Source organism: Flagellimonas pacifica (assembly GCF_900215465.1).
GTDB lineage: Bacteria > Bacteroidota > Bacteroidia > Flavobacteriales > Flavobacteriaceae > Flagellimonas > Flagellimonas pacifica.
Map to the genome: position 1 here is coordinate 57,672 of NZ_OBEH01000005.1, position 57,671 is coordinate 115,342.

Sequence of the window (57,671 nt, forward strand, 5' to 3'; positions counted from 1 at the left end):
GATTCGCATGAGAAACGCCGTAAATAACCAAACCGACAATGACCAAACCAGGGTAGAATTGGAAGCATCGTTAAGGAAATTGGCAAGTTTAGACCGTGTGAACAAAACGGTAACAGCTACCATAACTTGGGGCTTGCCTATTACTGCATGTGCGGTCCCGTTTACCAGCAACCGCAATGTTACCTTAGATTTTCAGGTATTGACCAATGAACAAGTCAACCAGTTGACTTTGGCTGCCGATAATGTGAAGTTCATTGCGGAGACCAGTGATATTATGATCAGTGCCCAGGCTATTTTTGATGCTGTGCCAACTCAAGAAATACTTGATCGTCTTGATCAATTGAAACAAGATATTGCCAATCAAGTAAAATCGTATTCAGATTTTGCAGGGGTTGGATTCATTAAAATTCATAATAGTAATGAATTTATCTTCTTTATTGAACAAGGTGGGGAACGAACAAATGTGGCAAGTTTTAATCTTTTTGACCCGAAATCCATTGTCAAAATATTGGTTCCAGATTTATAGGCTAAAGTTTTTGAATATGCGGAGTCATCCTAAACTAAGTTCGCTTTGTTGTCTGATTGCTCACCAAAATCCAATAAAGACAATTATGGAAATGTTAAACTTTGTTAAAAGGTGAGTCGTGCGGTGAGTCCAAAAATGCACCCTCTGGCAACCCTTTAATACAAGGCATTTTCAAGAAAAGTTCGAGTCCCGTCCAGACCGCAAATTAAAATCCTAATTGGTTTATATAAAACTAGTTAGGATTTTTTGTTTTTCAAAGATGTATTCTATTACACTGTTCCATTTGTTGGAAAGAGATTATGGGCAACATAATGAATCAATGAAGCAGCCAGTTTAGCCGTTTGTCCATCAATGTCGTATTTAGGGTTCATTTCAGCTAGATCCAAACTGATTAACTTTCCTGAACCGATAATGGCCTTAAGGCATTCCAAAACAATCTGTGGTGTGAATCCCATGGGAGAGGGCGCACTGACCCCTGGCGCATAGGCAGAAGAAAACCCATCCATATCTATGGTCACATACACTTTATCTACAGTTTTAATGAAAGCATGGATCCAAGTGTTGATTTCGTCCAAAAACTCGATTTGAAAAGTATCTGATAAGATAAAATTGACATCCAAATCTTTTGCAGTTTGAAAGAGTGATCTGTCATTGGCATCTTTTCGGATGCCCAAGCAGAGGTAATTAAAATTACTATCCTCTTTTTGGGATTCCATTGCTATTTGATAAAAAGGTGTGCCTGAATTGTTGTTGTCAGTATTCTTTCGAAGGTCGAAATGCGCATCAAAATTGATTATTCCAATCGTTTGTCCTTCTTTTTTTGAATCCAGATAATTTTTAATGCCATGATAATGTCCATACGCAACATCATGCCCTCCACCCAAAACAATGGGGAACTGTTTGTTATCTAGAAGTGTGGTCACTGCTTTTGAAAGTGCATTTTGAGCTGCTTCCATGTCTTCATTCTTGCAGGTTATGGACCCCGCATCGTATAGTTGAACCGTACTGGGTAAATGATTGGGCAACTTTCCAAAACTGGTTTTAATGGTTTCCGGGCCTTTTACAGCTCCAATTCTTCCTTGGTTTCGTTTTATACCTTCGTCACAAGCATACCCTAACAAGGCAATCGATTTTTTTGGGGGTTCTGGAATTTCTTCCAAGGGAGTGTATTTCACTTTTTCATGAAGATAAAGGCTTTTGTTAGTGACCCTCCCCTGCCAAATATCCTTTTTGGGTTTGCTGTAATGTTTCATCATGAATCAAAAAGATGGTCCAAAATATCAATTTCCACTAGATTCGGTAAAGTTACTTTAAGATTTGGGGTTCGCTCCATTTCTCTTTTGATAGCAAACAGGGCTTCTTTATTCCGTGCCCAACTTCTTCGGGAAATACCGTTGTTCACATCATAAAACAACATATTTTTTAATCGATTTGAAGCTTCCTCCGTACCATCGAGCACCATTCCAAACCCACCATTCATCACTTCGCCCCAGCCAACACCGCCTCCGTTGTGGATAGAAACCCAGGTTGCTCCGCGGAAACTATCCCCAATTACATTGTGGATGGCCATATCTGCCGTGAATTTACTCCCATCATAAATATTGCTGGTCTCCCTAAAGGGAGAATCGGTACCGCTAACATCGTGATGATCTCTGCCCAATACTACCGGAGCAGATATTTTGCCTGTAGCAATGGCAGTATTAAAGGCGTCTGCAATCTTAGCTCGGCCTTCAGCATCGGCATATAAAATACGAGCTTGCGAGCCGACCACCAATTTGTTCTGTTCCGCTTCCTCAATCCATTTAATGTTGTCTTGCATTTGCTGTTGAATTTCTTCAGGAGCATCCACTTTTATTTGCTTCATGACTTCCAAAGCTATGGCATCGGTTTTTTGCAAATCCTTTGGATTTCCTGAAGTACAGACCCACCTGAATGGACCAAAACCATAATCAAAACACATGGGGCCGAGAATATCCTGCACGTAGGATGGGTATTTGAAATCGATGCCGTTTACTGCCATGACCTCGCCCCCAGCTCGCGAAACTTCGAGCAAGAAAGCATTTCCGTAATCGAAGAAATAAGTGCCTTTTTCTGTATGCTTATTGATAGCAGTAATCTGTCTTCGTAACGATTCCTGAACTTTGCTTTTGAATTCTGATGGATTTTCGGCCATCATGGTATTGGATTCCTCAAACGATAATCCAATAGGATAATAACCGCCAGCCCATGGATTGTGCAATGAGGTTTGGTCAGAGCCTAAATGCACAAAAACACCTTCCTCATAAAATCGCTCCCAGACTTCCACTACATTTCCAATATAAGCCAATGAAACCACCTCATTCTTTACAATGGCGGTTTTTGTTCTTTGAACAAGCTCAGATATGTCCGCCAACAACTCATCCACCCATCCCTGTTCATGTCTTTTTTTGGCTGCTTCAGAATTCACTTCGGCACAAACGGTAATACATTCGGCAATATTTCCCGCTTTGGGTTGGGCACCGCTCATTCCACCTAAACCTGCCGTCAAGAAAACTTTCCCCTTAGGGGAATCACCTTTGTCCAATACTTTTCTAAAAGCATTCATTACCGTAATGGCCGTTCCGTGTACAATGCCCTGCGGACCAATATACATATAAGAGCCAGCAGTCATCTGACCATATTGTGTAACACCGAGCGCATTGAATTTTTCCCAATCATCTGGTTGGGAGTAGTTGGGAATCATCATACCGTTGGTCACAACCACTCTTGGCGCTTCCTTCGAAGAAGGGAATAAGCCCATCGGATGTCCCGAGTATATGTGCAAAGTCTGTTCCTCAGTCATCTCGGCCAAATATTTCATGGTCAACAGGTATTGCGCCCAATTTTGAAATACGGCCCCGTTGCCTCCGTAAGTAATGAGTTCCTCCGGATGTTGTGCCACGGCTGGATCCAAATTGTTCTGAATCATTAACATGATGGCAGCAGCTTGTTTGGTTTTTGCCGGATACTCAGAAATTGGACGAGCATACATCCTATATTTTGGCTTAAATCGATGCATATAAATTCTGCCATAGGTTTTAAGCTCCTCAGCAAATTCTGTGGCCAGCTCCTGGTGCCAAGCTTTTGGAAAGTAACGCAGCGCATTTTGAACGGCTAACTTTTTTTCTTCTTTGGATAGAATATCCTTACGTTTTGGGGCTGGATTTCCACCTTCTGGATATGCTTTTTTAGAGGGCAGTTCCGAAGGAATTCCTTGTACTATATTTTCTTGAAATGCTGTCAATGTTGTAGTCATATCAATCTTTTTTAAAGACTTGCTTTCCATTTTTCCAAACCTTATTTGGCTTTAGCTGTCCTTGGTGATAGGTGATTTCTTGATAGTTATTGGTAGGGAAAGTCACAAAATCTGCTTGGATTCCGGCTTGCAAAGCTCCCCTGTCCGTTAATTTTAAAGCAGTACTTGCTCTGAAGGTGATTCCTGCCAAAACCTCGGCATTCGACAACTTTTCAAAAGTTCCCAAAATACTTGCTTGTGCGAGCAAATCGCCCATGGGAGCTGAGCCAGGATTGTGGTCACTCGCAATGGCCAATGCGCCTCCGGCATCCAAAATTTTCCGGGCAGGGGTGTAGGCACATCCCAATCCGATAGAAGCCCCGGGCAAAGCCATGGAAATGACATTGCTCTTTGCCAAAAGTTGGATTTCTTTTTCGGTGCTGGCTTCCAGATGGTCAGCGCTAACGGCACCAAACTGTACCGCAACTTCGCTGCCTCCAGTAGTAAATTGATCGGCATGAACGGTAATGTCAAAGCTCATTTCCTTTGCTTTCTGAAAGTACGGGGCAATTTCTTCCGGAGAAAAAGCACTTTCCTCAACAAAGGCATCCACCCGATTTGCCAAATTTTCCGATTTGATTATGGGAAAAAGAGTGGAGGTCATTTCTTCCAAATAGGTTTTGTCACCATTCCAATCTTTAGGTTTGATATGGGCAGCCAAACAAGTAGCGATTAAATCTGCCTCGGTTTTTTCATTGGCCTGTTTAATGGCCCTTAGCATTTTTAGTTCCTGTTCCACAGATAATCCATAGCCACTTTTTACCTCGATAGTGGTGATTCCATTCTGTAAATGTTTTTGACTTCGTTGTAAAATTCCCTCAACCAGCTCTTCCTGTGTAGCTTTTCGAGTTTGGGTCACAGTATCCCAGATTCCGCCACCAGCTTTTGCAATTTCCAAATAAGAAATCCTGGCATTTCGCATGGCATAATCCTTTGCCCGGGTACCGCCAAAACAGATATGGGTATGAGCATCCACAAACCCAGGTAGGCAAACCTGTTCTCCTTCAATCAATTGAATACTGTCAGTTTCAGATTTTAAATCTTCAAAAAGCCCAACTTTCTGGATTTTTCCTTCGGAAACCAAGATTCCACCATTTTCGATGACGGTCAATTGCTCATCGGACAAAGCACCTTTTAAAGGCAAGCCAGCCATGGGCAATACTTGGGTAAATGGACCTATTAATATGGGTTTGCTCATGGATTAATATGTTTCAAATTCTGTTAGATGCGGCGCATTCCATTGAAGGTTTTTGTCCTTCATGGTTTTTTCAACCAAACCAATGATTTCTCCTTGTTGGATCATATCAATTCCTTTTTCAATATCATCAGCAAAAACCCGGTCGCTTTCTGCAAAAGGCACTTTGGTTCGAATGAATTTATGGATTTCATCCAATACCACACCAGATTTTAAAGGTTTTCTATATTCAAATGCTTGGGAAGCCGTGAGCAGTTCAATGGCCAATATTTTTTCAACATTTTCAATAATTTGAAGTGCTTTTCGGCCACTTATAGATCCCATACTTACATGGTCCTCCTGTCCCAATGAGGTGGGAATACTGTCTGCACTTGCAGGGAAACAGAGGCTTTTGTTCTCACTGGCCAATGCTGCTGAGGTATATTGTAAAATCATATAACCCGAATTGATTCCGGTATCTTCCATCAACAATTTAGGGACTCCGGGACTATTGCCCTCAAGGGCTAAATAGATTCTTCGGTCGGAGATATTTCCCAATTCGGATGCGGCCAGAGCGGCATAATCCAAGGCCATGGCCAAAGGTTGTCCGTGGAAGTTGCCACCGCTAATGGTGAGGTCATCATTGATGATGACTGGATTGTCCGTTACTGAATTCAGTTCTACTTCCAATAATTCTTTTAGATGTAGCCATGCGTTTCTAGAGGCACCATGCACTTGTGGAATGCAGCGAAGCGAATATGGGTCCTGCACTCGTTCGCAATCAATATGGTCTTCTAAAATTTCTGAACCCTGAACCAAAGTTCGGATTCTTCCTGCTACGTGCTGGTTTCCTTTAAAAGGGCGAAGTGCATGCAATTCTTCAAAAAATGGTTTTATGGAGCCTTGGAGTCCTTCCAACATCATGGCACCAACAATATCTGCTTGTCGTAAACAATGCTGTAGTTTTTGAAGAACCAAAACTCCGTGTGCCGCTATAAATTGAGTGCCATTGATCAATGCCAAGCCTTCTTTGGGTCCAAGTTCTAAAGACTTAAGTCCAGTTTTTTTGAACAATTGCTCTGTGGAAATGATTTCTCCTTTAAAATTGACCTTTCCCAAACCAATAAGTGGTAAAAATAAATGGGAAAGAGGAGCCAAGTCACCTGAAGCCCCTACCGAACCTTGGGAAGGAACGACTGGGATAGCATCATGATCGATATGCCATAGCATCCGTTGAATTGTGGTTTCCGCTATGCCCGAATACCCTTTGGCCAGGGCATGAATCTTTAAAATGAGCATCAACTTGGCTAGTTTTTCCAAAATGGGCTTGCCTACCCCAACACTATGGCTCTGCAAAATGTTGGATTGCAGAATTTTTGTATCCTCTTTGGAGATTTTGGTATTGCACAATGGGCCAAACCCGGTATTGATTCCGTAAACGGTTTCACCTTTGTCCACAATGTGCTGAACCCGATTTTGGCTTGCCTTGATTTTCTCCAGACATAGATCAGATAAAACGCCTTTTACAGTGCCTTTAGAAATACCAATGGCTATACCTGCCGTTAAATGATCTTCACCAAACTGAAATGTTTTGGGTAGCTGCATGGTCTTTATTTTGAAATATAAAAGTACTTTGTCTTTTTAATAATTACCAATACTTATTTTTGTAATATTTAATAAGTATGAATTATCAGATAGAACTACGACATTTCATTTATTTTTTGGCTGTAGCCGAAGAACTTCATTATAGAAAAGCGGCCGAAAAGCTGTTTATCTCACAACCAGGATTGAGCACACAAATCAAGCAGATGGAGGAAATCTTACAGACTCAACTTTTTGTACGCGATAAAAAGAAAGTGAGTTTAACTCCCGCAGGAGAGTTCTTAAAAGGAGAAGTGGAGTTTATCTTAAATCATTTGGAACAGACCCAAAAGCAACTAAAACTAATTGGTGATGGACATTCGGGTGAAATCCGAATTGGATTTTTGGGTTCCGCCATGCAAAATGTAGTACCCAAACTATTGTTGGATATGAAAAAGAAGTATCCTTTAGTGCATACCAGTTTAGAAGAACTTTCCAACAAAGCCCAGATTAGTGCCATTTTTAGGGATAAACTGGATTTAGGTTTTGTGAGATTGGCGCGAGTTCCAAAGGGATTAAAAATCAAACCGGTATTTGAAGATACTTTCTCATTGGTCTTGCCAAAGGACTATCCGCTGGATGAAAAAGGTTTTAAAGGAATCCATCAGGTTTCCCAAGATGATTTTATTCTCTTTTCCCAAGATTATAGTCCCTTGTATTATGACACTGTAATGAGTATTTGCGAGGATGGTGGTTTTACCCCCAATGTGTCCCATAAGTCGGTACATGCCCAGACCATTTTCAAATTGGTGGAAAACAATTTGGGCATTGCCATTATTCCTACTGCACTGCAATATGGGTTTCAAATGGAGGTGAAGTTCATCGAACTAAAAAAAATAAAACAACGCGCTATTTTATCAGCAGTTTGGAAGGAGGACAACCGGAATCCAGCATTGCAAAATTGTATTGATTTACTTTTGAAGGAATAATTAAAAAACAGCAATACTTACATTTGCGCATATAAAAATTGAGAATGATATTTGATTTAATAAAGAACCGCAGAAGCATTTTTCCGGCTCAATACAATAACAAACCTATTGAAAAAGAAATCATCAAAAAAATCTTGGAAGCCGCCAATTGGGCGCCAACTCATAAAAAAACCGAGCCATGGCGTTTTAAGGTGCTGATGGGAGAATCTAAGGCTAAGCTGGGCATGTTTCTTTCCTATAAGTATATGGAAACGGAACCCAAACCCAAACAAATCAAAGTAAAGAAGCTGATAGAAAACCCCAAAAGGGCAGGAGCAATTATTGCCATTTGCATGCAGCGTGATCCTAATGAAAGTATACCGGAATGGGAAGAGGTTGCGGCCACAGCCATGGCGGTTCAGAATATGTGGTTGTGTTGTACTGAAATGAGAATAGGATGTTATTGGAGCTCTCCTGGTCTTGCAAAATACATGGATGAATTCATCGATTTGGAGCAGGGCGAAAAATGTCTTGGTTTTTTCTATATGGGATATTATGATGAAGAACCGCCTTTGGTGGAACGCAGACCTGTTGAGGAAAAGGTGAAGTGGTTAGAATGAGAAAAGTTCTGACCCGTACTTTACGGTAACTATGATGAAGAAAACCAGATAACCAGCAGTTAATACAAACTTCATAAAAGTACCTGTCAAAAAACCAATAAACGAACCAAGGGCAGCTTTCATGGCGGTTTTTTGATCAGCTTTATTCATCAATTCCCCTACCAAAGCACCCACAAATGGCCAGATGATTATCCCAAAAGGACCAAATATGGGGAAAAAGATTGCTACAAGAAGACCAACAATGGTTCCCCACATACCTGCTTTACTACCACCAAATTTTTTGGTGCCAGCAGCCGGAATAACATAATCCAAAACGGTTACGGCCAAGGCAAGAATTAAAGTTCCCCCCAAAATCCACCAGTTGTCCGGCACGGCCTTGGTCATATAAAGGAGCAACAAGCCTATCCAACTAATAGGAGGGCCTGGTAAAACCGGAAGAAAACTGCCCAAGATACCAACCAACATCAAAAGAAACCCAATAATCAATAATGCTATGTCCATAACTCTATTTCTTATGAGACAAATGTAATAGGGATTTGTTACAAAAGAGCAGTCTAAATCCATTTTTTAACTAAAACATTAGTTTAAACTAAATGTTTAGTTATATTTGTTTTGTCATTCAACTAAAAAATTAGTTTAATATGAAGCAATTGACAAAAGCAGAAGAAGAGGTAATGCAATTACTTTGGTATTTGGAAAAAGCCAATGTGGCTGCAATCCTTCAAGAGCTCCCCAAACCTAAACCTGCATATAACACGGTATCGACCATTGTTCGAATTTTAGAGGATAAAGGATTTGTAGATCATGAAAAGGTGGGCAAGGGGCATGTATATTTCCCGCTTGTAAAAAAAGAGGAGTATAGCAATCAATCCATATCAAAATTGGTGGACGGATATTTTCAGGGATCGTTTAAAAGTATGGTGTCCTTTTTTATGAAAAAAAACGATATCAGCTTAAATGAGCTGGAAGAGATTATGCAAAAAATCAAAAAAGAGGAAAAATAAACTGATGACTGAGCGTAGCCGAAGTCACATTGCCAAAAATAGGCTTCGACTTCGCTCAGCCTCCAAAATAAAATATGATACAATATATCTTAGAAACCATAGTCATTCAATTGGTCTTTTTATTGGTGTATGACCTGTTCTTGAAAAAGGAAACCTTTTTTCAGCGGAACCGGGCCTATCTTCTGGGTACGTTTATACTTTCCTTATTTCTTCCTTGGATAAAAATAGAGGCTTTTAAAACAGTTGTTCCAGAAAACTTGGTTCAATACCAACAGTTTTTTTGGCAATTGGATGAGGTTGTATTGTTTGCGAACAATTCAGAAAATGGATTTTGGGAAAATATCAATTGGGGTTATATATTTCTCGGGGCAGGAGCACTTATTATGACCATCTGGTTGGCGGCAAAATTAAATCGCATATACAAGCTTAAAAAAAGCGGTATAATTTTCCAAGAGAAAGACTTCATCAAGGTTATTGTTCCTAAAAGTGAACAGGCTTTTTCCTTTTTTAGAAATGTTTTTATGGGTGCGGATATACCAAATGAAAAACAAGAGAACATCCTTGCACATGAAATGGTACATGTAAAACAACGGCACTCCATGGATCTTATGTTTTTTGAGGTTATGCGCATTGTTTTTTGGTTCAATCCCTTAGTATATGTTTACCAAAACCGTATTTCAGAACTACATGAATTTATAGCGGATGCCCAAGCATCCAAAACAGACAAGAAAAAGCAATATGAGTTGTTGCTCTCGGAAGTATTTCAAAGCCAAAACTTCAGTTTGGTCAATCAATTTCATAAAAAATCATTAATTAAAAAACGAATAGTCATGTTAACAAGAGAGAAGTCAAAAGCCATTTATCAATTTAAATATGCCATGCTGTTGCCTTTGTTGTTGGGGATGTTGCTTTATACCTCATGTGAAAAAGAAGAGAAAATAGAAAAAGAAGCTATAGAACTTATTCCCTTGGATGGAACAGTAGTGGTTGCCCTGAAAGATGGGCTAATTAATTTTGAAGTTGAAAATTTGGATAATTTGACTACAGATGAGAAACAAAGACAAGAAAAACTATTGGAAGAAGTATCTAAATCTAAGATTACCACAACTATAATAATGAATGATAAAGTGGGGAATTCCGCTGAGTTTCAGATGAAAGAAGGTACAATTTTCAGTATGTCTGTAAACAAGCAATCTGGAAGCACCCTTAACTTGGAAGAGAATGCTTCAGTACCTTTTGGAGTAATAGAAGAAGCGCCGATTTTTCCAGGATGTGAAGATGCTGTTGACAAACGAAAGTGCTTTCAGGAAAAAATGCAGAGACATATCCGAAAGAATTTCAGGTATCCTGAAGAAGCACATAAATTGGGTGTTCAAGGTAAAGTTTACATTATTTTTAAAATTTCCAAAGATGGGACAATTACCAATATTAGAACAAGAGGCCCGCATAAGAGTTTGGAGGATGAAGCTCAGCGAATCATAAAACGATTACCTCAAATGCAACCGGGAAAGCAAAAAGGAGAAGTTGTTGAGGTGCCATTTAGTATCCCTATTACTTTTAAGTTGCAGTAACCTAAATTAGAATCAAAAATTAAAGACCTGAAAACACTTTGGGTCTTTTTTCATTATAGAGGTCTTTATAAAAAATCGTAATTTCAGCCAAATATTAGGGGCTGTATGCGGAAGCTTATATTGTTGTCATTTTTGTGTTTGTTGACGTCTTGTGAGCTTTTCACATCTAAAGAAGAACAGACTAAAAATAGGGTCAATGAAGAACTTTTGGCTATAGACTGGAATGATGTGGACAAATATCCGATGTTTGAAGGCTGTGATGAAATGGCCTCCAAACAAATTCAGCGAGAATGTTTTCAGAACAAAATGTTACAGATAGCTGCTGATACCTTGGACAGCCTATCTTTTGAAGTGGAGAATGATTTGGAAGATACTCTTTATATTGATTTTAAGGTGGACGAACATGGTTTTATCTCTATTCTGGAAATTGAAGAAAAGCAAACGGTCTTAAATGAGATAGCTGATTTTAATGAACAGATTTCAGAGAGGTTGGCAGATTTAACTGTTGCCCCGGCACTAAAAAGGGGAATGCCGGTGAGTCTTAGGTTTCGTCTCCCGCTGGTACTAAATACCCAATAATAGTTTGGCAGAGAAAATCATTTTAGGAATTGACCCCGGAACAACGGTCATGGGTTTTGGAATCATCAAGGTGGTTAATAAGCAAATGCACTTTGTGCAGATGAATGAATTAATGCTGAGAAAGTATGATGACCCCTACACCAAGCTCAAACTCATTTTTGAACGAACCGTAGAACTCATTGATACATATCACCCTGATGAAATTGCCATTGAAGCTCCATTTTATGGTAAAAATGTACAATCTATGCTCAAATTGGGCCGCGCGCAAGGGGTGGCCATGGCAGCTGGACTTTCAAGACAAGTTCCCATTACGGAATATATGCCCAAAAAGATAAAGATGGCAATTACTGGTAATGGAAATGCAAGTAAGGAACAGGTGGCCAAAATGCTCCAAAGTGTTTTGAAGCTCAAGTCACTTCCCAAGAATTTGGATAGCACGGATGGACTTGCTGCAGCGGTTTGCCATTTTTATAATGAAGGTTGGGTTGAAGTTGGGAAACATTATACCGGATGGGAGGCTTTTGTGAAACAGAACCCCAAAAAAGTGAAATAAATGGCAGGAATCTACATCCACGTGCCATTTTGCAAACAAGCTTGCCATTATTGCGATTTTCATTTTTCTACGCAATTGGGGAAGAAAGAAGTTATGGTGAGGGCACTTCAAAAAGAAATTGAATTGCGTAAAGATGAGTTTCAACCTGATGTAGTGGAAACTATTTATTTTGGAGGTGGCACCCCTTCGGTTTTGGAGATTTCTGAAATAGAGACTCTTATTAATGCGGTATATGACAATTACAAAGTAAGTCATAATCCAGAAATCACCCTTGAGGCAAACCCTGATGATTTATCCAAAGATCGAATAACCCAATTATCTCAAAGTCCAATTAATCGGCTAAGCATTGGAATCCAATCTTTTTATGAAGAGGATTTAAAGCTGATGAACAGAGCACACAATGCCAGCGAGGCCGAAAATTGTATTGGAGAGGCTAAAAAGCACTTTGATAACATTACCATTGATTTAATTTACGGCATTCCAGGAATGGACAACAACCGATGGAAATCCAACGTTGAGAAAGCATTATCCTTCGATTTGCCTCATATCTCGAGTTATGTGTTGACGGTTGAACCAAAAACTGCACTAAAAAAGTTTATAGAAAAAGGAAAGGTTAAGGATGTTGATGATGAACAGGCACAAGAACAGTTTAATATGCTGGTAGAGGTTTTGGAGAAGCACGGATTCGTGAATTATGAGATTTCTAATTTTGGAAAGCCTGGTTACTTTTCCAAAAACAATACATCATATTGGCAGGGAAAGAAATATATAGGTATAGGTCCTTCAGCCCATTCTTTTGATGGAAAAAACAGGAGCTGGAATATCAGAAACAATGTGAAATATATTCGGGCTGTAGAAAATGGTGAAGTGCCAAAAGAAATTGAAACTTTGACCAAGCAGGATAAATACAATGAATATGTAATGACAGGGCTTCGGACCATTTGGGGTGTTTCGCTGCAAAGGGTTGAAAGTGATTTTGGAGAACCCTATTCCAACTATTTGCTTGAACATTCAAAAAAATATTTAGACCAAAACTTGTTGTATTTGGAGGAAGGTAAATTACTGATTACCCAAAAAGGAAAGTTTTTAGTAGATGGAATTGCATCAGATCTTTTTATGGTTAACTTGGAATCATGATTGCCACGATAAAATACAATTCCAGAAACCACAAAATAGATTTATCCAAACCTTTGGATATTTCAATTCCACTTCAGGATGGAAAAAACAACTTGAACGCCTGGTATTTAGATTCACCTAGAATTGAACCTCACCAAGAAGGAGATTTTATTGGAAAGGTATCGGAAGGGGCACCAGTAAATTTTAATGACATATGGTTCAATCCGCACTCGCATGTGACCCATACAGAATGTTTGGGTCATATTACTGATAGCTTTTATTCCATTAATCAAAAACTAAAACAATTCTTTTTCTTGGCAGAAGTAATTACGGTTGCACCCGAAAAAAGAAAGAAGGACTTCGTGATATCGGATAAGCAGTTAAAATATGCTTTGGGCAACAAAAAAAGGGATGCATTGGTCATACGCACCATTCCAAACCTTAAGGACAAACTTTCAAGGCAATATTCCAATTCTAATCCGCCATACCTTTTGGAATCCGCCGCGAAATATCTTGTTGAAAAAGGAATTGACCATTTGTTGGTGGATCTTCCATCGGTTGACAAGGAAAAGGATGAAGGAGCACTGTTGTCCCATAACGCTTTTTGGAATATAAAGGGGAAACCAAGAATCAATGCAACCATCACCGAGTTTATCTATGTAGCCAATACCATAGAGGATGGCTGTTATTTTTTAAACCTCCAAGTGGCACCCTTTGAAAACGATGCGAGTCCTAGTAGACCGGTATTATACAAACCTATTCGCGAATAAATTCTTCTCAATCTTCATATATTTAGACATGGATAGTATTTTGGAAGCTTTTTTGGGACTTGTTCTTGGAGCTATACTTATGTATTGGTTGGTCTCTTTTTTTCGGAAGAAAAAGAGTAAAGAGGTGACCAAGCAACAATCTACGGTCTTGTTGGACAAAATCAAGAGCGTTTGCAAGCTGATTTCTGTTGAGGGAGATTTTGCAGAGATTTATCATTATGAGAATACTAAGGGAGGTTTAATGAACCTTCTGAACAGTAAAAAGAAAGCATTGGTAATTGTAAAAGCTAAAGCACACATAGGATATGATCTTCAAAAATTGGGATTGAAAGCAGATAATAAGAACAAAAAGATTGTTCTTACCAACTTTCCGGAGCCAGAAGTGCTTTCCATTGAACCCGAGCTACAATATTATGATGTAAAGAATGGATTGTTCAATAGTTTTTCTTCGGAAGACCTCACTAAGGTCAATCAAGAAGCCAAAGATCATATACGACAAAAAATACCTGAGAGTGGCCTGATGCAAACGGCAAGAAAGGAAGCCTTGCAGGCCGTGTTGTTGGTAGAAAAAATTGTAGAGACAATAGGGTGGACTTTGGACTACTCTGCTCTGGAAATTACAAATAGAGAAAAACAAGCTTTGAAGGAATAGTTAATTATGAAAACTGGAATTATTACTTTCTTATTGATTATGGCAATTACAACAACTGGACTTGCACAAACTAATGATACTATGAAAACCTTTGACCCTGCCTTTGCCCATACCGTTTATTTTTGGTTTAAAAATCCTGATAACAAATCAGATATGGAAAGATTTGAAGCTTCACTTACAACCTTTTTAAAGAATTCCAAGTTCGCCAAAACTAATTTTGTAGGCAAGCCACCCGAAGCTACTAGGGATGTGGTTGATGGTTCATTCACCTATTCATTAATTGTAACCTTTGAATCTGCCAAAGCGCAAGAGGGATATCAAAATGAAGAAGCCCATTTAATCTTTATAGAAGAATGTAAGGATTTATGGGAAAAAGTAATTGTGTACGATTCATTTGGAATAAAACAATGAATATAGAAGAGCTTAGGACATATTGTCTTGATAAAAAGGGAGTGACTGAAGAGTTGCCTTTTGATGAGCACACCTTGGTATTTAAGGTAATGGGAAAAATGTATGCATTAATTCCGTTGCAAAGGATTCCGCCGCAGTGCAATTTGAAATGTAATCCAGAAAGAGCAATTGAACTTAGGGAGCAGTATGATGGAGTCATTACTCCGGGATATCATATGAGCAAAAAACATTGGAACACACTTTTTTTGGATAACCTGCCTCCCACTTTTGTTAAGGAACTGGTGAACCATTCCTATGATTTAGTGGTATCTGGTCTAACAAAGAAACTAAAGACCGAATTGGATTCTATTTAGGGATAATAAGAAAAATCCTTTAGATTTCACCGAAACATTTTTGCTGTTCATCGACAGTTTCCCCAGATTTAACTATTTTGTAGTCCTTTTCTGAGGATAATTTGAAAATTTTGTATCCTAAATTAATAGTGCCATGAATGTGCTTTTCATAGAAGACGATATGATTGAAACAATGAAATTGCAGCGCGCAATTTCAAAGTTTGATTGCAAGCACAAGATTATTGAGGCTAAAAATGGAGAGGAAGCCTTAGAAATCTTAAGGGAAGGAGCATTGCCCGATATTATCTTACTGGATTTAAACATGCCCAGAATGAGTGGAATAGAATTCCTATCCATTATTAAGGCAGATGATCGACTTAAATACTTGCCAACCATTATTTTGACCACATCGGAAAATAGGGTGGATTTATTGAAATGCTTTGAAATTGGCATAGCCGGTTACATTATAAAGCCTCTAAAATATGAGGATTACGAATCTAAACTTAAAAAGGTTTTTGATTACTGGGAAGTCAGTGAATTGATCAAAGGCTAACAAAAATCGGTATTTCACAACATTCTTTTTTATATTAAGTAGTACAATTCCTACTTTTAATTCATAATACTCTTATTATGAAAGGAATTGTTTTTACAGAGTTTTTAGAAATGGTTGAAGCTACCTATGGATTGGAGGTTGTGGATATCATTATTGAAAACTGCGATCTTCCTTCTGGTGGAGCTTACACTTCTGTAGGTACGTATGATTTCAACGAAATGGTAAGCTTAATTTCTGCATTGAGCAATACCACCGGTATATCCCAACAAAATCTGCTATACTCATTTGGATATTATTTGTTTGAAGGTCTTGTGTCTGCACACCCAGATGTAGTTTCAAGTTATAAAAACCCGATTGGCCTTTTATACTGTATAGAAGATCATATACATGTACATGTTAAAAAACTCTATCCAGACGCTGAACTCCCCAAATTCAAAATTCTTTCCAGAACCGATAATTCATTGGAAATGATTTACAGTTCTTCACGTGGGTTGTACGCTCTTGCACATGGTTTGATCGTAAAGACATTTGAGCATTTTGAAAAAGTAGTAAAAGTGGATTATAAATTATTGAATGAAAGCGGCACAGAAGTCAGGTTCGAGATTGTCCAAAATGGATAATAACCAAGTTTCCATATTAAAACGTGCATTGGAACGGGAAAAAAAGGCCCGTAAAACTGCTGAAGGTCTTTTGGAAAGTAAGGCCAAGGAATTGTATGATGCCTCTCTTCATCTAAAGGAAGCCAATGGACGCTTAGAAGCTTTGTTGAACAATAAGGGAGATCGAATTGATAGTGCTTTTATCAATATAATAGATCCCTACGTGGTTATGGATATGATGACCAACGTAATCAACATGAATGCTTCTGCAAAGGAGTTTTTGGGTTATGATCATACCAAAGAAAAGGTAAACCTATCCAATTTGGTTCACCCAGATTACTTGGAGTATACAGCAGAATCTTTCAAGACCTTAATGCAGGTTGGAATACTTAATAACTATTCGGCCAAAATAATTACCAAAACCCATGGAGAGAGATTCGTTAACATAAATGCAAGCCTTGTTTACAATGAAAGTGGAAGTCCTATTGCGGCCCAAGGTGTAATTCGAGATATTACCCAGGAGGCTGAGATTCGAAAACTCTTGGAAAATCAGAAAAAGCAACAAGACATAATTGTTGAAAATTCCTCTTTGGGGATTCTGTTGATTGTAAAGGATAAAATAATAAAGGCTAATAAGTCTTTTGTAGAACTTTTGGGATATTCAGAGCTAGAACTTAAAAAACTGTCAATTAATGATATCTCTTCATTGGAGGATAGCAACCTATACGAGAATTTATTACAGAAAAGTTTGGAGAATGATTCCAAAAAATTCTCAATAGTCCGAAAATTTCACAAGAAGAATGGAGACACTTTGTATGGTAAAACCTCCATGAGCTCCTTAATGGATTCAAGTGGAGATATAGAATATAGCGTTGCCATGATTGAGGACATTACTCATGAAAAGATTTCTGAAGAAAAACTAAGGGCTTCTGAGGAGCGTATGGCCACCTTGATCAAGAACTTGCAGACTGGGATCCTATTGGAAGACCAGAACAGAAAGATTGTTTTGGCCAATCAAAAATTTTGTGACCTGTTTGGCATTCCAGTATCTCCAGATGTTTTAAAAGGTGTTGATAGTGGAAAGTCTATCCATAAGTATAAAAACATGTTCCTAGAGCCAGAGATGTCAATGAAAAGAATAGACCATGTTGTGAAAAAGAAAGAAGTTGTCACAGCTGATGAAATGGAACTTTTGGATGGGAGAACGTTTGAACGAGACTACATTCCTTTATTCAATAATGACGAATACCAAGGGCATTTATGGAGTTATAATGACGTAACCCTAAGAAAGAATTATCGGAAGAATCTTGAAATACAGAAGGAGAAGTACAGTAGCATAATAGCGAATATGAACCTTGGATTGGTTGAGGTTGATAGTGATGAGAACATTTTGATGGTCAATCAAAGTTTTAGCGATATGGTTGGTGTTCCAACAAAAGATTTAATTGGAAAACATGCCAAAGAGGCCATCCACATTATTGAAGAAGATAGGGAAAAATTGGAACTACATACCCAAAAAAGAAAAGAAGGGGTTTCAGATTCGTATGAGGTAGCGGTAAAAATTGGGAATGGTGAAAAACGATATTGGTTGATTAGTGGAGCTCCCAGATATGATGATGCTGGAAAAATTATAGGCTCCATTGGAATCCATCTGGATATTACCGAACAGAAGAACCTTGAACTTCAAAAAGAAGATCTATTAAAAGAATTGGAAGCAAGTAACAAAGGCTTACAAGAATATGCGCATATTGTTTCTCATGACCTTAAATCTCCTTTAAGAAGTGTAAGCGCATTGGCCACTTGGCTGTATGATGACTATAAAGATTCTCTAGATGAAAATGGTAGGTACAACTTAAAAATGATGCAGGAAAAAATTGAAGGGATGGATAAGTTGATAACAGGGATTCTTAAATATTCTACCGTGAACAGTGATACCTTGGATAATACCAGTGTGGATATAAATGAGGTTATTCGAGAAATTGAGGAGATTATTTATATCCCTGAAAATGTAAAGATAAAAACCAAAAAGAAATTGCCATCCATTAAAGCAGATAAGACCAAAATTCATCAGTTGTTTCAAAACTTTTTGAGCAATGCAGTTGTGAATATTGATAAAAAAGATGGATTGGTAGAGATAGATTGTAAAGAAAATAAAACCCATTGGGAGTTTAGCATAAAGGATAACGGTGTCGGTATCCCAAAAGAATATCACGAGAAAATTTTTCAAATATTCCAATCCATTGGTAGTAATGAACGTTCCACTGGAATTGGACTTTCCATAGTCAAAAAAATTATTGACAGATACCACGGAAAAGTTTGGTTGGAAAGTGAGATTGGAGAAGGAACAACCTTCTATTTTACATTGCAAAAAGAATCTAAAATTAAGAAAACATGAAAGTAAATCAAGCAAAACGCCTTAAAGGCGGAGAATGGGAACTTATAAAAGACCAACCGTTGAAGGAACCATTGGTATTGATATTTGGGGACAGATATCTCTTAGAATCAGAGAAAATATATGATGAGGTGAGAGAACTATATCCTGATGGGCATTTGGTTTTTGGATCTACCTCTGGAGAGATTATGGAAACCAATGTATATGAAGAGAGTATTGCTATTACGGCAATTGAATTTGAAAGGACAAAGTTTGAAATTGTAAGCGAAAATGTATCCGATTATGTGGATATAGAAAAGATGGGGTTGGCTATTTCAAATCAATTCAATGCCAAAAAATTAAACCATATGTTCATTGTTTCAGATGGTAGTTTTGTAAATGGTAGTGGGTTGATTGATGGACTTGAATCGGCTGAAGGATTTGAGGCTTCCATTACAGGTGGTCTGTGCGGGGATGGAGCCAGATTTGAAAAAACACTTACTTCATACAACGAAAGTCCAAAACAAGGAGAGGTTGTGGCGATTGGGTTTTATGGCGAAGATTTGGAAGTGTCTTATGCCAATTTTGGTGGTTGGACGCCTTTTGGTCCTGAAAGGACAATTACCAAATCTGAAGGAAATGTACTCTATGAAATTGACGGAAAACCAGCCCTTGATTTATATAAAAAATACTTAGGAGATAAAGCTGATGAGCTTCCGCAAGCAGCACTTCTATATCCATTAACTGTTCAGCAGAATGATGAATCGGAGCCACTGGTACGTACAATTCTTAATATAGATGAAGATGCCAATTCCATGATTTTGGCTGGGGACATGCCATTAAACTCTAAAGTGCAATTGATGATGTCCACAATGGATGATATTGCGGAAGGAGCTTCCAATGCGGCAGAGTTGGCCATGAGGGACAGAAAAAGTAAACCTGAACTGGCCATATTGGTAAGTTGTGTAGGAAGAAAACTGGTACTTGACCAGCGTACCGAGGATGAGATTGAAGAAGTAGCTGATATTATCGGAAATCAGGCCATGATAACGGGGTTCTATTCTTATGGAGAAATGGCGCCATTTGCAGGCAAGAATGAATGCCAATTACACAACCAAACCATGACCTTAACATTATTGAGTGAATAAATGCATTCTTTACTTAAAAGACAAATAAAGAAGTTTTTACCCAAGGAATTGGCAGAACATCCAGAGTTAGAGGTGTTTTTTGATTCCATTAGTAAATCGTATTCAGATTTTGATGAAAAACTGAAAATGATTCAACGGGCCACGTCTTTAAGTTCAGAAGAATTGTACGCTGCTAATTTGCAATTGAACAAGGAGGCGGAGAGCCAACGAAAGGTATTGAAATCCTTAAGTAGGGCAGTGGCCTCCATGCAGGATAAAACCAGTGATCGGTTAAATGGTAAGTTGGATGTAAACCCACAAAAATTGGTAGAGGATATTGAGCAACAAGCACATAAACTTGTTGAGATTACCGCTGAAAAGGATATGCTCCTAAAGAATTTAGAGCAGCAGAACGAATCACTGAACAATTATGCCCACATGGTGTCGCATGATCTAAAATCCCCTATACGTAATGTACACTCTCTGGTAAGTTGGGTGTTTGAGGACGGACAAGAAGGGTTTAAGGAACAGAGTAGGGAGAATGTGCAATTGATTTTTCAGAATTTATCAAAAATGGATAGCCTTATTGATGGCATATTAAGACATTCAACTATAGATTCTATTCAAGAAAGTGCAGTAATAATTGATATTAACCAATTGATTGATGAAATAGAACAAACTATATATGTTCCGGATAATATAACTATAAAGAGGAGTAAAAAATTACCCAAACTTTTTACTGGAAAATATAGAATAGAGCAGTTGTTCAAAAATTTAATTACAAATGCTATTACCGCTACAGAGCATAATCCTGATGGTTACATTATGATCGATGTAAAGCAGGAAAAAGATGGATGGTTGTTCAGTATAACCGATAACGGAAAAGGAATTCCAAAGCATTTACAAACTGGGATTTTTGGAATGTTTAAAAAATTGGAGAACAACTCTGGAGCTACGGGTATTGGCCTTGCTCTGGTAAAGAAGATCATTAACTATTATAAGGGGGACATCTGGCTATCTTCTGAAGAGAATATGGGAACCACGTTCTTTTTTACAATTAAAAACAAGTATAATGGCTGAAACACCAAACCTTGACTATATAAAAGAGATTTCTGGAGGTAATGAAGAATTTGAAAAGAAATTCTTGACCATTATCCAAACGGAATTTCCAAAGGAGAAGAACGATTATATTGAATATTTGGAATCCGAAAATTTGGAGGAATCTGCAAAAATTGTTCATAAGATAAAGCACAAGCTTGGGATTTTAGGACTTACAAACGGTTACAAACTTGCCGTTAAGTTTGAAGAAGATCTTAAGTATGGAGATACAAAGCTCAAAGAAGAGTTTCATGAAATATTGCAATCCGTTGAGGAGTTCATTTTAAAAATAGCCTAAAGTGAGATGTATTATTGTAGACGATGAATCAAGTGCTAGGGCCATTGTTGTGGAACTATGCAAAACCATTCCCAACATGGAGGTGGTTGCCGAGTTTCCAAATGCGCTGGAAGCCCTAAAGTTTTTAAAACACACCTCGGTCGACCTCATTTTTTTGGATATACATATGCCAAAACTTACGGGCGTTGACTTTATTGAAATGGTTACCGACCCTCCTAAAATTGTATTGACCACATCCGACAAGGACTTTGCAATTGAAGCCTATGGTTATGAATTTATTGTGGATTATTTGGTAAAACCAATAACCCAGGAACGATTTCAAAAGTGCGCAACAAAGTTGGAGAATGCCTTTAACAAATTACCATTGGAAAAGGTGGAAACCAATACAGGGTTAAATGAGGACGAAGATTTATATATCAATATAGATCGACGATTGATCAAATTGAAATTTAGGGACATTCAGATTATTGAGGCCCAAGGCGATTATATTGAGATAAAGACGCAAAAAGAACGATATAGAGTGCATTCCACACTTAAAAAAATAAAGGAAAAACTTCCAGAATCCAGATTTCTTCAAATACACCGGTCGTTCATCATAAATTTTACGCAAATAATAGATATACAAGACAACAGTGTGCTAATAGAGCGTAATGTGATACCAATAAGTAGATCGAATAGACCAGAATTGATGCAACGATTGAATCTTTTATAAAAAGAAAGAAAAATACTACAATTTAACAATTATTTTACGTTACTATATATGAGCACTTTTATGAAAATGTTAGGACGATGAAATAACCAATTAAATCTTTTAGCATATGTCATTGGAAATTAAAGAGAAACACGGAATATTTGAAATCTTGGGAAAGGTAACAACGCAACACGTAGGTGCATTGAATTCATACTTTGATTCTATTTTGGAAAGACGGGATAGTTTTGTGGTAAGTTTGGAAAAAGTTACTGTACTAGATTCTGGAGCGGCACTTTTTTTTGAGAAACTATATAAAAAGTCTGTAAAACAGAATAAAGTAATCTCATTAATTGGTAGACAAAATTCAAGTGTTACTGAAATTCTGAATGCTACAAAGACTAATTACATTCTCAGTTCGGACCGAATATAAAAGATTTGAAAAAGAGTAAAAAGCCCGCCTTTTAAAGGTGGGCTTTTTGTTTTAAATATTATCTGATAATCAATCGATGTGTTTCCGAGTTTTCCCCTGTAATGATTTTTATAAAATACAGCCCGGATCGGTAACTTTCAACATTAAAGGGAGTGCCCATGGTGTACTTACCTTCATAAATTAATTTTCCATTTAAATTGATAAGCTGAATAGTTGGATTTTCAATAGAACTATTTTTCAAATAGAATGCGGATTTTGTTGGATTAGGATAAAAAACTGTCGTTTCAAATCTATTGGGTAGCACATCAATCAATTCTGGCTCATCAGGAATTGCTGCTCGTAATGGTGTTCCTCCTGAAACCTGATATTCATATGCCCCAATATCAAAAGTAGAACCAGAAGGCCGGGAATCATTTTCCAAATCAAAAGTCACTCCCCAAGATGAAACATTGGATCCTGCATCCACAACATCAGAAGTTTGAGAGCTGGGACTGTAATCATCATTCAAAATATCGGCTAACCCAAGCGTATCCATTTGTCGTGTCATAATATTGGAATAAATATTGGATAGCAAACTATCGCGGGCCGACCTATCGTTAAAGTCAAAATAGCTTTCTTGATTTTGTTTCCAGGTATTACCACCTTCAAAATCATTGCCTGGATCCACGATCAAATTGTTTACAAAATAAGAAGGAACCTCATCCTGTGAAGCATAAAGTTTGGTCGGATCGTTTGTCTCTGTGATTTTGGTGTTGTAAAAAGTACCCGAATTACCAGGTTCAATAATGGTGTTGTTCAAAACATAATATCCTTCGTTGATATCATCAAATTCATGCCTGTTGTGCATAAAGATTCCATGAAAATCTGGCCTCACGATTACATTGTTATAAACTTTGGTCCCACTCTCTGCGCTAATAAACTGTATTCCCTGTCCATTTCCACTAGACCCGTTGATCATAGTATTGTTGTATACTTCGTAGATTCCACCACCTATACTCATGGCGAAATCCTGGTAGTATACATTGTCACGGCCATAATTACTTATGTAATTATCCCTTATTTTTCCATTTTCGCGTACCAGATTCAATTGAATGCCATCCCAATCCACATCCTCTATAACATTATGGTGTATATCCACGTCTTCAATCCAATGCCCGAAAATTTTGGTGCCGTTGCAACTTCTATTTGAGTTGATTTTATATCCCCCAGTGAACCCAACATAAATACCCTCACCACCAGTATCATGAATGTAGTTATGGTGAATGTTGAGGTTTTCCAATACAAAACCATTTACACGCCAAGTGCCTGGGTCGTTGCAATAAGGATCCGTTTTGGCCATAATTCCTGCAAAACCGGCAGATGAAATTTCAATATGATCTATTTCGATGTCCGTACTGAAGTTTTCTACATAAATTCCAACCGCATGACTTCCAGTACCAGCTATTTCAATGCCATAAGTATGGGAAGAATCCCCCGTTCCGGTCAATCTAATGAACTTACTTTTTTTAAAGGAGATTCCGGTATAGACACTCTCATCTAAAACTACCTTTCCGCCACAATTTTTAATGGTGAGCGGTTGTGTAGCTGTACCTTCAAAATCATAAAACCGAATGCCGGCATAATTCCCTGCTGGAATGCAAATGGTGTCTCCAGGAGAGTATGTTATTTGTGAAGCCCAAATAAGATTGAGAGATGTTGAAGAAAGCCCGGATAAGGTGACATCACAGTTACAACTCTGCGAGAATGTAACTGTTGCCCATAAAAATGGGACTAAGAGTAAAAATCTACTTTTCATATTATAGTGTTTGAGGTTATTTACATGACCTATTTATTAAATGCCTGCATAGCATCAATAAGTTTGTGGGGGAAAAAGGTGGGGATGGCTTAAAGATAGTTATTTATGTAAGATAAATCTTATAACTTCTGTAAAATCAGTATTTAGCAAACATTCTGAATGTTGTTTTACAATATCTATGTCACATCTATTATAGTCTTGTACTGGTATGTATAAAAAGGGCATTGCTTTTCATGAGTATACAAGTAAAACTTGTGTCTAAATTGAACCTCTTTGAGTTTCATATACATATATGATATATACACAACATAAATAAGAAAATACTTACAAAATATGTTAAAATTGCGTTTTGTATTTCAATAATACAGCTATAAATCACCAACTATGATTTTTAATTCACTTGAATTTGCCATTTTTTTACCTGTGATATTTATCCTCTATTGGTATGTCTTCAATAAAAACTTGAAACACCAAAACTTATTGATCTTGGCATCTAGTTACTTGTTTTACGGATGGTGGGATTGGAGGTTTCTTTCATTAATTATCTTCAGTACAGTTGCCGATTATTTAATTGGGTTGGCACTGATAAAGAAAGAAAATCAAAATACCCGAAAAGTACTTTTATGGACCAGTATTTTGGTCAACCTTGGTTTTTTGGGCTTCTTTAAATACTATAATTTCTTCTTGGATAACTTTGTGTCAGCATTCACCTTTTTTGGGAGTGAGCTGAACGCCAATTCTCTGAACATCATTTTACCGGTAGGAATCAGTTTTTATACTTTTCAGACACTAAGTTATTCCATTGATGTATATAAAAGAAAGCTGGAGCCAGAGCAAGATTTTGTTGCCTTTGCCGCTTTTGTAAGCTTTTTTCCCCAGCTTGTGGCAGGTCCTATTGAGAGGGCTACAAATCTTTTACCGCAATTTCCGGTCAAGCGGAAGTTCAATTACAACAAAGCTGTAGATGGTTTACGGCAGATTCTCTGGGGGCTTTTCAAGAAAGTGGTCATTGCTGATAATTGTGCAGAGTTTGCCAATATGATTTTTAACGGTTCGGAAAACTACTCAGGGAGCATGCTTGTCTTGGGTGCGCTGTTCTTTACCTTTCAGATTTATGGTGATTTTTCTGGTTATTCAGATATTGCCATAGGTACAGCTCGACTTTTTGGGTTTAATCTAAAACGCAATTTCGCATATCCTTATTTTTCAAGGGACATTGCAGAATTCTGGCGAAGGTGGCACATTTCATTATCCACTTGGTTTAGGGACTATCTGTATATTCCTTTGGGAGGAAGTAGGGGAGGAACCTCAATGAAGATCAGAAACACTTTTATCATATTCATTGTTAGCGGATTTTGGCATGGAGCTAATTGGACCTTCATAGTTTGGGGGGCATTGAATGCCATATACTTTTTACCCTTGTTGTTGACCAATAACAATAGAAATAATTTAGAAGTAGTGGCCAAGGGCAAGATGTTGCCTTCGGTAAAAGAATTGATATCCATGCTCACAACATTTTTGCTGACGGTCTTAGCGTGGATTTTCTTTAGAGCTGAAAACCTGACCCATGCACTTACCTATATCTCAGATATATTTTCAAGTTCCCTTTTTACGATGCCTGAGTTTGATAGATACTTCGGTTTCAAAGTGGTTTTAATATTTGTTTTGTTGACTTTCTTTTTGATTATCGAATGGATGGGTCGTGAAAATGAATACGCCATTGAAGGGCTGAAAGTGAAAATGAACAAAAGGGTTTATCGCTGGTCGTTTTATTTGATCATTTGGAGCTTCATCTTCATTTTTTCTGGCAACGAACAGGAATTTATCTATTTCCAATTTTAAAAACACCAACATGAAAAGTAATTTGATAAAACAAGTTTTGGCTTTTTCTGCAATTTGGTTTTTTCTAATGTACCTTATATGCCTTTTTTTACCATTCCATTATTTCAACGCGGAATACCCCATGTGGAAAAGCAAAATGGAGGTCATGGAATCCAATAATACCTTTAGCAACCTTATAATAGGTGATAGTAGAGTGGTTGCAGGGGTCAATCCTGATGCATTGGGTTCCAATTACTATAACTTGGCTTTGGGCGGAGGTACCCCAATGGAAGGGTACTATTCTTTAAAGCAAATGCTCAATTCTGGTAAAAAAGTGGATACTATTATAGTTTCCTATGCGCCGCTACATTTTGAACAATCTGAGATGTTTTGGGATCGACAGGTAAAGTATAATTTCTATGAGTTGGATGAAATTGAGGAAATCTTTAATGAGTTGAATACAGAAAATGAAACCTTTTGGGAATATGAAGGAGATAAAAATTTTGAAGAATCGGAGAAAGGTTCGTTGATGAGAAGGGCCTATAAAACCTATTTCAAATTTCCTACAGAACTAAGAACGGAATTGAGCAAATCATTTTTACTTAGGGGATACACCAATTATGCCGTTTATAACGAAATAAAAAATAGAAGAGGATGCTTTGACTTTGGAAGAGCAGATTTTTCCAACGATTTGAATGTTGAGGCAAATCGGGTTCAATTTGTGCCAAAAAAAGTCTTGGTTTCCTCGTTAGAGAAAATGTTTGAATTGGCTAGGGAGAATGACATTATTGTTATGTACACCTCGTTGCCAATGAACCAGACTTCATATAATGCCTTGCATAGCGAATATAGAAATGGGGTAGAACAAATGAACTCATATTTAAAATTGAAACATCCATATGTTGAGTTTGTCAACCCAGCTTTGGTGTTCTATGATGACACTTATTTTGGAGATGCCTCTCACTTAAACAAAAAAGGAAGGGAAAGATTCACTTTTGAATTGAAACAACTGGTCACTAAAAAGCTTTTCCAAGTGCAAAATTCGTTAACAGGACTGGAATTTCAGGAATAAGATATTTTTTGTTTTTAAGAAAGAATGTGCCATATCATTGAATATGGCTTTTTTATGGCTTTTTCTCCCAAAACAATACAATATCACAATTAAAAGCCCTCACCACATAAAGCTCGCCTTTTACAACATTCAATTTATATAAAGTAATACAAATCCTACTTTTAATCAATAATAATTACTACAAAAACAGATATCATGAAAATTCTAGTAGTAGATGACAAACAATCGCTGAGTGAATTGGTAGCCCAATTTTTGGGGCAATCCCATTCCGTAACAACAATGGAAAATGGTTTGGCAGCCATTTCATGGCTACAGGCCGGAAATTTACCAGATTTGGTAATCACCGATCTTGAAATGCCAGAGATGGATGGATTTGAACTTATCCGAAGAATCAAAGAATCAGGGGTTTTCTCTGATATTCCGATAATCGTTTTAAGCTGTAGGGATAGTAGTTCCGATAGAGTGGAATGCCTACGATTGGGTGCAGACGATTACATCGTAAAACCATTTAATCCTGAAGAATTGATGATCAGGGTAGATAAGCTGTTAATTAGACAATAGCATGGAAATACTTACAAAGAAAAAAACTAGGATAGTTTATCTAGGATCTAATAAAAGATTTGCAGATGAGTTTCATCGCTTTTCTGAGGAAGTTGAGGTCAATGCTTCGCAAAATGGAGTGGACGCTATTAGATGGCTGCATCAAAACTGTGATTTCAAGGCCAAAAAATGGATAAACGCACACCTAGCTGTTGATGCAATTCTTTGTGAGCGAAATATTCCATTGAAAAAGTTAAACGAGTTTGAGGAATATTTCGAAGAAGTGTTTGACCCAGCTCGAAAGATTCCTTTTGTGCTCCTTAGTGATAAAGTTAGCAAGGAAGATAAATTGGAAGCCCTTGAACGTGGGTTTGATGATATTTTTATCCACCCCATAAGCTTTGAGCAGGTTCTGGAGAGAATAAACTTTTTGAAAGACCTTAAATCCAACCTTCGAGAACAAAAAATCTCTTCAGGTAAAGAAGGAATCAAAGAGTACAAAATTGGATTTTGGAAAAGAAGCTTTGATATTGCCGTTGCTTCAACGGTTTTGTTACTGGCGTCACCCTTTTTGTTATTGGTTATTTTGGCAATTCGCATGGAATCAAAAGGAAAGGTCTACTATATCTCCAAAAGGGTTGGAACTGGGTATAAGATTTTCAATTTTTTAAAATTGAGATCTATGTATCCAGATGCGGACAAACGTCTAAAAGAATTTCAACATTTAAATCAATATGTGCACGACGAGGCTGAAAAAACCGAATCTGGCACTTCTCAACAGATTTTACAAAAAGGCACCACTTTAATTGGAGATGATACCGAGGTGGATGAAGTTATGCACAATGAAAAAAGAAAGCAAAGTGCAAAAAGTGCATTTGTGAAATTTGATAATGACCCTAGGATAACAAAGGTTGGAAAGATAATAAGGAAGCTGAGCATTGATGAATTGCCACAATTGATCAATGTGTTAAAAGGAGACATGTCGATAGTTGGCAACAGGCCGCTGCCATTGTACGAAGCTGAGATGCTTACCACAGATGAATGGACGGATAGATTCAATGGTCCGGCAGGGATTACAGGACTTTGGCAAGTAGAGGCTAGGGGACGGTCCTCTAAAATGTCGCCCGAGGAACGAAAGCAACTTGATATTAAGTATGTGAAATATGCAAACAGCAAATATGCATTCTTAATTGATATGTGGATTGTGCTTCGAACATTTAAAGCAGTTTTCCAAAAAGAAAATGTATAACAATGAGAATGAAGATTATTGCAATTACATCCTTGTTGTTATGCAATTTTGCCATTGGACAGGAAATAGATGAGTTTATAGCCATTAACCTTGAAAAGAATGATATTACCAAGGTTCTTCCTCCATTGGACAGCTTAATTGGTCTGGCACATGGGAACTCACCAGAGCTCAAATATAGAGATGCCGATCAAAAATATTGGAAAGCTAGACAACGCTTGGCACAGACCAGATGGCTTGATTACTTTTATTTAGAAGCAGTTTACAGTTATGGAGTATTCGATAACTTAACTGCATCCCAATTATCAGGAGCCCCACAGGCAAGTCAAACACTATTTTCAACAAAACAGGATAGATACACTTTTGGGCCTTCCTTGAAAATTCCAATATCTGCAATCCTCAACAGAAAAAACACTATTAGATCGGCAAAGGCAGAAGCTGAAAGATCGGTATATGAAAAAGAAATTGACAAAGCTCAACTTCGTGAATTGGTCATAACAAGGTATAATGCCCTGATCAAGGCACACAGATTACTCTTTGTCTATGGGTCCATTGTTGATACATACAAAATTCAATCTCTGAGAGCGGAAACTGAATATAAAAACGGAATCATTTCTGTTCCAGAATACACAAGGCTCACCCAAATGCTTAATGAAGCCATTGTTGCTCACGAAGCTCAAAAATCAGAATTAAGTCTCGCCATTCTTCTTTTAGAAGAAGTAGTTGGGATTAAATTGAATATATAGCATGAAATTTAATCTGCTGTTTTTTGTAAGAATCCTGCTCCGTCATATATGGTTGCTCATATCAGTTCCCATTTTGTTAGGGGGCCTGGTATTCTTTCTAACTAAAAACCAGCCTAAGGTATACGATTCAAAATCCAGGATTTTTACAGCATTTGCAACTGGATCTACCATTGAATTGGATAATACAAAGTTTGATTATAGCAAGACCAATATTGCTTATGACAATCTTTTGAATCTGATAAAATCGAGAACAACTCTGGAAACGGTCGCACTCAAGCTATTTGCGCAACACATGCTTTTGGATAGCGCAGATGTTCGGATTATATCTGGACAAAAGTACGATGAGTTAATGGAAATTGTTCCTGAAGATGTACATGCACTGGTGGTCAAGGGTGATTTGCAAAAAACCTATGAAAATTTCTTGGCATACAAAGAAGAAAGTCACGACAATTTTATCAATGAGCTATTGAACCTTGAACATCCCGATTACAGTGTAGGTAAAGTATTGGAAAAAATAGGAGTAAGACGTATTTCCATTAGTGACTTTGTTGATATTACTTATCAATCTGAGGATCCCGGAATTTGTCAGAATACCTTGTTGATTTTAACCGAAACTTTTATAAAGGCCAATGCCGATATAAAAGCCAACCAATCAGATGCGGTTGTAAGTTATTTTGAAACTCAGTTGAATAGAACTACTGATCAATTGAACGCGGCAGAAAAAGAATTGCTGGATTTTAACAAAGGCAACAAAATCATGAACTACTATGAGCAAACCAAACAATTGGCTTCACGTAGAGAAAATTTTGAGTTACGATATCAAGAAGTGCAACAACGTTACCATGCTGCCAAAGCAGTTTTGCCCGAGCTTGAAAAGAAATTGGGAACACATGAGAAAAAACGATTGCAAAGCAAGCGAATTTTAGAGTTAAGAGATGAGTTGGCAGCACTGAATTATACCATTTCCATGAAAAGTTTAGATCTCTCCAGAGATTCAACCATTCAGGCTTCAAATGCAAAAAAAATAGTAGAGTCTACTAAAAAACTAAACGCCATAAAGGCAGAACTCAAACAGGCTGTAGATACAGTTTTTGTGGTAGACCATGATAAAAATGGTGTGGCATCATCAAGTATTCTTGGCGATTGGTTAGAGAATACCATTACCTATGAAGGAGCTAAGGCCGAGCTCCAAATTTTGGATAAAAAACGCATAGAATTTGACGAATTGTATACTTGGTATGCTCCCTTGGGCGCCACAATGAAAAAATTGGAGCGAAAGATAAATATAGAAGAGCAGGAATACCTTAGCCTCTTACACAGCTTGGGGTTGGCCAAATTAAGACAACAAAATGTGGAATTACAATCCAACCTGAAAATCACAGAAGCTCCTTTCTTTCCCATAAAACCTAACCCTAGCAAGCGAATTATTTTGGTAATAGTAGCTGCGGTCTTTGGTTTCATTCTGGTGGCAATAACCGTTTTGGTGCTAGAATTTTTAGATGGAAATCTTAACACGGCAAAAAGAGCCGAGGAAAAAATAGACTTAAAGGTATCTTCTATTTTTCCTGTGATTTCAGAAAAAAACAAGAGTATAGATTATGAATACCTGACCAACAAAGCGGTAAATGCCATATCAAAAAATATGATCCTTAACCAGTTTAAGAAAAATCAGGAAGGTCCAATAGTCAATATGCTTTTTTCTACGCAAGAAAATGAGGGAAAATCATTTATCTGTGAACATTTGGTGGCCAAACTGTGTGAGCTTGGGTACAAGATTCTGCATATTACATATGATCCTTATGAGGTTGAAATGGCACATCAACGAGATACCGCTATTTCGTATGTGGTCAATGACCAATATGAGATTGAAGTTATTGATGAGCGATATAATCATGCAATGAATGAACTTGGCATTGAATTTCAGGTTCAACCGGTAGATGACAACTATGCTCAGATTGTCTATGAAGTTACTGATAAGCTATACAAAATTTCAACTATCGAGGAGTTTGACAGTACCCATCGAATTTTGGATTTTAACTTTTTCGATTTTGTAATTCTAGAGTTACCCAGCATTATCAAGAATCCGTTTCCTGTGAAATTGGCCTCAACCATTGATTTTTCCTTTTTGGTGGCACGTGCAAACCGACCATGGAGCAGCGCGGATGCCAATGCATTGAAAGTGTTCACAGAAGCCACAACTGGTCCTGAACCCACAATAATTTTGAATGGAGTGAAAGTACTTGAAATGGAAACTGTTGTGGGAGATTTGCCTAAAAAGCGCTCGAGATTTAGAAAATGGATGAAGAATTTAGTGCAACTACGGTTTTTTTCAAAAAAATCAATAGCATAATGTTAAAGAAATTAGGGAACATAGTACGAGAAAAAAATATGAGCTCATTGATGACCAATGTGCTGATAGCAGCTCTAGGCTTGTTCAGTTTTATGTTGTTGACCCGACAATTAAGCAAAGAGCTGTTTGGTGATTGGGTCTTGTATGTGACCTTGGCAACTTTTGTAGATCTTTTGCGATTTGGATTAACACAGACTTCATCAGTAAGGTTATTATCTGGAGCAAAGCAAGAGGACTATAAAAAATTGATGGGTTCCAGCTTTAAGATCAATCTTAAGCTACTTGGAATAATAACCCTGGTTTGCTGGAGTTTGTACGCTTTGGTAATAGCAGGAGATTTTCAAATTAACTACGGATATTTTCTCTTTTTGACTTGGTATCCCATCTTGGCTTTTACGAACTTAAGTTGGAATAATGCTATGGCCCTCTTTCAGGCTAAGCAAGATTTTAAGGGAATGATGTATGTACGCCTTTCCAATATTGGATTGTTTGTTGTGTTCCTGGTTTTCAATCATTGGTTGTTACATTGGGGGATATTGGAAATTCTCTGGGTACACTTGGTGGTGAATGTCGTATCTAGCGTTTGGTGTATTGTAAAAAAATGGGATGGTTGCCTTTATCTAAAACATGCGGAAAAAAAAACCACAAAAGAACTTATCAATTTTGGAAAATATTCAATGGGAACCCTTGTAGGGTCAAGCCTTTTGAAGAGTGCGGATACTTTCATTATTGGGATGAGCCCAATTTTGGGCTCGGCAGGTATTGCTATGTATGCAATTCCTTTAAAACTCACCGATTTGTTGGGTATCCCATTGCGAAGCTTTACCATGACGGCTTATCCTAGAATGTCTAAAAAGTGCATTGATGGTGATATGCAAGGAGTTCGTAAAACGTTCTACGCATATTCGGGGGCCATTACCTTATTATTTGTCCCAGTGGCGATAGTTTGTTTCATTTTGGCAGAAGAACTAGTACTTTTTTTAGGGGGGAATGAATACATTGAAGTATTGCCCCAACTAACATTGATCTTTAGGATTTTTACCCTATATACTTTATTGTTGCCTATTGACAGGTTTACTGGAGTGTTGCTGGATAGCATCAACAAACCTAGATTAAATCTGAACAAGGTTATTATTATGACCCTTGCCAATATTGTGGTGGATTTAATTGCGGTATTCGTATTTGAATCATTGGCTTTGGTTGCCGTAGGAACCGTGATTTTTACCTTGATAGGAATTTTTCTAGGATTTTATTATTTGCGTCGTGAGATTCAAATTCAGTCCAAACGCATTTTTCCTGAAGGGATACTTTTTTTCAAAAGCCTTAATACCTATTTGGCGCCATGAATCCATTTGAGCGAACATATGGTCAAGACTTGTTGAAGAAACCTCTGCCTATTCTTACGTTATTTTCTTTGGCAATAGCTTCTGCCTTGCTCATAGCATCAAAAGGGATTATAGCAGGGATTGGCATTATTGCATTTCCTTTGGGAATGTTATACGTAATCAACCTATTTCTTAGTCCAAGAATTGGCATTATAACCATTATAGCTTTTAGTTTTTTTGTTACTGGAATTTCAAGATACCTTCCAGGTACATGGGGTTTAATGATAGATGGGCTGTTGTTTATGATGTATATGGCTCTTTTTTTTAAAGAGTTTAGAATACGTTTGCCATGGAACAATGCTCGTTCACAACTAACAGTTTTGGTAAGTATTTGGTTTGGTTACGCAATGATGCAGGCTGTGAACCCTGAAGCCGTAAGTATTGAAGCTTGGTTTTATGCTATGCGAGGAATAGCTCTCTACCAATGGTTGATTATTCCGTTGTGTTTTATCCTTTTCAATCGCCCCAAGGATATGATGATCTTTTTTATGATTTGGGGTGTGATCAGTCTCTTGGGAACTTTTAAGGGAATCTTACAGATGACCCTTGGTGTAGATTCTTTTGAACAAGCTTGGTTGGATGGAGGGGGTGCGGTAACTCACATACTTTTTGGAAAACTTCGAATCTTCTCATTTTACTCAGATGCAGGTCAATTTGGGGCATCTCAAGGGCATACCGGGGTTGTATTTGGTGTGTTGACTTTGTTTATAAAGAATAACTTTAAGCTAAGAGCTTTTTTCGGATTTGTGGCAATCATGGGACTTTATGGTATGCTAATTTCAGGTACGCGAGGAGCTATTGCCGTACCGGCTATGGGTGGAGTCATGTTTATCATTGTGAGAAAGCATATTCCCAGTATTGTGTTGGGCGCTATGGCAGGAGTTGCAATATTTGTCTTTTTCAAATACACTACTATTGGGAACAACAATGACCAGATTCGAAGGATGCGAACTGCATTTGACCCTAATGATGCATCCCTGCAGGTACGCTTGGAAAATCAGCGAAAACTATCCGGGTATTTGGCGTCCAGACCCTTTGGAGGCGGAATTGGTTCTACAGGTAACTGGGGACAACGATTTACACCGCATACCTTTTTGGCCAATACAGCCACTGATAGTTGGTTTGTGGCGATATGGGCAGACATGGGGATTATTGGTTTATGGTTGCATTTATTCATTCTATTCTTTGTTTTAATCACAGGAGCATACAATTGTATGTTCAAAATTCGAGATGATTGGTTAAAAGGACAGATAACGGCATTGGTTTGTGGCATGGCCGGAATCATGTTGGCCTCATATGGTAATGGGGTATTTGGACAGTTTCCCACTGGGATTTTAATGTATGTGGGTATGGTTTTTATCTTTCTGTCCCCAAAATGGGACAAGAAAATCCAGCAAGAAAAAGAAGAATTGGAACAAGAAGAATTGGCTCTAGCAGCGTAAACAAAAAATTATGACTGAAAATTTTCCATTGGTGTCTATTATCACCATCAATTATAACGAATCTGAAGTCACTCTTGAGATGCTGGAATCTTTAAAAAGGTTGACTTACCCAAATGTTGAGGTGATTGTTGTGGACAACGCATCACCAAATGATAATCCAGATGTAATCAAGGAACAATATCCAGAGGTTTGTCTACTTAAAAGCAAGGAGAACCTTGGGTTTGCAGGTGGAAACAATTTAGGTGTGAAACAGTCTAAAGGAGAATATTTACTGTTCATTAACAATGACACTATTGTTCCAGAAGGATTTATTGAACCTTTGGCTAAAACACTACAAGAAGATGAAACAATAGGTATGGTAAGTCCCAAGATCAAATTTCATTGGAATCCTGAATTGATTCAATATGCAGGCTATACTCCAATGAACCATTGGACCATTCGTAATAGCAGTATAGGATACCATCAAAAAGATGATGGACGTTTTGATATAGCGGGAGAAACTGAATCTATACATGGAGCCGCCATGATGGTGCCCAAAAGGGTGGTGGACAAAGTTGGAATGATGACAGAAATCTACTTTTTGTACTACGAAGAGCATGATTGGGCAGAGATGATTAAGCGGGCCGGGTATAAGATTTACTATCAACCAAAATCTTATATACTTCACAAAGAATCTATTTCCACGGGCAAGTTTAGCCCACTAAAGACCTATTATATCTCCCGAAACCGTATTTTGTTCGCAAGGCGGAATTTTAAACCATTGCAGCTTGGAATAAGTTTGTTATTTCAATGCTTTGTTTCAATTCCCAAGAACAGTCTTCAGTTCTTGGTAAAAAAAGAAGTTAAGCACTTCAAAGCGTTTTGGAGAGCCATTTCTTGGAACCTTACCAATAGGGCGGAAATAGGCTAGGTTTAAGTAGACTATTTTTAGTATTAACTTGAAATTGTAATACTACATAGTTTTTGTATTATGCGTTTACATTTGGAAAATGTGACCAATTTTACTTGCTTGGAAATAACTGATAAAGTTGCACTCAAACCGGTAGATTGAGATTAGGCACTTTTATACATTGGTAATTACTGACAGGTCTTTTCTTGGACGCAAGATTTCTATAAAAAATGTCTTAACTATACGTTTACCACACGAATTCAATACTTTACAACAAATACTTTTCTCTCTTAAAATGTAGGATAATATTTACAAATATATTATTCCTACTATGATGTTTAAAATTTTAAAAGTTCTTGCGCTAAGTACTTTTCTTTTGATTTGGCTTGGATGTGTTAGCGAAACCGATCTAGCGCCTCCATCTGATGACGAAGGTACTGCAGATCCTCCATCGAATCCTGAAGGACCTTTAGCCGAACTGAAAGTGCCAGCTGGATTTGATTTTTCAACAAATAAAGATATTCAACTGGTTTTGGATGTGCCTGTTTTTTTAAAAGGGGCAGTCTTTTCTGTTTTTGGTAAAACTGGTGTACTGGATAGTATTCCACTTGGCAAGGCAACATTTGATGACAATGGTCATTTTGAAAAGACCTTTAGATTTGAAAGTAGAACAGATAGTATTTTATTATACTCCAATTATATAGGATTAACTAGGGATGTTAGACTTGCAATTAATAGCAACACGGTCCAATTTGATTATAGGCCATTATATGAAAGGGGTAACAGTTCCAATAAGGGTTCTGATAAACCTTCAAAAACCTCTTTTCAACAAGAATCCAAGGCAACATACTCTTATATAGATAGCTACAACTTTTTAGGTGTGCCCGATAATATGGCTTTTCCAGATGTAATTGCCCAAAACCTTTTAGATGATATTAATGCTTCACTCCCAGAATATGTTTCAGGCGGCATACCTGCTTCGCATCCAGAATATTTAGCCGGTAAGGAAACCAGTTTGATTGTAACCAAGGAGGCAGATGTATGGGTGACTTTTGTCTCAGAGGGGGCTGGTTATAGAAATGCGTTGGGGTACTATAGTTATCCTTTAGGTCAAGATCCATCAACGGTTAATGATATAACACAACATAACATTATTTTTCCAAATACATCAATGCAGTGGTCTGGGGGAGGGCTAATACCTGGCGACCGAGTTTATTTAGGAAGATTTTCTGAAAATACAGTAATCTCATGGTTTTTGGTTGCCAATGGTTGGAACGGCTCTAATGTAAGGAGTAATGCCAATATATATTATTCAGACCCTGAACTGAACCCAGAACAGAATGCCAGCCTCAAAGATCATATGGTTTTACTGCACGATAGTGCTAGGGAACTCACATTGCTTGGGTTTGAGGATTTAAGAAGAGATATATCATCCGATGATGATTTTAATGATGCAGTTTTCTATGCAAAAGCTAATCCAGTGGATGCTATTCAAATAGGGAATGTTGCGGTTATTGATACATCTAACGATGCTGATGGAGATGGTGTAAACGATGAACTTGATGATTTTCCTTTTGACCCTAACCAAGCGTTCAACAACTTCGCGCCAGCGATGAACTCGGTTGGAAAGATTGCTTTTGAAGATTTATGGCCAAGCCAAGGGGATTACGATTTTAACGATTTAGTGATGTCCTATGCGTTTAACCTGATTGCCAATGCAGAAGGCCTTATCACTAAAATTGAAGCTGACTTTACTGTGGATAATATTGGTGGAGCATTGGAAAATGGTTTTGCATTTGTGTTGCCCATAGCACCTTCCAAGATAGAAAGTATTGAAGGTCAGGTGCTAAACTCAAATTATATTTCAGTTAACGCTAACGGCACTGAAACTGGAACTGATCCTGATGAATCGGTAATTTTTGTAGTAGGAAATGCCAAGGAAATGCAGGGGCAAACTATTAGTATGACCATTGATTTTACAACAAGTGTTACTCCACAAGAAATTGGAAGCGTTCCGTTCAATGCATTTTTAGTTGTTAACGGCGATAGAACCAAAGAGGTGCACTTACCAGATATGGCCCCCACAAGCAAAGGAGGACATTTAGGCACTTTTCAAGATTTCAGCGATCCTAATGTAGGAAGATATTATAAAACCGAGACCAATTTACCTTGGGCCATAAATATCTATGCCGGATTCACGGCTCCGCCAGAATCCATACCAATTACCCTACAGTATCCAAAATTTGTGAATTGGGCCAACTCGGGCGGCACACAAAATTTAGATTGGTACATAAAATAAGTTGAATAAAAAGTGATAATAACATCAACCATAAATAGAAATATCAGATTATGAATATAACAGTTATCGGAACAGGATATGTAGGCTTGGTTACAGGAGTCTGCTTTGCAGAAACCGGAATCAATGTCGTATGTGTAGATATTGATGAGAAAAAAATAGAAAAACTTCGAAAAGGAGAAGTTCCCATTTATGAACCAGGATTAGATGTGCTTTTGGAACGTAGTATTGATAAGGGAAGAATCTCTTTTACAACCAATCTTAAAAAAGGTATCAAAGATAGCGATGCAGTTTTTATTGCTGTAGGAACGCCTCCTGATGAGGATGGTAGTGCGGACCTGAAATATGTATTGGGAGTGGCCAGGGAAATAGGTCAACATATGGAAGATTACAAAGTAATCATTACCAAGAGTACCGTACCGGTTGGAACATCATACAAAGTAAAAGCCGCAGTAGAAGAAGAACTGTCAAATCGTAACGTGCGTATTCCTTTTGACGTTGCCTCAAATCCAGAATTCCTTAAAGAAGGAAGTGCGGTAGATGATTTTCTAAAACCAGATCGTATCGTAGTTGGGGTTGAGAGCAAACGCGCTGAAAAGGTAATGCGTAAGCTCTACAAACCTTTCTTAATGAATGGGCATCCACTGTTGTTTATGGATATTTTTTCTTCTGAGATGACAAAATATGCAGCAAATTCTATGTTGGCTACCAAGATTAGTTTTATGAATGACATTGCCAATCTGTGTGAACTAGTAGGTGCCAATGTTGATTTAGTTCGAAAAGGAATCGGTTCTGATTCCAGAATTGGAAACAAATTCATCTATCCCGGAACTGGATATGGAGGCAGCTGCTTCCCAAAAGATGTTCAAGCTTTGGTTAGGACCGCAGATGAATATGGCCATTCTTTGGAGGTGTTGAAAGCCGTGGAAAATGTCAATTATAGACAAAAATCTGTTCTGGTTGAAAAAATAAAAGCACATTTTGGAGATAACCTGAAAGGCAAACAATTTGGACTTTGGGGATTGTCTTTCAAACCCAAAACTGACGACATGCGCGAAGCACCATCACTTGTGATCATTGATCAATTAAAAGCACTTGGTGCAAATATTAGGGCCTACGACCCAGTTGCCATGGAAGAAACCCAACGCATATTAGGTGATAAAATAGAATATGCAAAAGATGAATACGATGCCATTATTGAGGCTGATGCTTTGATTGTTGTCACGGAGTGGTCCGAGTTTAGAATGCCAAACTTTAGAATTCTCGACAAGTTAATGAACGAGAAGCTCATATTTGATGGCAGAAATATATATGACCCAGAAGAAATGAGGGAAATAGGATACACCTACTACAGTATTGGAAGAAATGTAGTTAAGAGTACAGAAAAAGAAACAGTAAAAATTTAATAGGGGTATAATGAAACGAATTTTAGTAACCGGAGGAGCAGGTTTTGTTGGCTCCCATTTATGTGAGAGACTCTTAAGTGAAGGCAATGAGGTAGTTAGTATGGATAACTACTTCACCGGAAGAAAGAGCAAGATTGTCCATTTAATGGACAACCCATACTTTGAAATAATCCGGCATGATGTGACCTTGCCCTATTTCTTGGAAGTGGATGAAATATACAATTTGGCCTGTCCGGCTTCGCCGGTACATTACCAGCACAACCCAATTAAAACCATTAAAACATCCGTTTTAGGGGCGATAAATATGTTGGGATTGGCCAAGCGAATCAAAGCAAAAATCCTTCAAGCCTCCACAAGTGAGGTGTACGGGGACCCTGAGCTGCATCCACAGCCGGAAGATTATTGGGGGCATGTTAACCCAATTGGAGTAAGATCATGTTATGATGAAGGAAAGCGTTGTGCCGAATCTTTGTTCGTCAACTACCACAACTCCAATGATGTTTTGGTAAAGATCATTAGAATCTTTAACACCTATGGTCCAAGAATGGAACCAGATGATGGAAGAGTAGTTTCGAACTTCATTATGCAAGCATTGCAAGGAAAAGACATTACCATTTTTGGTGATGGAACCCAGACACGAAGCTTTCAATACGTAAGTGATTTGGTTGACGGAATGATCAAGATGATGGATACCGAAGATGATTTTATAGGACCTATCAATATTGGTAATCCGGGAGAGTTTACCATGTTGGAACTGGCAGAAAATATTATTGACCTAACAGGATCCAAATCTAGGATTATTCATTTACCGTTGCCGGCAGATGATCCCATGCAGCGTAAACCGGATATATCATTGGCACAAGAAAAATTGAAAGGATGGGAACCGGCCGTTGATCTTAGGACAGGTCTTGGAAAAACCATTGAGTATTTTGATAACCTGCTCAAGGAAAAATCAATAAAAGAACTAATCGAGGGGTAATTGATAGCTAAAATGGATTCATAGATGGATGTAATAAGAATTTTGGTCAATAGTTTGGAAATCCTTTTAATAGGGTACTTCGGATTTGCGTCCATTTATGTGTTCGTTTTTTCCTTTGCTGGACTTTTTTCAGCAAAAAAAAGGAAGGAAATACTTCAAAAGCAACGGAAGTTCGCAGTACTTATTCCTGGTTATAAAGAGGATAGTGTAATTGTAGATGTGGCCCAACAAGCCTTAAAACAAACCTATCCAAAAGACCTGTTTGAAGTTGTTATAATTGCAGATTCTTTTCAGCTAGCTACATTAGATAAACTTAAAAACTTACCCTTAAGGGTAATAGAGGTTTTCTTTGAAAAAAGCACTAAGTCCAAAGCGCTTAATCAAGCGATGAAAGTTATAGGGGATGATTATGATGTGGCTTTGATTTTGGATGCGGACAACATCATGGAGGAAAACTTCATTGAAAAAATCAACAAAGCCTTTAATCAAGGATATAAAGTGGTGCAGGGACATCGTATTGCAAAAAACACCAATACTTCTTTTGCCATTCTTGATGCGATCAGCGAAGAAATCAACAACCACATTTTTAGAAAGGGGCATCGGGTTGTTGGGCTTTCATCAGCGTTGATCGGATCAGGGATGGCTTTTGATTATTATTTTTTTAAGACTACCATGGCCAACGTGAATGCTGTGGGAGGTTTTGATAAAGAATTGGAATTGAAACTCCTAAAGAACAGGACAAAAATTGAATACCTCAACAATGCATTGGTTTTGGATGAAAAAGTTCAAAAATCGGAAGTATTTGCTAACCAACGTAAGCGATGGCTTTCGGCGCAATTTGTCTACTTCGGAAGATATTTTATACCTGGTTTAAAGGAATTGTTTGCCAAAGGCAATGTTGATTTCTTTGACAAGGTTTACCAAATGGTTTCTCCACCCAGGGTACTTTTATTGGGATTGGTTTCGGTAATCACATTTACATACGTTATGCTGAATTTGATTTGGCCATCAAACTTTATGGTAATTCCTGAAATTTACTGGTATGCCAGCTTTAGTTTGGTCATTTTTGCCTTTGCTTTTGCCGTTCCGAAGAAATTTTACAGCAAGGCCACTTTCAATGCAATTCTAACCCTTCCCAAAGCATTTATGTTGATGTTGTTATCCCTTTTTAGATTGAAAGGAGCCAACAAAAAGTTTATTCATACCCAACACGGAACCATTAACAGTCAATAAGAGCAAATGAAAATCGGAATAGAAGGACAACGTCTTTTCAGAAAAAAGAAGCACGGTATGGATATGGTGGCGCTGGAGTTAATCAAAAACCTCCAGAAAATCGACCAGAAAAATGAATATGTGGTTTTCGTAAAACCAGATTTTGATGACACTTGTATTCCAAATGCACCCAATTTTAAGATTGTAGAGTTGAATTCCAAATGGGGATATCCTGGATGGGAACAAATCGCATTGCCAAAAGCGGCCTATAAAGAAGGTTGCGATGTGCTGCATTGTACAAGCAATACCGGACCCTTATTTTCAAAAGTTCCCATTGTTACCACTTTGCACGATATTATTTATTTGGAAAGCATAAGCCTATTTAAAAAGGAAGGCACTTGGTACCAAAAACTGGGCAATATGTACCGAAGGTACTTTGTGCCCCCGGTCATTAGAAAAAGTAAAAAGGTCATTACCGTATCCAATTTTGAAAAAGAGCGGATCAATAAACATTTTGGTTTTACGGACAACCGGTTAACGGCCATTTACAATGGAGTGGGAACCCATTTTAAAAAAGTGACCGATGTAGGACAATTAAAAACAATCAAAGAACAGTACAATCTGCCCGATAACTTCTTTTTCTTTTTAGGAAATACAGATCCTAAGAAAAATACCAAAGGTGTGTTGAAGGCCTTTACGGATTTCAACAAAATATATCCCAAAAAGTACAAGCTTGTAATGTTGGATTATGATGAGGGAGAGCTTTTGAGGCTTTTGGACACCACGGGAGGACGAGAGATAAGGGAGTTGATTCATTTAACGGGCTATGTACCCAACACCGATTTACCGGCCATAATTAGCCAGTGTACCATATTTCTGTACCCATCACTTCGCGAAAGTTTTGGTATTCCCATTCTGGAAGGAATGGCTTGTGGGGTTCCAGTGATTACCTCAAATACATCATCCATGCCCGAAGTGGCCGGTGATGGTACGGCGCTTATGGTAGATCCCTCGAAACCAATCCAAATAACTGAGGCCATGAGAAACCTTATTGAAGATAAAATGCTGGCTAAGGTACTTTCTGAAAAAGGGATTGAAAGAGCAAAGGACTTTTCATGGGAAGCTATGGCAAAAAATGTGCTCGAACTATATGAAGATGTCCATCGTGAACTAAAAAGCAATTGATATGATAAAAGGTCAAGACATTGTTGTTGTGGGCATACAAGCCTGGGATATAGAAATTGGCAGTAATTGCAAGAACATTGCAGCAGAGTTTGCCAAAGATAACAGGGTGCTCTATGTGAATCCTCCATTGGACAGGGCTACCCTAAAAAGAGAAAAAAATACTGAAAAGGTTCAGAAGCGTATCAGAATCAAAAATGGAGAGGAAAATGGATTGGTCAAGCTAGAAGAAAATCTATGGAATCTTTATCCTGAATCGATGATAGAATCCATCAACTGGATTCCACTCCATCCTATTTTCAAAATATTCAATAGAAGAAATTCAAGGATTTTCTCCAATGATGTTCAAGACGCGATTGATCATTTAGGTTTTAAGGACATATTGATTTTTAATGATAGTTCTATGTTCCTTGGGTTACATTTAAAGGAATTTTTAGAACCTAAAAGCTATACTTATTACATGAGGGATTACCTGATCAAGGTACCCTACTGGGGAAAACATGGAGGTCGAATTGAGCCTCTGGTTATTGAACAGGCAGATGTAGTGGTGAACAATTCCTCTCTATATGCCGAGTATGGATTAAAATACAATTCGAATAGTTTTATGGTGGGGCAAGGGTGTGATGTTTCACTCTTTAATGATGAAAATGGAAGTATTCAGGTTCCAAAAGAGTTTGATGCTATCCCAGGGCCCATTATTGGCTATGTAGGCTATTTGACCAGTATGCGATTGGATATTGAACTCTTGGAATACATGGCAAATATGAAGAAAGATTGGAGTATAGTTTTAGTGGGTCCAGAGGATGACGATTTTGGACGATCAAATCTGCACCAAATGGACAATGTCTTCTTTTTGGGAAGCAAAGATGCCTCTCAACTTCCGGCTTATGTAAAAGGGTTTGACGTGGCCATGAATCCACAGGTGGTGAACGATTGGACCATTGGAAATTATCCACGTAAAATTGATGAGTACCTGGCCATGGGGAAACCCACTTTGGCAACCCATACCAAGGCTATGGAAATGTTCAAAGAACATGTATATCTCGGGACAAATAAAGAAGAATACATTCTATTGGCTGAAAAAGCCCTGGCAGAAGATTCACCCGAGTTGCAACAAAAGCGAATTGCATTTGCAAAAAGCCATACCTGGGAAAACAATGTACTTGCCATTTACGATGCCATTAAAAAATCAGCATAAAACCAGGGGTTATGGGGTTAAAGGATAAAATCAAGAACAACGATGCCATTAAAAAGTTTGTGCATTGGTTATTGGTGCCCAAGAATCAGGCAAGGCCTCGTTTATGGGTTAAATGGTTTGTAAACCCTTTCTATCACAAAAAAGGAAAGGGAGCAACAATTTGCAGAAGAACCCGTATGGATGTTTTACCATGGAACACCTTTGAATTGGGGGATAATTCTACCATTGAAGATTTTTCCACGGTGAACAATGGAGTGGGAGCAGTAAAAATTGGCTCAAGGGCTAGAGTGGGTCTTGGTAATACGTTGATAGGACCAGTGACTTTAAAAGATGATGTGCGTTTGGCTCAAAATGTTGTGCTTTCTGGACTCAATCATAATTACGAAGATATTTCACAGCCGATTCATGCACAAGGAGTTTCCACAGCTGAGATTGTGGTAAAAGAAGAAACCTGGATTGGCGCCAATAGTACCATTTTGGCAGGAGTGACTATAGGAAAACATTGTATTATTGCCGGCGGTAGTGTGGTAACCAAAGATATTCCTGATTATTCTGTGGCGGTCGGTAATCCGGCCAGGGTAATGAAAACATTTAATCATAGTACCGGAGAATGGGAACGTGTTCCCAAGAAAATGGTTGCTGTTTGATGAAATACATTTTGGTTCGTTTTGTAACAAGACAAAATGAAAAAGGGAATTTAAACGCTTGAGATTGGAGAGTAATAATGGGTGGGAGCAAGCTCGCATTAAAAGAAAAATATAATGGAAGTTTTAAAAATAGTTTTCTGGGTTTCGTTGTTCATTATTTTTTATTCCTATTTGGGATATGGAATAGTATTGTTCCTGATTATTAAGGTCAGAAGAATATTAGGATTGGCAAAACCATTTCAAGGGAATGAGGATTATGAACCGGAAGTGACACTTTTTGTTACTGCCTTTAATGAAAAGGATTTTCTGGACCAAAAAGTAAAGAACTCCCAAAGTTTGGATTATCCCCAAGACAAGGTTACACAAATTTGGGTAACGGATGGTTCGGACGATGGAACTCCTGATTTACTTAAAAACTATGATGGGGTAAAGGTCTACCATAAAGATGAAAGAGCAGGCAAAATTGCTGCTATGAACCGCGGGGTTCAATTTGTAAAGACACCTATTGTCATTTTTTCGGATGCCAATACTGATTTAGGGAAGAATTCCATTAGAGAGATTGTGCGTTTGTTTCGAAATCCAAAGGTAGGATGTGTTTCCGGAGAAAAACGGATCTATTCCAAAGATGCAGATAGTGCCGCTGGCGCAGGAGAAGGGATGTATTGGAAATACGAATCGCAATTGAAAAAATGGGATGCTGAACTGTATTCTGTTGTAGGAGCTGCCGGAGAACTTTTTGCCATTAGAACTAAATTATGGCAAGAGGTTGAAAAAGATACACTGTTAGATGATTTTATCATATCGCTGCGTGTGGCAATGTCCGGTTATACCATTCAATATAACCCTGAAGCCTATGCCATTGAAACCGCTTCGGCAAATGTAAAGGAAGAGCTCAAGCGAAAAGTTAGGATTTCGGCAGGAGGAATCCAATCCGTGGTTCGATTAAGAGCCTTGTTTAATTTCTTTAAATATGGAACATTGTCGTTCCAGTATGTTTCGCACAGGGTATTGCGCTGGACATTGACCCCGTTATTGCTTCTTTTGATTATTCCAATGAATTATGTCCTTGCTCAAAATGAAGGCTTGTTCTCTTTCGGATTGTTCAGTATTTTATTTTGGGGGCAAGTGTTGTTTTATACTGCTGCTTTGCTGGGATGGTTTTTGGAGAACAGACAAATTCGACTAAAAATACTTTTTATCCCCTACTACTTTTTTATCATGAACTTATCGGTCTACCTCGGTTTTGCCCGATACATCAAAGGAAACCAATCCGTAAAATGGGAACGTGCCAAAAGGGGAGTGGGGACAGAAGCTGTTGCTTGATTGTATTCTGAAGTAATATCAAATTAGACTAATCAAAACAGAATTAAGAATTCCTTTCCCTGTCATTCTGAGCAATGTCACACTGAGCCTGTCGAAGTGTTGTCAAAACAATGGAAAGGGTAAAACCATCCTTTCCGTCTTGATGCGAAGCATTAATCCACCTTCCCTTGCCAAAGGAAGGAACCCAAAATGACTTTTCCCCTCATTCGTTAATTCAAAACTAGCAACCATCAATTGCCCCTAGATTTTTTGTGAAAATTTCCCAAACTTCACTCACCTGTGCTGAACTTGGTTCGGTATCGGGCGGTATAGCTCATTAAAACGAGCGATATCTTAAACATTATGGGCAATTAGCGAACTATATGTTAGAAAAGCAACCAACTTAATCGGAAATTAAATAGAAAAGCTAACACAAAAAAATTAAACTGAATTGTTAAAGAACGGGATAAGAATTAGACCAGGCCAATTCCAAAAATATGGTAAGACATAAAACTATTAACTTAAAAAAAATGAGAAAAATTAAAACTGGACTTCATTTAATCTTAGCACTATTAATTGTATCATGTTCAACAGAAAGTGAAAACTTGACTAATGAAAATCAACAAATTGATTATAATACCTTAATTTCAGGTTTAGGGGAAAATCTTACTTCATTTGAAAAAATGCTTGAATACGACGAATCTCTAACCGAATTGATAAATGAACTTATAGAAAATGATGGAGATTTAACTTATCTTAAAAAATCTTCTAAGTCCGAACCGACATTAGATGAAGAAGTTATTTATAAAAAAGAGGACTTATCGGATACATATTCTGAGAGTCAAAAAGAATTTTTAGTTAATTTCTATAACGAATTAGCAAACAATGAGGCTGGTTATATTCTTGACGTTGTAATGAAATATAAAGTTTTGTTAAACAATCAAAACTTTAGTTCAGTAGAGTCAAATCAAATTTATTCAATTTTAATGACTTCAGAGCAATCTATCTTAATTTTTGATAAAATTAATGAAGTTGGTTCTGATGAGGATAAGTTGATCAAATCCAGTTTTAGCTCAAAAGGCTCTGGTTGTGGCTTTTGGTGTTGCATGAGAAAAAATGCTGGCAAAGCTATTGGGAGAGGTATCGCTGGAGGAGCAATTACTGGAGCTATAAGCGGAGGCTATTATGGAGCTACTGGGGGAACAGTAATTCTTCCAGGAATAGGAACAGCAACTGGCGCTGTTGGAGGAGCCGTTTTTGGTGCGGCGGCAGGTGCTGTAGTAGGAGGGGTGACAAGTGCTGTATGGACTACCGTAGATTGTGGAGGAGCAAGTGCTTTAAAAGAATGGACTACGGTTGCAATGAAAGTAACTCATGATGGGGAACCTATAGAAGATGAAGAATAAATTTTAAGGGTTATGAAAATAAAAAAAAAATTACTGAAGAACTTTTATCAATTTAGAATTCTGACTATCGTTTTAGGAACATTAGTTATGTTTTATAGCTTTTATTTTACAAATAAACCAGCCACCATAGAAACGATAATAGATAATAAGAAAAACCCAATGATGTATCTATGCATTTTATTCGCCCTCGGAACTTCTTTACTAATTCATTATATTATTAGTAGGTTTAATAAAAAAAATAGAGAAAGAATGACTCCAAAGTAAGGATGTAAAATAAAAACTACCGATAACACGGTATATAAAAAATAACAGGTAAGAGCTAAACCAAAAGGTTGATTCTTACCTGCTCTTTTATTATTTTAAAAGAAAGTAAATACATTTTATTCTACTACTTTTCATATACACGACCGATAAGTGCAATGTCTTCCGTCCGCATGTAAAGTGTCAATCCAAACTAACCTATAAAAGAAAATGATTGTTATTGGTGGAATTCATCTCAACCTGTATTACATAAACAATATTAAGACGGTAAGGATTAAATTAATCCTGATCTGAATAAACAGGAAGATCAAAATAAAAGGTACTTCCCTCTCCAACTTTGCTTCTAATTTTAAGTTCGCCACCATTTTTTGTGACAAAATTTTGACAAAGAATCAATCCCAATCCAGTACCAGGCTCTTTTTCGGTTCCAAGCTTACTAAAGTGCTCGTTGGGATTCAGGATTTTTTTAATGTCCTCTTTGGGAATTCCATTGCCATTATCTTCAATTTCAATTACAAGGTTATCCTTTTTGAGCTTTCCATTGACTTTAATCACTCCTTCAACAGGGGTAAACTTTATAGCGTTGGACATAATGTTCCGAAGCACAGTTTTGATCATATTGTTATCTGCAAAAGCAAAAAGCCCTTCCGGAACGTTATTCTGCATTTCAATTTTTTTGTGATCACTGCCCAATTTTAAAAGTCGGAAAGTTTGCTCTACCAATTCATTAAGATTTAATTGCTCCGGAATCATCTGGATTTGATCACTTTCAGATTTGGCCCACCCCAATAGGTTTTGAAGCAGGTTCAATGCCTCATCCATGGTCTTTAATAGGTCATATACCGTTTCATCAAGGAATTTATCATCCTTGGGGTCAATAATGCCTCGCATGATGAAGTCCATTTTTAATTTGGCGGCACTCAAAGGTGAACGAAGGTCGTGACCAATAATGGAGAACATCCGATCTTTTAGATTATTGGATTGTTTCAGGTTTTGAGCCTGTTCTTCAATTTGGTTTTTGGCACGTATCAACTCAACATGAGTATGGATACGGGCAATGAGCTCTTGTTCATTAAAAGGTTTGGTAACGTAATCAACACCTCCAACTTCAAAACCTCTAACCTTATCCTTTACATTGACTTTTCCGGTAAGAAATATGATGGGAATATCTTTATACTCTTTAAAGCTCTTTATTTTTTCACAAAGTTCAAACCCTTCAATACGTGGCATGATTACATCCAGAAGGATAAGGTCTGGTTTTCTTTCTTTTAGAAGCTCAAAAAAGTAATCGTCATCACTGGTGCCCACATAGTGATAATCATTTCGCTCTAAAATAAATCGTAAAAGTTCAAGATTTAGCTGTTCATCATCCACAGCCAGGATATAGTGTTTTTCCGTAACTTGGTTTTCCATTTAAGGTGTTAAAGAGTCTGTTACTAAAGTAGGAAAAAGATTTTAAGTATTTCAGGATTAACTTTCATAATGGAGATATTAAGGCCATATAAATTGGTTTATGTAGCTTTAAAACATATATTAAAGTGTTCCACCAACAAAAACCAGCCATTCACAACAATAATTGAACGACCACAAAAAGTAGGATTATATTTACAAATAGAGTAATACAAAAGCACAATCTGCATGACAAATATTTTAGTTACGGGAGGGGCGGGGTTCATAGGATCCAACTTTGTTCCCTATTTCTTGGAAGCAAATCTTGATGTTCATCTGGTCAATATTGATGCGCTTACCTATGCTGGTGATTTAAATAACTTGAGAGAGGTAGAAAATCATGATAGATACACTTTTATAAAAGGGGACATTTGTGATAGGCAACTCATTGAAAAGATTTTTGAAAAATATGATATACAAGGAGTTATACATTTTGCTGCAGAATCGCATGTGGATAATTCCATAACCAATCCAGATGCATTTATGCAAACCAACATTTTAGGGACATTCAATCTGATTGATGTTGCCAAAAAACATTGGATGGTTAGTCCTGGAGTGTATAAGGAAGCCTATAAAAATTCAAGATTTCATCATGTATCTACCGATGAGGTCTATGGAACTTTGGGAAAAGAAGGTTTGTTCATGGAAACAACCCCCTATGCGCCCAACAGTCCGTACAGTGCTTCCAAAGCATCTTCAGATTTTATTGTGAGAAGCTATCACCATACCTATGGTATGAACGTAGTGACTACCAATTGTTCCAACAATTATGGACCAAAACAACATGATGAAAAATTGATTCCTACCATAATTAGAAAAGCATTGGCTGGTGAATCTATCCCCATATACGGAGATGGTTCCAATATTAGGGACTGGTTGTACGTTTTAGACCATTGTAAGGGTATTGCCCTCGCTTATGATAAAGGGGTTTCTGGTGAGACCTATAATATTGGAGGAAGAAACGAAAGAAACAATCTGTACATAGCCCAAACGGTTTGTGAGATTTTGGATAAAAAGCATTCAAGGCCTAAAGGATCGTATAAGGATTTGATCACTTATGTGAAGGATCGGGCTGGGCATGATTTTAGATATGCCATTGACGCTTCAAAAATTGAGAATGATTTGGGATGGGAGGCCGATGAAAATTTTGAAAGCGGTATTGACAAGACCATCGATTGGTATTTCAACAAGTTCATCCATAACAAGTCCAAAAGTTTGGCCTAATAAAACCAACGAGATGAAAGGAATAATTTTAGCAGGAGGATCAGGAACACGGTTGCACCCCATCACATTGGCGGTAAGTAAGCAACTGATGCCTGTATATGACAAACCCATGATCTATTACCCGCTTTCAACTTTGATTGAATCGGGAATTTGGGAAATACTCATTATCTCTACCCCTCACGATTTACCCATGTTCCAACACTTGTTGGGTGATGGTAGGAAATATGGCTGTAGGTTTGAATATGCTGTTCAAGATGAGCCCAATGGTTTGGCAGAAGCCTTTATTATTGGAGAAAAATTTATTGGAGATGACAAGGTGGCCCTAATTCTGGGAGACAACATTTTCTATGGAACGGGATTGGAAGAATTGTTGCAATCCAACAACGACCCTGATGGAGGTATTATCTATGCATATCATGTAAATGATCCCGAGCGATATGGGGTTGTTGAGTTCAATGAAGAAGGAAAGGTGATTTCAATTGAAGAAAAACCGAAAAAACCTAAATCGAACTATGCAGTTCCAGGTATTTATTTTTATGATAATGAGGTAGTGGAAATTGCAAAGAACATTCTGCCTAGTGCAAGGGGGGAATTGGAGATAACCGACATTAACCAGGAGTATTTAAGAAGAGGTAAGCTCAAAGTGAGCATAATGGATAGGGGTACAGCTTGGTTGGACACCGGAACCTTTCAATCTTTAATGCAAGCTTCACAGTTTGTTCAGGTTATTGAGGAAAGACAAGGCCTTAAAATAGGGGCTATTGAATCTTCGGCCTATAAAATGGGCTTCATTACCAAAAATCAATTTAAGAAGCTTACCGAACCCTTTTTGAAGAGTGGTTATAGTAAGCGATTGTTAGAAGTTTTAACATAGACGATGGAAATACACAAGACCGAAATAGAGGGTTGTTTTATCATAGAACCCAAAATCTTTGAAGATAAAAGAGGGTATTTCTTTGAAAGTTACAACCAAGAAAAATTTGAGTTGTTGACCAACGCAAAGCCATTTTTTGTGCAGGACAATGAATCTATGTCCACAAAAGGAGTGCTGAGAGGCCTTCATTTTCAAAAAGGGGAGCATGCCCAGGCCAAGTTGGTACGTGTACTGGATGGTGAAGTCCTAGATGTTGCTGTTGATGTTAGGCCAGGTTCCAAAACTTTTGGAAAGGTGGTTTCTACGTTACTTTCCTCAAACAATAAAAAACAAATGTTCATTCCTCGTGGTTGTGCCCATGGTTTTGTGACTTTGAGTGATACGGCTAAGTTTTCGTATAAGTGCGATAATTTTTATAATGCCGAATCTGAAGGAGGAATCATATACAATGACCCAACCTTTAAAATCAACTGGGTTTTGGATGAAGAAGAATTGATCATTTCAGAAAAAGACAAGTATTTACCCGTTTTTAAAGAAGCGGTTCCCCATTAATTATATATTGGAAGCATGAAGATATTGGTAACTGGAGCATCAGGACAATTGGGAAGCACATTTAAATCTATTGCTGCCCAAGGGCGGGCAAAAGATTTAGAATTTGTTTTTAAATCCTCAGCAGAATTGGATATTACCGATTTTGATGCCGTTCATGAGGAGTTGACAGGTTCTAATTATGCATATTGTATCAACTGTGCAGCTTTTACCAATGTGGACAAGGCCGAAGCTGATAATGATTTGGCTTATCGCGTCAACGTAACTGGAGCGCGAAATTTAGCACTAAACTGCAATGAGAGCAGCACCGTGTTGATTCATATTTCCACTGATTTTGTTTTTGACGGATTTTTGAATACACCGTATTTAGAAGAAGATATTGCCAGGCCCATTGGGTTTTATGGCGATACCAAATACAAAGGAGAACGAGCCGTAATCAATAATCTGGAAGAGCATTTCATCATCAGGACATCTTGGTTGTATTCGGAATATGGTCACAACTTCATGAAGACCATGCTCAAACTTGGTGCAGAAAGAGATGGACTTTCCGTAGTATATGATCAGGTGGGGACACCAACCTACGCACTGGATTTGGCCAATGTGGTTTTACATATCATCAAAGCGCACAGTATAGATTATGGAGTGTACAACTATAGCAATGAAGGAGTAGCAAGCTGGTATGACTTTGCCAATGAAATTTTTCAACAGTACAAAATAGATATCGATCTAAAACCTATTCGATCGGAGGAATACCCAATGCCGGCTGAACGACCAAAATTTAGTGTCCTGGATAAATCCAAAATCAAGAATACTTTTGAACTTGAAATTCCGCATTGGAAAGACAGTCTTGCCGTTGCCTTGAAGGCATATTCCAAAATCAATATATAATAAGATTGTTACTTAGTGCACTGTCTAAGTTGCACTTGTCAGTTTGTATATAATTAATTATACACGTTGTTACCTACTGGTTTTATCTAGCATAGCTGGAATAATAAAATCATTCATAATTTCATCGGTAATATTATGCGCATTTCTATTTCTATAGTTCGTAGTGGTTATAACAACGGATAAACCCAATTCTGGGTTTGCTAGAACTTTATTGCCACCAGTACCGGACATGAAGAAAGATTTATATTTTTTATCCTTACCAAAGTTTTTTAACCAAAACAGATAGCCATATTCAGCATCATAAGCTTCGAGTTTTGTTGTTGTTGCTTTTTCTATCCAAGACGAAGAAATAATTTGCTTCCCATTCCATTGTCCTTTGTTTAAGCATAATTGAATTAGTTTCAAAAGATCCCGACTTCTATACTCACTACCTCCGGCGGTATTTAATAGATTGGATGGTGTGTAATGCAAGTTATAATCTTTAATAGCTAAAGGTTCAAAAAGGTTTTTCTTTGCAAATTCAACTAAATTACTTTTAATGGCACTTTGTAAAATTTCAGCGACTAAAGCAGCTCCAGCGCTACAATAACTAAATGCGCGACCATAAGGTCGATCTTTAGGTTTAGGTCCCCAGGGATAAGAATAAACCGGAAGGTCCAAATAAAATTTAGCCCAATCTTCTATGATATACATCCGTTCTTCGTTACCTCTGGAAAAACGATTGGAATCGTTGCATTCTACAATAGAACTCATAGTTAAGAGATCTTCTATCGTAATTTCTTCTTTGCGCTTATCCGGATTTTTTACCGGAAGTTTATGTTGCAGGTAGTCGAAAATTTTATCGTTTTCGGAAGTAATATACCCTTTGTCTATCGCTATTCCTGTTAATAAAGTTGCCATGGTTTTAGTAACAGAACGAGTATTATGCTTAGAATTAACATCATTTTCGTTGTAATACTTTTCAAATAAGACATTGCCATCTTTAGCTATTAAAATACTTGTGATACGCTCATATTTTCCAGAAGAAACAACACTATCCATCTTATTTAATAGCGGAATATTACTTTTATTAGTTTTAGAAAAATTGAGCTGGGCATTAGCAGGTAGTACACATAAAAAGAAAACTATTGTTACAAGTGTAAATTTCATATTTCATTTTTTAATTAATGAATCATCAAACTTAGAGAATACGATGACTACTTAATAGAATGAAATTAACATTATAAACTTTTAGTAATATTTTTTCGATACGTGCTTAGAGTAATATTGAAAATCGATTTAAATACACGATTAAAATGACTTTGGTCTGAAAAACCTGTTTCGTAAGCTATTTCGGTTAGTGAATTCTTTGGGTTTAGAAGCAGTGGAATGGCTTTTTTAATTTTATGTTGTCTTATATATTCACCAAGACTCATTGAAAGGTGTTTTGAGGCAGCTCTTGAGATATGTACAGGATGTACGTTTAGCTCATTTGATAAATAATCAAGACTTAGCGTAGAAGTATCATAATGTAGTAATTCTTTTAAGTCATCTACCCAGTTTGGATTCTTTTGGGCGTTAAATTCCTTTAAGTTGCTCAACGCTTCACAGATTTGAAGTAATAAAACTTCAACAGACACATCACTGTAATTATCTGAAATTAAAAACTCATGATATACCCTTGCAAAAAGTAAGTGCAATTCCGGGTTTTCAATTAGTTGACTACCTTCCCATAAGTTGAGTGGTATGCCGTTTTCTTTAAGCCATTTTCTTTCAAATTCCAGATGAAAACCACTAGCCTCAGCGGAATGTTTAGAGCCATAATGAGCTTCTTCCCAATTATTGAACATTAAACTTCCAGCAGGACATAATGATTTCACTTTACTATTGCAATCCTTCATATTACCATTTAGTACATACATGAAATAAGGGTTTTCATGATAATGCCATGGAGTTCTAACTTCATGATAGTCATATTTGGTCAATAAAATACCATTAAATGCCATCTCTGAGTTTAAGCTACCATAATATTTTCCTTTAGTTGAGATTTTCATTTTATAAACGGCTTATTGACCAAAACAATGTTTAGACCAAAATAGTTGATAAAGGTGAGGCTTTTTATAGTTTGAAAATAAATGCCAAAAACTCTCATAATTTAATCTGTTCATGTTTTTTCAACTTGTAGGTAACTAAGGATATGAATCGTTTTATTGTCTTAAATCCAACGATAAGTGAAATTTGGGAAATTTAACTTAGAATTCAAAGTCAACTATAGACCTTTTATCTGAACCTTATGAAATGAATCTGCCTGTAGTTTAAGCAATTCTTCTGCTTTTTCCTTTTTGTAACGATATAGTTCTTCTTCGTTTTTAATATCCTCGTAGATTTTTTGATTAAGCTCACCATCTGTCGAGAACAGTAATTTACGTTGCGCTACTTTTTGGGCCACCCAGGTTGCAACGACGCTTTCTTGTTCTTCAAATTTATAATCATATTCTCCTTTGGGAGCCAGAAGTTTGGCTATGATAGGAGCCGTTTCAATGGCTAAAAACAAGAGAAAAATAAAAAAGGACGGAAACCATGGCAGTTTGCCCAATGCATTGATACGTGCCATAAGCCCGTCAAAACCATCTATAATAGGTTGTGAACCAGCAACTACTTTTTCGTATTCCGTATTTAAACTTGCGATTTGGGCTTCTATATCAATAATCTTTGCTGAATTTGTTTCTTTGAGTTGTTGCAGTTCAGCCAAATACGCATCATGCTTTTCACGCTTTTCCTTATAAACTGGACCTTTTCCAAGTAAGCCAGTTCCGGCAGTTCCTTCAGCTTCTGAAATATAAGTGTCGTAAAGTGCATTGGTTTCAGCTTCTTTCTCCGCTATTTCGGTTTTTAAAGTTGAAATATCTTGATTGAGACCTTGAATCTTAGGGGTATACTGCAAAGCCAGTTGCTCTTTGTTGGCCAATGTCATTGCATTTTTCTCCTCCAATAAAACCTGATTGATTTCCTTCTCAAAAATCTTCATTTCAAGCGGCTTGGAAATCACTACGGCAATAATCGTTGCCAATATAATTCGTGGTGTAGCCTGGAGCAGTTCACTTTTAAAATTATCTCGCTTTTTAATCGTGGAAACGATATAACGGTCCAGATTGAATATCAACATTCCCCAAATCAAACCAAAGAAGATGGAAGTATAGATATTGTCAAAAACGGTATAAAGGGCATAGCCACTTGCCACAAATGCCATGACAGCTGTAAAAAATACGGTGGCACCGATACCGGCGTATTTGTTGCGTTCCCCGTTGGAACAAGTGTCTAAAATTTGGGTGTCCGCTCCTGAGCAGAAAATAAAAAAGCGTTGTAACATGATAGTGTTCGTTTGGTTCTTGATTGACTATTAGAACGCAGATTCTATGGATTTGTTACAATTAAAGCCCTGATTTCAGGGCTTTAACGTTTGATTGGGAAATTTTACGGATTAACAACAATGGGGTCTTTGGAGATTTTTATCATTGGTTTTCCGCTTTTGGAATCTCTTCTTGAATCAATGTTTAAACTCCTATTGGCTTCAACAACGTTTATGGCCTTTTCAGCACTGATCTGTTTTCCTTCATAATAAAAAACAGCTCCTTTTTTAGCCATTTTAATAACATGTTCTAAAGGTGTTGGGGGAGTTGGAACTTTAATTATCTTATCACTTGAAGGTGGTGGTGGAAGTTCTTTCATCTCTTGGTTGTGTGAAACTCTTGGAGGTGTTGGTGGCTCAGGAAAATTGGGAAAAGACTCAGCATCTTTTCGTTGTTTCTCTGACATCATATTATAAATGTAGGTAAGGTGATTTACATCTTTTAAAGATATTCTCATGTTGTTTTTTGGCATATCGTTATAGTGTTTGGCCAATTTGTTATACTCGGCCATTTGCTCTCTGGTTGCGCTTTGTTGAGGCGGTTCTGGAAAATTGGGAAAAGGTTCGGCATCTTTTCTTTGTTTCTCTGACATCAAATTATAGATGTAGGTGAGGCGATTTACATCTTTTAAGGATATTCTCATGTTGTTTTTTGGCATATCGTTATAGCGCTTAGCTAGATGGTTGTATTCTGCCATTTGTTTTCGAGAAGCACCTTCTTGCATTTTTGGAGTGTTAATTCCTGAAAGCGTTTTGCCATCATCTAGTTTTACATGGAAGGTATCCTTTGCTATGAATCCAGTTCCCTTGAAGGTTGCATCTAAATCTTTCTCGTTGATTATTATGCTGTCAGCCATAATCATAGTAAGTGAAACCTTGGTTTTTGAGAGCTGTTTTTTTATAGCTGTCAAAAGTTTGATATTTAAATGACCTTCCGCTTCTAGATGAACTTTTGATTTAGAAGGATTATTTGAATCATTGGATTCCAATATACTGTTGAGTGCGGCTGAAAGATTTTCAAGTTTGGTAACTTTACCATCAACAAATATTTCCTGTTTAGTGTTGATTTTGATTTTAATAGGGTAATCTTCAGAAATGGCAGTACTGGGGTCCGAAATTATAGTAATGGTTTTTTTATCGCTAAATCCATAAAGCAATAAGGAGAACAGGGGAAACAATAGCAAGCTTCGGATTAAAACTGATTTTTTTGATGTTTTTGTTTTCATGATTGTTATACGTTTTTTGATTGATGAATAATTGATAGCATTGGGCAATGCAGGCTGAAATTGTTTATCGATACTTGAAAATGATAATAAAGTGTTTTGATAAGTAACGGCATCTATATTTTTGGACAATACTTCTTGGTCCGCCAAAAACTCATGATTTAATTTGATTACTTTTTTGAAGAGAAATACAAGGGGATTAAACCACAATACAACTTGCAGTAGCTCAATAAAAATAACATCCAGACTATGTTTTTGAGTTGCATGGGCTTCTTCATGGACCAAAACTTCATGGGGAATTTTATCGCTTTCCATTTTGCTCTTATTCAGAAAAATGAAATGAAAGAAGGTGTGCGGAGGCATTTTTTCTTCCAACAATACTTTAGTATGATTTTTATACCTTTTCCTTGGATTTGTGCGAATGCGTTTTACAATTTGGACGAGGTTATTAAAGAACTTAAATCCAAAGAAAGCCACTCCAATATAATAGATTGACCATATAAAAGAGGTAAAATCCAAAGGTGGGACAGATGTATTTACAGCTTCCACGATTTCTCCAGCATT

Annotated in this window: 53 protein-coding genes (2 of these 53 cut by a window edge); 42 read left to right on the forward strand and 11 right to left on the reverse strand. The window is 37.4% G+C overall.

Annotation, left to right across the window (positions count from 1 at the left end; translation table 11 throughout):
- Nucleotides 1-526 carry the 3' end of a hypothetical protein gene (locus CRO15_RS15135; protein WP_097046702.1) on the forward strand. Its footprint begins 1,712 nt before the window's first position, so 526 of the gene's 2,238 nt are visible here — the last part of the coding sequence; its start codon lies off the left edge, out of view; the stop codon is at nt 524-526.
- 269 nt (nt 527-795) lie between these two features.
- On the opposite strand, the gene hutG is transcribed toward CRO15_RS15135, so the two are convergent.
- Genes hutG through hutH form a run of 4 tightly spaced genes read right to left on the reverse strand, consistent with a single transcriptional unit; the run spans nt 796 to nt 6,618 of the window.
- A complete protein-coding gene (gene hutG / locus CRO15_RS15140; RefSeq protein ID WP_313788881.1) occupies nt 796-1,782 on the reverse strand; it encodes a formimidoylglutamase in 987 nt (328 codons plus the stop codon).
- The gene (locus tag CRO15_RS15145; protein WP_097046906.1) at nt 1,779-3,800 is read right to left on the reverse strand and encodes a urocanate hydratase; all 2,022 of its coding nucleotides are present in this window, start codon (nt 3,798-3,800) and stop codon (nt 1,779-1,781) included. Before CRO15_RS15145 ends, hutG begins: the two co-directional genes overlap by 4 nt.
- Before the next feature lies 1 nt (nt 3,801).
- Nucleotides 3,802-5,037 (reverse strand): imidazolonepropionase, encoded by a 1,236-nt coding sequence (gene hutI / locus CRO15_RS15150; protein WP_097046704.1) that lies wholly within the window; start codon nt 5,035-5,037, stop codon nt 3,802-3,804.
- A gap of 3 nt (nt 5,038-5,040) precedes the next feature.
- Nucleotides 5,041-6,618: a histidine ammonia-lyase gene (gene hutH, locus CRO15_RS15155; protein WP_097046705.1), complete on the reverse strand. Its 1,578-nt coding sequence runs from the start codon at nt 6,616-6,618 to the stop codon at nt 5,041-5,043.
- A 77-nt stretch (nt 6,619-6,695) separates the two neighbouring features.
- On the opposite strand from hutH, the gene CRO15_RS15160 reads away from it, so the two are divergent.
- Both CRO15_RS15160 and CRO15_RS15165 read left to right on the forward strand, forming a co-directional pair.
- Entirely contained in the window at nt 6,696-7,583 is an 888-nt protein-coding gene (locus CRO15_RS15160) for a LysR family transcriptional regulator (RefSeq protein ID WP_097046706.1), read from the forward strand.
- A 44-nt stretch (nt 7,584-7,627) separates the two neighbouring features.
- The gene (locus CRO15_RS15165) at nt 7,628-8,182 is read left to right on the forward strand and encodes a nitroreductase family protein (RefSeq protein ID WP_097046707.1); all 555 of its coding nucleotides are present in this window, start codon (nt 7,628-7,630) and stop codon (nt 8,180-8,182) included.
- On the opposite strand, the gene CRO15_RS15170 is transcribed toward CRO15_RS15165, so the two are convergent.
- A complete protein-coding gene (locus tag CRO15_RS15170) occupies nt 8,174-8,683 on the reverse strand; it encodes a DUF456 domain-containing protein (RefSeq protein ID WP_097046708.1) in 510 nt (169 codons plus the stop codon). The two genes, CRO15_RS15165 and CRO15_RS15170, sit on opposite strands and share 9 nt — an antisense overlap.
- Before the next feature lie 140 nt (nt 8,684-8,823).
- On the opposite strand from CRO15_RS15170, the gene CRO15_RS15175 reads away from it, so the two are divergent.
- From CRO15_RS15175 to CRO15_RS15255, 17 genes are all read left to right on the forward strand, one after another.
- A complete protein-coding gene (locus CRO15_RS15175; RefSeq protein ID WP_097046709.1) occupies nt 8,824-9,186 on the forward strand; it encodes a BlaI/MecI/CopY family transcriptional regulator in 363 nt (120 codons plus the stop codon).
- A gap of 74 nt (nt 9,187-9,260) precedes the next feature.
- On the forward strand, nt 9,261-10,757 hold the full coding sequence (locus CRO15_RS15180) for a M56 family metallopeptidase (RefSeq protein WP_097046710.1): 1,497 nt from the start codon (nt 9,261-9,263) through the stop codon (nt 10,755-10,757).
- Between the two features lie 105 nt (nt 10,758-10,862).
- Nucleotides 10,863-11,336, forward strand: a complete 474-nt coding sequence (locus tag CRO15_RS15185) for a hypothetical protein (protein ID WP_097046711.1) — start codon at nt 10,863-10,865, stop codon at nt 11,334-11,336.
- A 4-nt stretch (nt 11,337-11,340) separates the two neighbouring features.
- Complete coding sequence (gene ruvC, locus CRO15_RS15190) at nt 11,341-11,889, forward strand: crossover junction endodeoxyribonuclease RuvC (RefSeq protein WP_097046712.1); 549 nt, start codon at nt 11,341-11,343, stop codon at nt 11,887-11,889.
- Complete coding sequence (hemW, locus tag CRO15_RS15195; RefSeq protein WP_097046713.1) at nt 11,890-13,026, forward strand: radical SAM family heme chaperone HemW; 1,137 nt, start codon at nt 11,890-11,892, stop codon at nt 13,024-13,026.
- Complete coding sequence (locus tag CRO15_RS15200; RefSeq protein WP_097046714.1) at nt 13,023-13,775, forward strand: cyclase family protein; 753 nt, start codon at nt 13,023-13,025, stop codon at nt 13,773-13,775. Before hemW ends, CRO15_RS15200 begins: the two co-directional genes overlap by 4 nt.
- A 28-nt stretch (nt 13,776-13,803) precedes the next feature.
- Nucleotides 13,804-14,427: a DUF4230 domain-containing protein gene (locus CRO15_RS15205; RefSeq protein WP_097046715.1), complete on the forward strand. Its 624-nt coding sequence runs from the start codon at nt 13,804-13,806 to the stop codon at nt 14,425-14,427.
- A gap of 6 nt (nt 14,428-14,433) precedes the next feature.
- The gene (locus CRO15_RS15210; RefSeq protein WP_097046716.1) at nt 14,434-14,838 is read left to right on the forward strand and encodes a Dabb family protein; all 405 of its coding nucleotides are present in this window, start codon (nt 14,434-14,436) and stop codon (nt 14,836-14,838) included.
- Nucleotides 14,835-15,191, forward strand: coding sequence for an MmcQ/YjbR family DNA-binding protein (locus CRO15_RS15215; protein WP_097046717.1), 357 nt, complete (start codon nt 14,835-14,837; stop codon nt 15,189-15,191). The genes CRO15_RS15210 and CRO15_RS15215 overlap by 4 nt, the downstream gene beginning before the upstream one ends.
- A gap of 133 nt (nt 15,192-15,324) precedes the next feature.
- A complete protein-coding gene (locus CRO15_RS15220; RefSeq protein ID WP_097046718.1) occupies nt 15,325-15,723 on the forward strand; it encodes a response regulator in 399 nt (132 codons plus the stop codon).
- Between the two features lie 77 nt (nt 15,724-15,800).
- Nucleotides 15,801-16,343, forward strand: a complete 543-nt coding sequence (locus tag CRO15_RS15225; RefSeq protein WP_097046719.1) for a heme NO-binding domain-containing protein — start codon at nt 15,801-15,803, stop codon at nt 16,341-16,343.
- On the forward strand, nt 16,297-18,717 hold the full coding sequence (locus tag CRO15_RS15230) for a PAS domain-containing sensor histidine kinase (protein ID WP_243396988.1): 2,421 nt from the start codon (nt 16,297-16,299) through the stop codon (nt 18,715-18,717). Before CRO15_RS15225 ends, CRO15_RS15230 begins: the two co-directional genes overlap by 47 nt.
- Nucleotides 18,714-19,841: an FIST signal transduction protein gene (locus tag CRO15_RS15235; RefSeq protein WP_097046721.1), complete on the forward strand. Its 1,128-nt coding sequence runs from the start codon at nt 18,714-18,716 to the stop codon at nt 19,839-19,841. Before CRO15_RS15230 ends, CRO15_RS15235 begins: the two co-directional genes overlap by 4 nt.
- Nucleotides 19,842-20,900 carry a sensor histidine kinase gene (locus tag CRO15_RS15240; protein WP_097046722.1) on the forward strand — a complete coding sequence of 353 codons (1,059 nt, stop codon included), beginning with the start codon at nt 19,842-19,844 and terminating at the stop codon, nt 20,898-20,900.
- Nucleotides 20,893-21,216 carry an Hpt domain-containing protein gene (locus CRO15_RS15245; RefSeq protein WP_097046723.1) on the forward strand — a complete coding sequence of 108 codons (324 nt, stop codon included), beginning with the start codon at nt 20,893-20,895 and terminating at the stop codon, nt 21,214-21,216. The genes CRO15_RS15240 and CRO15_RS15245 overlap by 8 nt, the downstream gene beginning before the upstream one ends.
- Nucleotide 21,217: 1 nt before the next feature.
- On the forward strand, nt 21,218-21,928 hold the full coding sequence (locus tag CRO15_RS15250; RefSeq protein WP_097046724.1) for a LytR/AlgR family response regulator transcription factor: 711 nt from the start codon (nt 21,218-21,220) through the stop codon (nt 21,926-21,928).
- 106 nt (nt 21,929-22,034) lie between these two features.
- Nucleotides 22,035-22,337: an STAS domain-containing protein gene (locus CRO15_RS15255; RefSeq protein WP_097046725.1), complete on the forward strand. Its 303-nt coding sequence runs from the start codon at nt 22,035-22,037 to the stop codon at nt 22,335-22,337.
- A gap of 58 nt (nt 22,338-22,395) precedes the next feature.
- Here the strand turns inward: CRO15_RS15255 and CRO15_RS15260 are convergent, their stop codons facing one another.
- Nucleotides 22,396-24,132, reverse strand: a complete 1,737-nt coding sequence (locus CRO15_RS15260) for a T9SS type A sorting domain-containing protein (protein ID WP_097046726.1) — start codon at nt 24,130-24,132, stop codon at nt 22,396-22,398.
- 384 nt (nt 24,133-24,516) lie between these two features.
- Between CRO15_RS15260 and CRO15_RS15265 the strand changes: the two genes are divergently transcribed.
- The 18 genes from CRO15_RS15265 to CRO15_RS19880 all read left to right on the forward strand — a co-directional run bounded on the left by CRO15_RS15265 (nt 24,517) and on the right by CRO15_RS19880 (nt 47,251).
- Complete coding sequence (locus tag CRO15_RS15265) at nt 24,517-25,974, forward strand: MBOAT family O-acyltransferase (protein WP_097046727.1); 1,458 nt, start codon at nt 24,517-24,519, stop codon at nt 25,972-25,974.
- 145 nt (nt 25,975-26,119) lie between these two features.
- Nucleotides 26,120-27,025 (forward strand): hypothetical protein, encoded by a 906-nt coding sequence (locus CRO15_RS15270; RefSeq protein ID WP_133067257.1) that lies wholly within the window; start codon nt 26,120-26,122, stop codon nt 27,023-27,025.
- Nucleotides 27,026-27,220: 195 nt separating this feature from the next.
- Nucleotides 27,221-27,586, forward strand: coding sequence for a response regulator transcription factor (locus tag CRO15_RS15275; RefSeq protein ID WP_097046729.1), 366 nt, complete (start codon nt 27,221-27,223; stop codon nt 27,584-27,586).
- Between the two features lies 1 nt (nt 27,587).
- The gene (locus tag CRO15_RS15280) at nt 27,588-28,814 is read left to right on the forward strand and encodes a sugar transferase (RefSeq protein WP_097046730.1); all 1,227 of its coding nucleotides are present in this window, start codon (nt 27,588-27,590) and stop codon (nt 28,812-28,814) included.
- Nucleotides 28,815-28,822: 8 nt separating this feature from the next.
- Nucleotides 28,823-29,557 carry a TolC family protein gene (locus CRO15_RS15285; RefSeq protein WP_165769969.1) on the forward strand — a complete coding sequence of 245 codons (735 nt, stop codon included), beginning with the start codon at nt 28,823-28,825 and terminating at the stop codon, nt 29,555-29,557.
- A 1-nt stretch (nt 29,558) separates the two neighbouring features.
- A complete protein-coding gene (locus CRO15_RS15290) occupies nt 29,559-31,907 on the forward strand; it encodes a GumC family protein (RefSeq protein WP_097046732.1) in 2,349 nt (782 codons plus the stop codon).
- Nucleotides 31,907-33,253: an oligosaccharide flippase family protein gene (locus tag CRO15_RS15295; RefSeq protein WP_165769970.1), complete on the forward strand. Its 1,347-nt coding sequence runs from the start codon at nt 31,907-31,909 to the stop codon at nt 33,251-33,253. Before CRO15_RS15290 ends, CRO15_RS15295 begins: the two co-directional genes overlap by 1 nt.
- Nucleotides 33,250-34,734, forward strand: a complete 1,485-nt coding sequence (locus CRO15_RS15300) for an O-antigen ligase family protein (protein WP_097046734.1) — start codon at nt 33,250-33,252, stop codon at nt 34,732-34,734. The genes CRO15_RS15295 and CRO15_RS15300 overlap by 4 nt, the downstream gene beginning before the upstream one ends.
- A gap of 10 nt (nt 34,735-34,744) precedes the next feature.
- Nucleotides 34,745-35,644: a glycosyltransferase family 2 protein gene (locus CRO15_RS15305; protein WP_097046735.1), complete on the forward strand. Its 900-nt coding sequence runs from the start codon at nt 34,745-34,747 to the stop codon at nt 35,642-35,644.
- Nucleotides 35,645-35,954: 310 nt separating this feature from the next.
- Nucleotides 35,955-37,922 (forward strand): LruC domain-containing protein, encoded by a 1,968-nt coding sequence (locus CRO15_RS15310; RefSeq protein ID WP_097046736.1) that lies wholly within the window; start codon nt 35,955-35,957, stop codon nt 37,920-37,922.
- Between the two features lie 50 nt (nt 37,923-37,972).
- Nucleotides 37,973-39,325: a UDP-glucose dehydrogenase family protein gene (locus CRO15_RS15315; RefSeq protein ID WP_097046737.1), complete on the forward strand. Its 1,353-nt coding sequence runs from the start codon at nt 37,973-37,975 to the stop codon at nt 39,323-39,325.
- Between the two features lie 10 nt (nt 39,326-39,335).
- Nucleotides 39,336-40,304: a UDP-glucuronic acid decarboxylase family protein gene (locus CRO15_RS15320; protein ID WP_097046738.1), complete on the forward strand. Its 969-nt coding sequence runs from the start codon at nt 39,336-39,338 to the stop codon at nt 40,302-40,304.
- A 24-nt stretch (nt 40,305-40,328) separates the two neighbouring features.
- Nucleotides 40,329-41,537 carry a glycosyltransferase family 2 protein gene (locus CRO15_RS15325; protein ID WP_097046739.1) on the forward strand — a complete coding sequence of 403 codons (1,209 nt, stop codon included), beginning with the start codon at nt 40,329-40,331 and terminating at the stop codon, nt 41,535-41,537.
- A gap of 6 nt (nt 41,538-41,543) precedes the next feature.
- Nucleotides 41,544-42,701 carry a glycosyltransferase family 4 protein gene (locus CRO15_RS15330; protein WP_207763919.1) on the forward strand — a complete coding sequence of 386 codons (1,158 nt, stop codon included), beginning with the start codon at nt 41,544-41,546 and terminating at the stop codon, nt 42,699-42,701.
- 1 nt (nt 42,702) lies between these two features.
- The gene (locus tag CRO15_RS15335) at nt 42,703-43,896 is read left to right on the forward strand and encodes a glycosyltransferase (RefSeq protein WP_097046740.1); all 1,194 of its coding nucleotides are present in this window, start codon (nt 42,703-42,705) and stop codon (nt 43,894-43,896) included.
- An 11-nt stretch (nt 43,897-43,907) separates the two neighbouring features.
- On the forward strand, nt 43,908-44,543 hold the full coding sequence (locus CRO15_RS15340; RefSeq protein WP_097046741.1) for an acyltransferase: 636 nt from the start codon (nt 43,908-43,910) through the stop codon (nt 44,541-44,543).
- Nucleotides 44,544-44,657: 114 nt separating this feature from the next.
- Nucleotides 44,658-45,866, forward strand: coding sequence for a glycosyltransferase family 2 protein (locus CRO15_RS15345; RefSeq protein WP_097046742.1), 1,209 nt, complete (start codon nt 44,658-44,660; stop codon nt 45,864-45,866).
- 509 nt (nt 45,867-46,375) lie between these two features.
- Complete coding sequence (locus CRO15_RS19880) at nt 46,376-47,251, forward strand: hypothetical protein (protein WP_207763921.1); 876 nt, start codon at nt 46,376-46,378, stop codon at nt 47,249-47,251.
- Between the two features lie 540 nt (nt 47,252-47,791).
- On the opposite strand, the gene CRO15_RS15360 is transcribed toward CRO15_RS19880, so the two are convergent.
- Complete coding sequence (locus CRO15_RS15360; RefSeq protein WP_097046744.1) at nt 47,792-48,925, reverse strand: hybrid sensor histidine kinase/response regulator; 1,134 nt, start codon at nt 48,923-48,925, stop codon at nt 47,792-47,794.
- A gap of 225 nt (nt 48,926-49,150) precedes the next feature.
- Between CRO15_RS15360 and rfbB the strand changes: the two genes are divergently transcribed.
- Genes rfbB through rfbD form a run of 4 tightly spaced genes read left to right on the forward strand, consistent with a single transcriptional unit; the run spans nt 49,151 to nt 52,496 of the window.
- Complete coding sequence (gene rfbB / locus CRO15_RS15365; protein WP_097046745.1) at nt 49,151-50,185, forward strand: dTDP-glucose 4,6-dehydratase; 1,035 nt, start codon at nt 49,151-49,153, stop codon at nt 50,183-50,185.
- A 13-nt stretch (nt 50,186-50,198) separates the two neighbouring features.
- Entirely contained in the window at nt 50,199-51,059 is an 861-nt protein-coding gene (gene rfbA, locus CRO15_RS15370) for a glucose-1-phosphate thymidylyltransferase RfbA (protein ID WP_097046746.1), read from the forward strand.
- A 3-nt stretch (nt 51,060-51,062) separates the two neighbouring features.
- Nucleotides 51,063-51,611 carry a dTDP-4-dehydrorhamnose 3,5-epimerase gene (rfbC, locus tag CRO15_RS15375; RefSeq protein ID WP_097046747.1) on the forward strand — a complete coding sequence of 183 codons (549 nt, stop codon included), beginning with the start codon at nt 51,063-51,065 and terminating at the stop codon, nt 51,609-51,611.
- A 15-nt stretch (nt 51,612-51,626) separates the two neighbouring features.
- Nucleotides 51,627-52,496: a dTDP-4-dehydrorhamnose reductase gene (gene rfbD / locus CRO15_RS15380; protein ID WP_097046748.1), complete on the forward strand. Its 870-nt coding sequence runs from the start codon at nt 51,627-51,629 to the stop codon at nt 52,494-52,496.
- A gap of 69 nt (nt 52,497-52,565) precedes the next feature.
- Here rfbD and CRO15_RS15385 read toward each other — a convergent pair whose 3' ends face one another.
- The 4 genes from CRO15_RS15385 to CRO15_RS15400 all read right to left on the reverse strand — a co-directional run.
- On the reverse strand, nt 52,566-53,645 hold the full coding sequence (locus CRO15_RS15385; protein ID WP_097046749.1) for a serine hydrolase domain-containing protein: 1,080 nt from the start codon (nt 53,643-53,645) through the stop codon (nt 52,566-52,568).
- Between the two features lie 71 nt (nt 53,646-53,716).
- Complete coding sequence (locus CRO15_RS15390) at nt 53,717-54,529, reverse strand: helix-turn-helix domain-containing protein (RefSeq protein ID WP_097046750.1); 813 nt, start codon at nt 54,527-54,529, stop codon at nt 53,717-53,719.
- 215 nt (nt 54,530-54,744) lie between these two features.
- On the reverse strand, nt 54,745-55,845 hold the full coding sequence (locus tag CRO15_RS15395; protein WP_097046751.1) for a DUF4407 domain-containing protein: 1,101 nt from the start codon (nt 55,843-55,845) through the stop codon (nt 54,745-54,747).
- A gap of 104 nt (nt 55,846-55,949) precedes the next feature.
- Nucleotides 55,950-57,671, reverse strand: partial view of a M56 family metallopeptidase gene (locus CRO15_RS15400; protein WP_097046752.1) — the 3' portion only. It continues 207 nt past the right edge of the window; 1,722 of the gene's 1,929 nt are visible here — the last part of the coding sequence; its start codon lies beyond the right edge, outside the window; its stop codon occupies nt 55,950-55,952.

What these genes read in the sequence shown, in the direction of transcription:
- hutG (WP_313788881.1), bottom strand. Translation starts at nt 1,782, where the DNA reads ATGATGAAACATTACAGCAAACCCAAAAAGGATATTTGGCAGGGGAGG.
- CRO15_RS15145 (WP_097046906.1), bottom strand. Translation starts at nt 3,800, where the DNA reads ATGACTACAACATTGACAGCATTTCAAGAAAATATAGTACAAGGAATT.
- hutI (WP_097046704.1), bottom strand. Translation starts at nt 5,037, where the DNA reads ATGAGCAAACCCATATTAATAGGTCCATTTACCCAAGTATTGCCCATG.
- hutH (WP_097046705.1), bottom strand. Translation starts at nt 6,618, where the DNA reads ATGCAGCTACCCAAAACATTTCAGTTTGGTGAAGATCATTTAACGGCA.
- CRO15_RS15160 (WP_097046706.1), top strand. Translation starts at nt 6,696, where the DNA reads ATGAATTATCAGATAGAACTACGACATTTCATTTATTTTTTGGCTGTA.
- CRO15_RS15165 (WP_097046707.1), top strand. Translation starts at nt 7,628, where the DNA reads ATGATATTTGATTTAATAAAGAACCGCAGAAGCATTTTTCCGGCTCAA.
- CRO15_RS15170 (WP_097046708.1), bottom strand. Translation starts at nt 8,683, where the DNA reads ATGGACATAGCATTATTGATTATTGGGTTTCTTTTGATGTTGGTTGGT.
- CRO15_RS15175 (WP_097046709.1), top strand. Translation starts at nt 8,824, where the DNA reads ATGAAGCAATTGACAAAAGCAGAAGAAGAGGTAATGCAATTACTTTGG.
- CRO15_RS15180 (WP_097046710.1), top strand. Translation starts at nt 9,261, where the DNA reads ATGATACAATATATCTTAGAAACCATAGTCATTCAATTGGTCTTTTTA.
- CRO15_RS15185 (WP_097046711.1), top strand. Translation starts at nt 10,863, where the DNA reads ATGCGGAAGCTTATATTGTTGTCATTTTTGTGTTTGTTGACGTCTTGT.
- hemW (WP_097046713.1), top strand. Translation starts at nt 11,890, where the DNA reads ATGGCAGGAATCTACATCCACGTGCCATTTTGCAAACAAGCTTGCCAT.
- CRO15_RS15200 (WP_097046714.1), top strand. Translation starts at nt 13,023, where the DNA reads ATGATTGCCACGATAAAATACAATTCCAGAAACCACAAAATAGATTTA.
- CRO15_RS15205 (WP_097046715.1), top strand. Translation starts at nt 13,804, where the DNA reads ATGGATAGTATTTTGGAAGCTTTTTTGGGACTTGTTCTTGGAGCTATA.
- CRO15_RS15210 (WP_097046716.1), top strand. Translation starts at nt 14,434, where the DNA reads ATGAAAACTGGAATTATTACTTTCTTATTGATTATGGCAATTACAACA.
- CRO15_RS15215 (WP_097046717.1), top strand. Translation starts at nt 14,835, where the DNA reads ATGAATATAGAAGAGCTTAGGACATATTGTCTTGATAAAAAGGGAGTG.
- CRO15_RS15220 (WP_097046718.1), top strand. Translation starts at nt 15,325, where the DNA reads ATGAATGTGCTTTTCATAGAAGACGATATGATTGAAACAATGAAATTG.
- CRO15_RS15225 (WP_097046719.1), top strand. Translation starts at nt 15,801, where the DNA reads ATGAAAGGAATTGTTTTTACAGAGTTTTTAGAAATGGTTGAAGCTACC.
- CRO15_RS15230 (WP_243396988.1), top strand. Translation starts at nt 16,297, where the DNA reads ATGAAAGCGGCACAGAAGTCAGGTTCGAGATTGTCCAAAATGGATAAT.
- CRO15_RS15235 (WP_097046721.1), top strand. Translation starts at nt 18,714, where the DNA reads ATGAAAGTAAATCAAGCAAAACGCCTTAAAGGCGGAGAATGGGAACTT.
- CRO15_RS15240 (WP_097046722.1), top strand. Translation starts at nt 19,842, where the DNA reads ATGCATTCTTTACTTAAAAGACAAATAAAGAAGTTTTTACCCAAGGAA.
- CRO15_RS15245 (WP_097046723.1), top strand. Translation starts at nt 20,893, where the DNA reads ATGGCTGAAACACCAAACCTTGACTATATAAAAGAGATTTCTGGAGGT.
- CRO15_RS15255 (WP_097046725.1), top strand. Translation starts at nt 22,035, where the DNA reads ATGTCATTGGAAATTAAAGAGAAACACGGAATATTTGAAATCTTGGGA.
- CRO15_RS15260 (WP_097046726.1), bottom strand. Translation starts at nt 24,132, where the DNA reads ATGAAAAGTAGATTTTTACTCTTAGTCCCATTTTTATGGGCAACAGTT.
- CRO15_RS15265 (WP_097046727.1), top strand. Translation starts at nt 24,517, where the DNA reads ATGATTTTTAATTCACTTGAATTTGCCATTTTTTTACCTGTGATATTT.
- CRO15_RS15270 (WP_133067257.1), top strand. Translation starts at nt 26,120, where the DNA reads ATGGAATCCAATAATACCTTTAGCAACCTTATAATAGGTGATAGTAGA.
- CRO15_RS15275 (WP_097046729.1), top strand. Translation starts at nt 27,221, where the DNA reads ATGAAAATTCTAGTAGTAGATGACAAACAATCGCTGAGTGAATTGGTA.
- CRO15_RS15280 (WP_097046730.1), top strand. Translation starts at nt 27,588, where the DNA reads ATGGAAATACTTACAAAGAAAAAAACTAGGATAGTTTATCTAGGATCT.
- CRO15_RS15285 (WP_165769969.1), top strand. Translation starts at nt 28,823, where the DNA reads ATGAAGATTATTGCAATTACATCCTTGTTGTTATGCAATTTTGCCATT.
- CRO15_RS15290 (WP_097046732.1), top strand. Translation starts at nt 29,559, where the DNA reads ATGAAATTTAATCTGCTGTTTTTTGTAAGAATCCTGCTCCGTCATATA.
- CRO15_RS15295 (WP_165769970.1), top strand. Translation starts at nt 31,907, where the DNA reads ATGTTAAAGAAATTAGGGAACATAGTACGAGAAAAAAATATGAGCTCA.
- CRO15_RS15300 (WP_097046734.1), top strand. Translation starts at nt 33,250, where the DNA reads ATGAATCCATTTGAGCGAACATATGGTCAAGACTTGTTGAAGAAACCT.
- CRO15_RS15305 (WP_097046735.1), top strand. Translation starts at nt 34,745, where the DNA reads ATGACTGAAAATTTTCCATTGGTGTCTATTATCACCATCAATTATAAC.
- CRO15_RS15310 (WP_097046736.1), top strand. Translation starts at nt 35,955, where the DNA reads ATGATGTTTAAAATTTTAAAAGTTCTTGCGCTAAGTACTTTTCTTTTG.
- CRO15_RS15315 (WP_097046737.1), top strand. Translation starts at nt 37,973, where the DNA reads ATGAATATAACAGTTATCGGAACAGGATATGTAGGCTTGGTTACAGGA.
- CRO15_RS15320 (WP_097046738.1), top strand. Translation starts at nt 39,336, where the DNA reads ATGAAACGAATTTTAGTAACCGGAGGAGCAGGTTTTGTTGGCTCCCAT.
- CRO15_RS15325 (WP_097046739.1), top strand. Translation starts at nt 40,329, where the DNA reads ATGGATGTAATAAGAATTTTGGTCAATAGTTTGGAAATCCTTTTAATA.
- CRO15_RS15330 (WP_207763919.1), top strand. Translation starts at nt 41,544, where the DNA reads ATGAAAATCGGAATAGAAGGACAACGTCTTTTCAGAAAAAAGAAGCAC.
- CRO15_RS15335 (WP_097046740.1), top strand. Translation starts at nt 42,703, where the DNA reads ATGATAAAAGGTCAAGACATTGTTGTTGTGGGCATACAAGCCTGGGAT.
- CRO15_RS15340 (WP_097046741.1), top strand. Translation starts at nt 43,908, where the DNA reads ATGGGGTTAAAGGATAAAATCAAGAACAACGATGCCATTAAAAAGTTT.
- CRO15_RS15345 (WP_097046742.1), top strand. Translation starts at nt 44,658, where the DNA reads ATGGAAGTTTTAAAAATAGTTTTCTGGGTTTCGTTGTTCATTATTTTT.
- CRO15_RS19880 (WP_207763921.1), top strand. Translation starts at nt 46,376, where the DNA reads ATGAGAAAAATTAAAACTGGACTTCATTTAATCTTAGCACTATTAATT.
- CRO15_RS15360 (WP_097046744.1), bottom strand. Translation starts at nt 48,925, where the DNA reads ATGGAAAACCAAGTTACGGAAAAACACTATATCCTGGCTGTGGATGAT.
- rfbB (WP_097046745.1), top strand. Translation starts at nt 49,151, where the DNA reads ATGACAAATATTTTAGTTACGGGAGGGGCGGGGTTCATAGGATCCAAC.
- rfbA (WP_097046746.1), top strand. Translation starts at nt 50,199, where the DNA reads ATGAAAGGAATAATTTTAGCAGGAGGATCAGGAACACGGTTGCACCCC.
- rfbC (WP_097046747.1), top strand. Translation starts at nt 51,063, where the DNA reads ATGGAAATACACAAGACCGAAATAGAGGGTTGTTTTATCATAGAACCC.
- rfbD (WP_097046748.1), top strand. Translation starts at nt 51,627, where the DNA reads ATGAAGATATTGGTAACTGGAGCATCAGGACAATTGGGAAGCACATTT.
- CRO15_RS15385 (WP_097046749.1), bottom strand. Translation starts at nt 53,645, where the DNA reads ATGAAATTTACACTTGTAACAATAGTTTTCTTTTTATGTGTACTACCT.
- CRO15_RS15390 (WP_097046750.1), bottom strand. Translation starts at nt 54,529, where the DNA reads ATGAAAATCTCAACTAAAGGAAAATATTATGGTAGCTTAAACTCAGAG.
- CRO15_RS15395 (WP_097046751.1), bottom strand. Translation starts at nt 55,845, where the DNA reads ATGTTACAACGCTTTTTTATTTTCTGCTCAGGAGCGGACACCCAAATT.